This is a genomic window from Streptococcus sp. 11273D007BT, from assembly GCF_053547195.1.
Window position 1 is genome coordinate 1,384,116 of the sequence record NZ_JBPWPE010000001.1, and the last position, 57,671, is coordinate 1,441,786.

The window sequence follows — 57,671 nt, forward strand, 5'->3', positions numbered from 1 at the left end:
TTTACCTGACGGCAGGGTTTCAGCGATCAACTGGTACCTTTGACGAGAGGGCTGATGAGCTAAGTCCACTAAACCATATGCCCTTGTACCATCTTTTCGAGTATTTTCAAAAGCTTTGCGATCTTGTGAGATTGGCTGTTGTACTGTAATATTTTTATACACTTTTTGAAGGGTAGTTTTATTGGTGATCACAGTCTGTGTTAGGGTAAGATCAGGATTTAATGTTAGCTGTCTTGCTAAACTATAAGTACCCAAATGGTCAATATAATCGCTCTTAGCTTCTTGATCGCTGTGAATCCCTTTGGCAGAGTAATTCCAGTTGCCTATCCATCCCATTGTAACCAGCTCGTCACTGACTTCATCTAACGTTTCACTACCAGAAAAATTAGCCCCATAATAATCTGAGCCTAAGTCTAAGCGTTTAGTATTGGTTTCTGCCACAAAAAGTCCATTCTCATCAAGACGCCCTACCGTATAGTAGGTCCCTGTAGTTTCACCTTTTGAGGCATCTTTGGCACCAAAAAAGAGGATCTGCTTTTCTTTTCCATCAGAGGTTTGCATGGTTTTGATAACTGGACACTCAACAGGTGCATTTCCATCCCATGTTCTTCCTTTAAAAAAAGTAGAAGCTAAAATCTTGCTTTGACCTTTTTGATCAGCCTTTGACCAGTTAAGCCCGTCTTTTGAGCGATAGACTCCTATAACATCACCTTCTGCCACATACATCAATAACTCATCTTTATAATAGGTGACATAGGGGTCTCGAAAATCTGATTGATTAGCTGACAGGGAGATGGTTAAAATAGGCTTACCACCATTTAAGACATGCGAGTAGCGTTTGCCGTCTTCCGACCAAAGTACCCATATATTCTGACTACCATCGTCTTTTTTCAAGCCTGAGATATAAGCTATTTTCCCGCTAGGTGCAATATCTTTAAATAGACCTCTACTGTTAGTGATGACAGAGCCTGTCCAAGCCGATCGAAATCCCTGAGTCTTGTGACCGCCTTGTGCTGAAATCGCACTTGTTTGAGGGGAATAGGTGATAAAGTCACTTGTTGTTGTATGATACCAGTCCTGCCCATTTTCACCAAAAGGGTTTGAGGCACCATCTTTTGAATGTAGGAAATAAATATCATAATATTTTTTCTCGTCATTCCAAGAAATTGTCTGCAAATCGTTTGACCAGTTATCTTTTACAGTCAAATGATAGGGTTGTTTTGATTCTGATAATTGTTTTTGACAAGCCGATAAAATTGCTAGCATAAAAAACAATAACACTGAGATAAGAAATTCTTTTTTCATAGGCAACATTATATCTTGTATAAATATGATTTGCAACTTGCCCACCTTTAAAATTGTTACTCTTATGACACAATATTGACATAAATCCATGCTATAATAATCTAGTATTGAACGAAAAGGAGTTATCATGAAAAAAATTTATAGTCTATTAGCATTAGGTTTATTAGCCACTTCCCCTGCATTGGAAGCTATTTTATTGCCACAAGCAGACGTGGTCTATGCTGACGATGCGAAAACTGTTGAAGAAAACAATAAAAGTACCAAAGCAGAAACTAAGTGGCGTGCACTATTTGATAAAATCACTGTTGGCGATATGATGGCAGAAAACCCTGAGGGCAGCTCTCTTGACGATGTTAAAAAATTACTTGGAGAGCCAAAAGAGTCTGAAAAAGATGATTCTTATGGTATCGAAACTGAAATTATGACATGGGAAAAGAAATCCACTACGATTACCCTTACTTTTTCTAAAAACAAAGTCGTTCACAAAGAAATTCAAGGCTATCTTTACAATCGTACCTCAAAAATCGGTTTAAAAGAATTTAATGCTTTAGCTGATAATCTGTCTTATGCAGATGCTGTTAAAACTCTTGGCAATCCAGATGGCTATAGCGAAATGATTATAGATGGTGAAAACACCAAGACAGCTTACTGGCAAACTGGTATTAAGCGTAAAAATGGCGATGCCACAATCGTCCTTACTTTTGATAAAGATGTCCTAACAAGCAAAACACAACAAGAACTGAAAGATTAAGATAAATAAAGAGGTTGGACTCAAAGTCCAACCTCTTTATTTAGAGTTCGTGTCAACATCTCAGCCTAGTGGTTGATGGGGGTAACCATCCAGTGGGTTGTTAAAACTCGGAGATAGAATTTTTCAAAGCAACTCTCTTCGGGTCGTGTTCTACAGTCCAACCCTCAAAGGTTGCCTGAACCTATAGATTTGGAAGTAAGAGGAACTCATTTTCAATTTGTCACGTTCTTTTCCACTTCCTTTTTGACTATTTTTGCTCTTCATCCATTGAAAGAACAGATAAGAAGGCTTCTTGTGGCACCTCAACGGAACCAATCGCTTTCATGCGTTTTTTACCGGCTTTTTGTTTTTCAAGGAGTTTACGTTTACGTGAAACGTCACCCCCATAACATTTGGCAAGGACATTTTTACGAAGCGCTTTGATATCTGTACGCGCCACAATTTTTTGACCAATTGCAGCTTGAATTGGCACTTCAAACTGCTGACGTGGAATGATTTTTTTGAGCTTATCAACGATGAGTTTTCCACGTTCGTAAGCAAACTCTTTGTGGACGATAAAGCTAAGAGCATCGACCTTGTCTCCATTAAGAAGGATATCCATTTTAACTAATTGTGAGCGACGATACTCTGAAATTTCATAGTCAAAGCTAGCGTAACCACGTGTTGATGATTTCAATTTGTCAAAGAAATCAAAGACAATCTCAGCCAGTGGGATTTGATAAATGACATTAACACGGTTATCATCGATATATTCCATGGTTTCAAAATCACCACGTTTGCGTTGAGCAAGCTCCATCACCGCACCAACATATTCTTGCGGTACCATGATTTGTGCTTTAACATAGGGCTCTTCAATGAAATTGATACGTGTTGGGTCAGGAAACTCAGATGGGTTTGAAACTTCTAGCATCTCACCATCAGTAGTATTAACATGGTAAACTACAGATGGAGCGGTCATGATCAAATCAATATTAAACTCACGTTCCAAGCGCTCTTGAATAACATCCATGTGCAATAATCCCAAGAAACCACACCTAAAACCAAATCCTAAAGCTTGAGAAGTTTCTGGCTCAAACTGCAGACTGGCATCGTTAAGTTGGAGTTTTTCTAAAGCCTCCCTTAGATCATTATACTTGTTAGACTCAATCGGATAAAGCCCTGCAAAAACCATAGGGTTCATTTGCTTATAACCTGATAGAGCCTCTGTCGCAGGGTTATCTGCTAAAGTGACGGTATCTCCGACACGGGTATCTGCAACTGTCTTGATAGAAGCTGCGATGTAGCCAACATCCCCCGTTGCCAAATACTCACGCCCCACTGCTTTAGGGGTAAAAATACCAACTTCTGTTACATCAAATGTTTTGCCATTTGACATCATCTGAATCTTGTCTCCTGGCTTAACCATACCATTGACGACACGTACTTGTAAAATAACGCCACGATAAGCATCATAAACCGAGTCAAAGATAAGCGCTTGAAGAGGTGCTTCGACATCTCCTTGAGGAGCTGGTACCTTCTCCACAATCTGCTCAAGAATCTCCTCAATCCCAATGCCTGCTTTGGCTGATGCAAGAACAGCTTCAGAGGCATCGAGTCCGATGACATCTTCCACCTCTGTACGCACGCGCTCAGGATCTGCGGCTGGAAGGTCAATTTTATTAATAACAGGTAGAATTTCTAAATCATTATCAAGTGCTAAATAAACATTAGCAAGAGTCTGTGCTTCAATTCCTTGAGCAGCATCGACCACTAAAATCGCTCCCTCACAAGCCGCTAGAGAACGAGAGACTTCATAGGTAAAATCCACGTGACCAGGGGTGTCAATCAAGTGAAAAATATAGGTTTCTCCATCTTTAGCAGTGTAATTTAACTCAATAGCATTTAGTTTGATCGTGATGCCACGCTCACGCTCCAAATCCATACTATCCAATAGTTGAGCTTGCATTTCACGACTTGAAACAGTCTCTGTCTTCTCAAGAATACGGTCTGCTAAGGTTGATTTTCCGTGGTCAATATGGGCAATAATAGAGAAGTTACGAATCTTCTCTTGACGTTGTTTAAGTTCTTTGATGTCCATTTTTCTTCCTTGTCACATTTTTATCAATAGTATTATTATAACATAAAAAGGGCAGGAAAAAAGCTCCCCCCTCATCATGCTACTTTATTTTCCAAACCAAATCGCAATTTCACGCTCTGCAGATGCTAAAGAATCTGATCCATGTGCGATATTTTGAATAGAACCTCCATTTGGTGCAGTCGCAAAATCACCACGAATAGTTCCAGGGTGTGCCTCTAGAGGGTTGGTTGCCCCTAGCATCTCACGCCAAGACTTCACAACTTCTGGCCCTGAGATAATTCCCGCAACCACTGGACCACTCATCATAAACTCGGCAATACTAGGGAAAAAAGGCTTGTCCACCAATTCTGAATAGTGTTCTTCCAACAAGTCTTGTGTGATCATCCGCATATCTAATTCTTCAATGACAAATCCTCTACGTTCAATACGATGCAATACCTCACCGATCAAGCCACGTTTGACACCATCTGGTTTGATCATAAAAAATGTTTTTTCCATCTTGTCACCTCTTTGTTTCTTTTTTCTATTTTATCATAATTTTCTAAAAGAAACATCTATTTTCTGAAAACAAAGGGAGTGAAAAAAACTTGACTAGTCAAAAAGAGTTCCCCCTCACTTCCAAACCTTCAGCTTAAACTATCCAGAAGACAGCTTAAGGGGGAAATGAAGAAAACTCTATTCGCATCAGTCGTTAATAATCAGATTTTGGGTGTAAAAATACGAACCCTAAAAAGCGAGGCTGGACTTAATCTCCAGCCTCTTCTTAATGAAGATGACCAAATCCCAGCCAATCCACTAGCTGATGAGAAATAGGTTCACCTGTCACATCTTTGAAGCGCTTCATAGTGTCGAAAACTCCCCTAAAATAAGTCAACCCAAGCCCTTCAAGAATTAGTAAAATAGCAACGGCTATCATAATTTTTAGCATGGTAGGCCTCCTTTCTGGTTAAGAAGCATCCCTACTTTTATCTACCATTATTATAGCACTTTTCACCTTTCTTTAGCAAGCGTTTTCAATTCTTTGTTCTTTTTTCAAAAGATTTAGATTTTAGATAAAGTATGAGAAAAACCCCTTCGTAAATGCAGAAAAAAAGAAGAAAAGCATGTAAAAAAAGGGCTTGTGGTAAAATCCAAATCACAGGATCTTGGCTAGGTTGAAATAACCAAGTATCGTCATTAGGAAATAAGAGCAAGTGAAAGAGAGTAAAAAATTGATCAAAGCCAACAACAACTCCCAATAAGGCAAAGACAAGAGGCAGACATAGCATAATGAAAAAGATTTTCTGATATTGCCATAAATCTTGTTCGTTTCGACGATGTTTGAAAAAAAGCAAAGCTGGGAGCACTAAAAGAAGCACTAAAGCTTGTACTAGATGAAATAAACTCTTCACATCTGAAAAATGGCTTAAACCAGCTGATGAACTTCTAAAATCAGGCATGGAAAGTGTTTGATGAAAGGGATTTGTCAGATAAGTCATCAGATGATTAAAATTATACAAAATTGTTTTCTTGCTTAAGTACACCACGTCAACTAACTGAAGCCAATCTACCTCTAGAGGATAGATAAGCCAAATACCATATATGGTTAAAAGAATCGAGCAAGCTAAGAGCCAAAGCAAGCTGGAAATAAGCTGCAGTTTAGTCTTCATCAAACTGCCACTCCGCTAAACTTGATAACACATGATTCGGTTGAATCGGTAAGTCTGCCACTTCCTCTGCCTTAGTAAATCCAGTTGTTACCAAAAGTGTTGCAATGTCATTTTTAATCCCTGCAGTAATATCTGTCAAATAGTTATCGCCAACTACAATAGCCTCTTCTCGTTTCACACCTAAACGGTCTAAAGATTTATTCATGATAATGGCTTCAGGCTTTCCAATGATAACAGGAGTTACTCTGGTAGCTTTTTCAATTAAATGAATAATAGTTCCTGCACCCGGTAATAACCCACGCTCGGTTGGGATATTCAGATCAGGATTTGTTCCAATAAAAACCGCTCCTTTTTGAATAGCTAAAGTTGCGGTTACCAACTTCTCATAGGTCAAATCAGTATCTAGCCCAACCACCACATAAGCAGGATTCTCGGTATCGTCTTGGTATCCTGCCTCCTGTACTGCTGTCTTAAGTCCAGTCTCCCCAATAACATAGGCCGTTTTTCCACGATTCATATCGTTCATATAATCAATGGTCGCGAGTGTTGCGGTGTAGATGGTTTCAATTGGGGTATCAATATTAAATTGCTCAGATAAGAGCCTTTGTACCATCTGAGGTGTTCTTGTGGTGTTATTAGTCACAAAAACATAAGGAATCTGACGCTTTTGCAATTCATGAACAAAAGCCTCGCCCTCTGGAATTCTATCTTTTCCCTTATAGATTGTTCCATCTAGATCAATTAAATACCCTTTATATGTCATTATTTCTCCTTCATCAAATTGCTGTTTTCAAATGTTCAAATCAAAAAACTTCTAGAGTGTTCTGATGTGTGCTTTCAATCAGTTGTAACAGCAAGTTTTCTCCAGTCTCTGTTTAAACTCTTCGCTTAATAGCCCAGTCTAACTTCTTAGTCAGGTTCTTTCTTTCCATTCAATATGTGCTTGTGCATGAACTTGTCCATCAACTCTAATCTCATGTTGACTCAAGTTATTGTCCAAAACTAAGCAACTTTCAACAGTCTGACCATAATAGACTTCCTTATTGAAATGTAAATGGAGCTTTTTAGGATAGTGCTGTCTCAAAAAGTCTAAATCAAAGTTAGCATATAGCCACTCAAGATACCTACTATTATTCACATGTCCATTCAAATCCAAGTCAAAATAAGATACCTGATAAGATTGACACATAGGTGTTTCTATAGAGTGATACTTAGGTCCTCGTAATAATTTTTTACTTTTTGTCGCCTCATAAACCTTAATCAAATCTTCTGGTACTGTTTGTAACTTGCGCTCATCAAAATCAATCAAGGCAAAAGTTGCTATCAATTGAACAATTTCTTGATGATCCTCATCAAAAATACTGAAACGACGGTAACAAAACAGCCTATTATAGGATAAAGCTTCTGTTTCCAGTCGAAGATGCTCTGATAGGGCTGGCAAACGTGTTATGGTCATGTCATAATCGGTCACAATCCAAATCAAATTATACCGTTTAAAAAGCTCCTCATCACCTAGACCTAGATTTTTAGACTGCTGAGCTGAGACTTCCAACAAAAGCGAAACTAACTGTGGCAACTTAAACTGCCCTGTCACATCACAATCATTAAAGGTCACTTGATAATCTTGACAAAATCGTTTTCCCATCTCACTACTCCACTATAAATTTTTCTGCTACAGTATCCCCTAGAAAAAGCCCTTTTTTCGTCATGCGTACCCTGTCTCCTTCAATTTGCAAGAGACCATTTTGACAAAGTTCCTCTACAACAACACCGTAACGCTGACTAAAATTGTGTCCAAATTTTTCTTCAAAACTTTGAATAGAGAACCCTGACTTTTTACGCAAACCAAGAAAAATTTCTTCTTCCATCTGCTCTACTTGGCTCAGATGTTCTTCTGTCACACGCGCATCACCCGCCTCAACCGCATTTAGATAATGGCGAATAGGACCATGATTTTTATAACGAACACCTTCAAGATAACCAGAAGCGCCTGCCCCACAACCAAAATATTCTGCATTGTTCCAATACATTAAGTTGTGACGACTCTCAAATCCTGGCTTTGTAAAATTAGAAATTTCATAATGTTCAAAACCATTTTTTTCTAGTTCGGATATGATGTATTCAAACATCTCCGCCTCACTGTCTTCACTTGGTAAATTTAGCTTGCCACGTCGCATTTTATTCATAAAAATGGTATGTTTTTCTAAAATCAAGCTATACAAGCTTAAATGTGGAATATCAAGAGCTAAAGCTTTTTGAACATTTTCTTTGACATCATCCATTGTTTGTCCTGGGAGAGCATAGATGAGATCAATTGAAATATTATGAAAGCCTGCTTCTTTCAAACTTGAAATGGTGGTGTAGATCTGTTCTTCATTATGACTGCGTCCGATACGCTTGAGGTGCTTATTATTAAACGTCTGAACCCCGAGTGAAATCCGATTGACAGCTGATTTTTTTAAAACAGCAATTTTATCGTCTGTCAAATCTCCTGGATTTGCCTCAATCGTAAACTCTTCCAAATAAGACAAATCCAAATGCTTTGTTAAGCCCTTCAAAAGATAGTCTAATTGCTGAGCAGATATGGCTGTTGGTGTTCCTCCACCTATATAGAGAGTTTTTAAATGCTTAATATCGTAAGAAGCAAACTCCTTTAACAAGGCATCCAAATAGGCATCAACAGGTTGATTTTTGATAAACACCTTTGAAAAATCGCAATAGTAACAAATTTGCGTACAAAAAGGAATATGTACATAAGCAGATGTTGGTTTTTTAAACATGTGTCTATTATATCACTTTTCAAAACTCTTGCATAAGATCGTATGACATCAAAATAAATAAAAACTGTTGAACATCGTCCAACTGTTTCATCTCACCGTACCCCTGTCCATTAGCAAAAAGAAAGACCAATATAAAAACAGTTTCAGAACTCGTTATTAAAGGACTTATGATTTCACTAATCTTGGTTAATACAGTAAAGGTATGGCAAAAAAATCACCTCAGAAGAATACACACTTCCAAGGTGACTGTTAATGACTATCACTACCTGACTACTCAGCTTCAGTTAGCTTAGCAGCTTCTTCAATATAAGTTTTATACTTGTCTTCTGATTTGACCTTTTCAATAACCTTATTGATGGTCTTTTTCAACTCATCGCTACCTTTTGGCATAGCAATAGCTTTAGCATCTCCATCTTCAACTTTAAGGGCTACTTTTGCAAGAGCAATATCATCATTTTTAGCAATGTAACCTGCAGCAACTGGCGCTTCAAGGGTAACAGCATCAACGTGACCTGATTTCAACTCATTGATAGCTTCTCCCATCGCTGTCAAACCAACAATATTAGAGTCTGTCAATTGCTCTTTCGCTAAAGTTTCTTCGATCGCTCCCTTAAGGGCAGCAACTTTTTTGCCAGCCAAATCATCTAAAGACGTATACTTATCCAGTTCTGATTTTCTAACCAAAATGGCATTTTCTGTTTCATAATACACATCAGAAAAATCATAGACTTTTGCACGCTCTTTGGTATAAGAAAGCCCTGAAATGGCAATATCAGCCTTACCTGAAGTCAAACTTGTCAAGACGTTATTAAAACTCATTGATGACAACTCTAGTTCAACACCAAGTTCATCCGCGATATCTTGTGCCAATTCAACGTCGGCACCAACAATTTTGTTTTTTCCATTAACTAAAGACTGAAACTCAAAGGGGGCATAGTCTGGGCTAATAGCCACAACGAGCTTTCCTTTTTCTTTAATAGCAGCTTGACTATCCTTAGATGAAGAGCCACAAGCTGCTAGAGTAAGCGTTGTAAGGGCAGCTAGACCTAATAAAGCAATTTTTTTCAATTTCATAGTTATCTCTTTTCTTTTTTATTAATCTTTATTCATTTTACTTATATTTATTCAAAAAGTCAAGTACATTGCCATCTTTTTGACTATTTTTTTAAAAATACGAAACCCCTGTATTTTGAGAATTTAAAAGGCTTGGAGAGTGAGGACTCCAAACCCTTTCATCTTATTTTGTTGATAAGTCATAGGCTTCTTGGACAAGTTGATCCATTTTCCCAGAATCTACAAGCTCTGTTATGACCTCATCAATCTTAGCTTTTAGGGCTGTACTTCCTTTTGGCATAGCTACGGCATAAGCATCTGACTTCTCTGATGTTAAATCAATATCAGCAATAACTAAATCATCATTCTTAGCAACATAAGCTTTGGCAATCGGTTCTTCAAAAACAACAGCTTCAACCTGGCCAGATTTCAATTCATTGATCATTTCGCCATTTTGAACCAGAGAAACTACCTTAGCACCCTTTAGTTGCTCTTTAGCTATCGTCTCTTGAATAGTTCCTTTCTGAGTCGCTACAGACTGATCTTTCAAAGAGCTTGCATCTGTATATTTTTCCAAATCAGATTTTTTTATGATTACTTTGTTAACGGAGTCATAGTAAGTTTTTGAAAAGTCATAAACTTTAGCACGTTCCGGTGTTGCCGAAATCCCTGAAATGGCAATATCTGCTTTTCCAGACTGAAGGCTAGCCAAAACATTATTAAAACTCATTGATGAAAACTTGACTTTAACACCTAATTTCTCTCCAATAGCATTAGCTAACTCTACATCTGCTCCCACAATAGTATCTTTTCCATTGACCAATGTCTTAAACTCAAAGGGAGCAAACTCTGGGTTCATAGCAACTGTAATCGTTCCTTTTTCCTCGATGTTTTTTAATGAAAGATCTTCCGTTGAACTTTTACTACAAGCTGTCAAACTCGTCACCGCTAAAATTCCCAATCCTACTAAAAATGTCTTTATTTTCCACTTCATTTTGTTATCTCCTTTTTTAATATATATTCATTATATTTTATATTTATTCATAAGTCAAGTATTTTTTGAATAAATATAAATAAAAAACTTTTATATTCAACAAAATAGAGATAGGAAATGTAAAAACTCATCACGCCTCCTACTTTTTAATCCCTTAGTTCTTCCTTTATGATATAATATTTCCATACAAATGAGAACATAAGGGAGAAGTTATGGGAAAGAAGTATAAAAACTATAAGAAAAGTCATCTCGATGGTTGGGGATGCTTATTGCTCTTTTTTGCGATTGGCATCTTGGTCACTTATTGGTACATCGTTATTCCTGTCGGATTTGCCATTGCCTACTTCTTTTATCGTGACAAGATTCATGCTTTCTTATTACGGGATGAAATCAAACGCCTGCGTGAACTCATTTATACGATTCATTCAGGATATGAAAAACGTCAACACCTCTTAGAAGAAAAAGGGGATTCAAAGGCTAGCCGTAACCTTACCGCTAAACTGATCAATAATCTTCGTGAGTTAGAAGGATTAACAAATAAAACGAAGAAATACCTTGACGATTATACCTATCAAGAAGCAGTAGATACCCTACACTTGAAATACCAACTCCAAGATCAAGCTCCTAGCTTTGAGCAAAATAGCGACTCCTCCCCCAACAATCCCGTGACAGATCCATACGAGAGTCAAATTTTTTCTCTAGCTCCTGAAATTTTTGCGACCTATCAAAATGTTCAAAGTGATCATGTAGCAATCCAAAATAAAATTTCCAAAATGGATCTTCACAATCAAGAAGAATTAACAGCCATTCACGAAGCCAATATGAATCGTTTTAATGATATTTTGGAAGGTTATTTAAAAATTAAGCAATCTCCAAAAGACTATTTTAATGCAGAAGAGCGTTTGAACTTAGCCAAGCAAGCTTTAGAAAACTTTGATCAAGAGCTTGACGACACACTCAAACAATTTAATGAAGCTGATATGCAAGATTTTGAAGTGAGTCTTCGTATGATGATGAAAAAACAAGAGAAAGGATATGATGCCTAATGACTGATTTTAACTTTGACATTGACCAAATTGCCAACAATAGCCTTAATACAAGTGATAAGACAACTGAAATTATTCAACATACCTCTGCAACAGAAAGTGACAAGGTTTCATTTTTAGCCCAACTCTCCAACGAGCAACAAACAGCTATCCAGTCTAAGACCCCTCAACTCGTTGATCATTTTGTAACTAATCAAAATGCACTGCTGGACTTCGGTAAGGAAGCTGTTGAGGAAGTCAATGCGACAGTCAACCACATCTTATCAGAACAAAAAAAGATCCAAATCCCTCAAGTCGATGAGCTCTTGGCAAATACTAACCGAGAATTAAATGGATTCGTTGCAAAATATAAAGATATTTCCACAACAGCTGAATTAGAGAAAAAACCAAATTTCTTCCAAAAACTCTTTAAACAAAGTAAAAACAGTCTGCAAGAATTTTATTTTGATTCACAAAATATTGAACAAAAAATGGACTCTATGGCAGCAAGCGTCGTCAAACAAGAGGAAACTCTGTCTCGTAACATCGTCTCAGCTGAACTCTTAATCGAAAACAATACTAAGTCTATCGAAAACTTAGTTGGTGTTATTGCTTTTATCGAATCTTCCAGTCAAGAAACAGCAAAACGTGCCAAAGACTTACAAAGCCACCTTCAAACTCTACCAACCACTTCTGTTGACTACCAAGTCCAAACAGAAAAGCTAGCACGTCTCACCGAAGTGGCCAATACACTTGAACAACAGCATACTGAGTATATGAGCCGTCTTTATGTCGCATGGACCACCACCCCGCAGATGCGTAATCTCGTCAAAGTATCCTCTGACATGAAACAACGCCTCGGGATGTTACGTCGCAACACGATTCCAACTATGAAACTCTCCATCGCACAATTAGGCATCATGCAACAAAGTCTAAAATCTAGTATCACAGCAGATGCTATTGTTAATGCCAATAACGCAGCACTTCAAATGCTAGCAGATACATCTAAAGAAGCTATTCCAATGATGGAGCGTTCTGCTCAAAATCCAACTGTTTCAATTCAGTCAGTGACCAAGTTAGCTGAAAGTCTAGTAGAGCAAAACAATGGCATCATCGCAGCAATTGAACAAGGTCGTCAAAAACGTCATGAATTAGAAACTGCTATTGTTCAATCAGCTGAAACCATCAATGATTCTGTCAAACTGAGAGACAAAAAAATCATCAATGCCCTGCTTGATCAAGGCAAAGAAGCTCAAGCACAAGTTGAAACTAAAGAAACCGTCTAGAACAAAAGTTCTAAACGGTTTTTCTATTATTAGTATTTTTGAAAACTTGTCATCCCATCCCTTTTAATTCTAGCATCATGTCACGAATCTGTGCTGCCAACTCAAAATCAAGAAGTTCGGCTGCTTCTTGCATCTGACCTTCTAATTTCTTAATCATAGCTTTACGCTCTTCTTTGTTAAGAGCATCAAAGTCCACAGTTTCCTCATGGTCAGGAGTTACTGCTTTCGTCACGCTGATGAGGTCACGAATTTCTTTTTTAATGGTCTGTGGTACAATACCATGTTTTTCATTGTAAGCCATCTGAAGTTCTCGACGACGAGCTGTTTCATCCATAGCTTTTTGCATAGAGTCCGTTACCTTATCTGCATACATAATCACATGACCTTGAGCGTTACGTGCCGCACGACCAATCGTCTGAATAAGACCACGTTCATTGCGCAAAAAGCCTTCCTTGTCAGCATCTAAGATGGCAACCAAGCTAACCTCTGGCACATCAATTCCTTCACGTAAAAGGTTAATCCCGATAAGAACATCAAATATCCCAAGGCGTAAATCACGGATAATCTCTGTTCGCTCCAAGGTTTTGATGTCCGAATGCATATATTTAACCTTGACTCCCATCTCTTTGAGATAATCTGTCAGGTCTTCCGCCATCTTTTTAGTCAGGGTGGTGATAAATGTGCGCTCTCCTTTTGCGACACGCTCATTAATTTCACCTAACAAGTCATCCATTTGTCCCATAGTAGGACGAACCTCAACCTCTGGGTCCAACAAACCTGTTGGGCGAATAATCTGCTCAATAATAGTATCGGTTTGTTCCATCTCATAGTCACCAGGGGTTGCAGATACATAGACAATCTGATGAACATGACTTTCAAACTCTTCTCGACGTAGCGGTCTATTATCTAGCGCTGATGGCAAACGAAAACCATAGTTAACCAACATTTCCTTACGAGAGCGGTCACCATTATACATTCCTTTAATTTGCCCCATAGTCATATGACTCTCGTCAATCATAATAAGAAAATCTTCTGGGAAAAAATCAAGTAAAGTATAGGGAGGCTCCCCCTCACTTCGCCCATCCATATGACGAGAATAATTTTCAACCCCATTGGTATAGCCCATCTCACGTAACATCTCGATGTCATAATCTGTTCGTTGTTTAAGGCGTTGAGCTTCCAGAAGCTTTCCTTCTTTTTCAAATAACTTCAACTGCTCCTCAAGTTCAGTTTGAATTTTAGCAATTGCAGTTTCCATATGCTCGTCATTGGTCACAAAGTGGGTCGCAGGGAAAATCGCAAGATGATCCACCTCTCCCAAAACTTGTCCTGTCAGTGATTCAATCTCACAAATACGATCAATTTCATCGCCAAAAAATTCAACGCGGAAAGCATGCTCATCTCGAGAAGCTGGAAAAATTTCAACCACATCTCCGCGCACACGAAAACGCCCACGCTGAAAGTCAATATCATTCCGCTCAAATTGAATATCAACCAAGTCATTTAATAACTGATCTCTAGAAATATCAAGTCCAGGACGGAGACTAACCACACTATCTGAATATTCCTTAGGTGACCCTAAACCATAAATACAAGAAACGGATGCCACAACAATAACATCATTGCGCTCTAAAAGAGCTGATGTGGCTGAGTGGCGCAATTTATCAATCTCATCATTCACAGAGCTATCCTTTTCAATATAGGTATCACTTGATGGTACATAGGCTTCTGGCTGATAATAGTCATAATAAGACACAAAATACTCTACAGCATTTTCTGGAAAAAACTCTTTAAATTCACTATAGAGCTGACCAGCAAGCGTTTTATTGTGAGCGATAACAAGCGTCGGTTTATTTACCTGTGCAATCACTTGACTCATGGTGTAGGTTTTACCTGTACCAGTTGCACCTAGTAAGATTTGAGCCTTTTCCCCCCCCTCAATATTTTCCACCAAGGTTTTTATCGCCTGAGGCTGATCACCTGATGGGGCATATTTTGATACTAATTTAAAAGTATTGTCATCTCTTCTATCTATCATTTTCTCTATCCTTCATACTTACTTTCTTCTATTTTACCACATCAGTAAAAAAAGGTTGAGCTCTGTCGCTCAACCTTTGCTGTTTTCAAGTTATGACTTTCCTTGAATACCTTCTAAGTACCTCGCAAAGATATCATGAACTATTTTTGCTTATTTCTTATTAGATTTCACAATACAAATAAAAATTGTTAACAGTGATAAAATTAATGCAAGACTCATATAAAACTCCTTATCATATCCTATTTTTTTTGAAATATTTTTCTCTATCAAGCCCATAGAAATTTACTTCTGTTGTAAAAATTGAATTTGTATAAGAATAAATATTTTCTCAAAATACTTTTAGGTGTCCACCTAAGCGTTTTATCTACCAGCAATCCTAATAATATCCATGATTATTATTAGGATTGGTATAAATTTTGATATCTTTTCATATTATTACTCACTTTCATTTTTATTTATTGTATAATAAATAAAAAATATTAAAATTTTTGTTGTGAAAGTGGGAATTATGAAATCTGAACTTGGTCAAACACTTAGAAAAGTACGTAAAAGTAAACAAATAAGCTTATGTTCCATTGCAGATGAACATCTCTCTAAATCGCAAATTTCCAGATTCGAACGAGGAGAATCTGAAATATCTTGTATTAGACTCATCAATATATTAGATAAATTACACGTCTCTTTGGAGGAGTTTCTTATTCTTCACGATACCGAATACGCTCAAACAATATCTTTTGGTAATCTAGTACAGTATATCCGGAAAGAATACTTACTGCAAAATGTTAATAACCTAAAAGATTTACTCTCTGATTCAACATTTTATCATCTCAATGCATTAGAACAAACCATGGTAAAATCAATAATCTATACATTAGATAATAATATTTCACCATCTGAGGCAGACTTAGAAGAATTGACTGACTATCTATTCAAAGTTGAAGATTGGGGGTATTATGAGATTATATTACTAGCTAATTGTATACGAACCATTCAATATAACTCTGCATTTTTATTAACAAAAGAAATGTTAAAACATTATATCTACTCAACATTAAACAAGACAAATAAACGACTTGTTACACAATTAGCAATTAATTGCCTTGTTGTTAGTATTGATAAAGGAGAATTTCAAAATTGTACTTTTCTAATCAAAAAGATTGAAAAGTTATTAAACAATGAATTGAACTATTATGAACAGACCGTCTTCTTATATACATGTGGATATTTTGAATTTAAAAAGAAGGATCAGAATGGCATAAAGAAGATGAAACAAGCATTGCAAGTATTTGAAGTTCTAGGAGAATATAATATGAAATCACAGTATCAAGAACACTACAATAAACAAATAAATCAATAACACAAAGATAATGAAATAGTTCTGCATACCTATCCTCGCCTAGGATTACATAGTAAATATTTCCAAAAAACTACTGAACTTAATTAAGCTTAATATTCTTTTGAGTTGTCACATGTCTTCTGTTGCTCACAAAAACAAGTCGAAATATTATGAAGTATCTATTTTAGGCTTGTTAAAATATGAAATAGGACAAATCTATTTGAAAGATTTTACCTACCACCGCCTCTTTCACGATACACTTCTTAGGTTGATTCACCACTTCCTTGATCAACGTGATTTTTTCCACTTAGAATACTTTATCTCAACCCTTCGACCACTCTTATCTTCAGATACCATGCATGAGAAAATTTGGATTGATTTCTTCAACCTTGAAAGCCTCTACCTTAGAGAAAAAATCAATATCAAAGAGATAGATTGCTACCTAAATCGGCTAAAAGAATTTGCCACATCTGATCTTATCTTTGATTTAGACCAACATTTTCGAGCTATCTCCTCCTCTTTTACTGCCGATAAAAATAAGTGAATAATACCTAAAACCTAACAAATCCATGTCAGGTTTTGTTACATGATAGAGTGTGAGATTTGAATTCCATACCTTTTTTTGATATAATGAAGAGTATTTTTTATATAGAAGGAGAATAACATGAAGAAAAAGCTTACAGCTTTTATGCTAACGATGTTATCAGTATTCTTTATGTTTGGCGGAAAAGCTAGCGCTGAAACCATTAAAATCGTTTCAGATACTGCTTATGCCCCATTCGAATTTAAAGATTCTGACCAAGTTTACAAAGGAATTGATGTAGACATTATCAAAAAAGTTGCCGAACTGCAAGGTTGGGACTACGATATGACTTTCCCAGGCTTTGATGCAGCCGTTAACGCTGTTCAATCAGGGCAAGCTGATGCACTTATGGCTGGTACGACTGTCACAGAGGCGCGTAAGAAAGTATTTACTTTCTCAGACACTTATTACGATACAGCTGTTGTCATCTACACCCGTAGTGATAATAAAATCTCAAGTTATGAAGAGTTAAAAGGAAAAGTTGTCGGCGTGAAAAACGGAACAGCTGCGCAATCTTTCCTTGAGGAAAACAAAGATAAATACGGCTATACGCTCAAAACATTTGACACAAGTGATTTGATGAACAATAGCCTTGACTCTGGTTCGATTGATGCCGCTATGGATGATGAACCAGTGGTACAGTACGCTATTAAGCAAGGAAAAGCCTACGCTATTAATATGGATGGTGAAAAAGTAGGTAGCTTTGCCTTTGCCGTAAAAAAAGGAAGTAAATACGAGTACTTAGTTGATGAGTTCAACGAAGCCCTCTCTCAAATGAAGGAAGATGGCACATTAGAAGAGATCATTAGCCAATGGACAGGAGAAACAACTACTTCTGCTGTTCCTGAAACGAGTACTGCCAGCGGACAAAAAGCTACACCAGTTAAAGACGTTTATAAAATCGCCAGTGATTCTTCATTTGCACCATTTGTGTTCCAAGATGATAGTAATAAATACACTGGTATTGATATGAGCCTGATCAATGCTATTGCTAAAGATCAAGGATTTACTCTAGATATTAGTAATCCAGGCTTTGATGCTGCGGTCAACGCAGTGCAATCTGGTCAAGCTGATGGTATGATCGCTGGTATGTCCATCACAGACGAACGTAAAGAGACATTTGATTTCTCAGATCCTTACTATACTGCCAATGCGATTATTGGGGTTAAGAAAAATAGTTCCATCAAATCTTATGAAGATTTAAACGGAAAAACCGTTGGTGTAAAAAACGGAACAGCCTCTCAAACTTTCCTTGAGGAAAACAAGGACAAGTATGGTTATAAAATCAAGACTTTTGCAGATGCATCACCAATGTATGATAGCCTGAAGGCTGGTTCTGTTGATGCTGTCATGGATGACGAACCAATTATCAAATACGCTATCAAACAAGGACAAGACCTTGCAACACCTATTGAGGGAACTCCTGTAGGCGAATATGGTTTTGCCGTGAAAAAAGGATCAAATCCTGAATTGATTGAAATGTTCAATAATGGTCTTGCAAATCTTAAAGCTAGTGGCCAGTACGAAGAGATTCTCAACCAATATCTCGCAGATAGCTCAAGTTCAACAAGTACTAAAACTGCTGATGAAACAACAATTTGGGGACTCCTCTCAAATAACTATAAACAATTGCTTTCAGGTCTCGGGACTACAGTAGCCCTTGCGCTTGTATCATTTGCCCTTGCACTTATTGTCGGAATCATCTTTGGTATGATGAGTGTTAGCCCTGTTAAAGCACTCCGTATTATTTCAGCAATTTTTGTCGATGTGGTTCGTGGTATCCCACTCATGATTGTAGCAGCTTTCATCTTCTGGGGAATTCCAAACTTACTTGAATCGATTACTGGACAACAAAGCCCAATTAATGACTTTGTTGCAGGGACAATCGCCCTCACTCTAAATGGTGGTGCCTATATTGCAGAGATTGTCCGCGGAGGAATTGAGGCTGTCCCATCTGGACAAATGGAAGCTAGCCGAAGCTTAGGTATTCCTTACAATACAACAATGCGTAAGGTCATCCTTCCTCAAGCCTTTAAATTAATGCTTCCAAACTTTATCAACCAGTTTGTAATCTCACTAAAAGATACGACTATTATCTCAGCGATTGGTCTTGTAGAGTTATTCCAGACAGGTAAGATTATCATTGCACGTAACTACCAATCATTCCGTATGTATGCGATCTTGGCAGTTCTCTACCTTGTAATCATTACCCTTCTCACACGACTAGCAAAACGCTTAGAAAAGAGAGTGAAATAATGGCAGAATTGAAAATTGATGTACAAGATTTACATAAATCCTATGGAGAAAATGAAGTCTTAAAGGGTATCGATGCTAAATTTTACGAAGGAGATGTGGTTTGTATTATTGGACCTTCAGGTTCTGGTAAATCTACCTTCCTTCGTACCCTTAACCTTCTTGAAACCATTACCAGTGGTAAAGTTGTTGTTGATGGCTATGAGTTATCTGATCCTTCAACCAATGTCGATAAAGCGCGTGAAAACATCGGGATGGTGTTCCAACACTTTAATCTTTTCCCACATATGACGGTACTAGATAATATTACATTTGCTCCTATCGAACTTGGTAAACAATCTAAAGCTGAGGCTGAAAAACTCGGGATGGAATTACTTGAAAAAGTAGGCCTTGCTGATAAAGCAGAAGCTTATCCAGATAGCTTATCTGGTGGTCAAAAACAACGTGTAGCGATTGCGCGAAGTTTAGCTATGAACCCAGATATCATGCTATTTGACGAACCTACTTCAGCACTAGACCCTGAGATGGTTGGAGATGTTCTTAATGTTATGAAAGATCTTGCTGAACAAGGCATGACCATGTTGATTGTAACTCACGAAATGGGCTTTGCCCGTCGTGTAGCCAATCGCGTTATCTTTACAGATGGTGGTCAATTTATTGAAGATGGCACACCTGAACAAATCTTTGACAACCCACAACATCCACGTTTACAAGATTTCTTAAATAAAGTTTTAAATGCATAATTAAAATAGAGTGGTTAGACCACTCTATTTTTTTATATAAAAATACTGGGATGCCTAGATAGGTATCCCAGTAACTTAATCACCTGTTTCTTTTTGCTTATCTCTTTCTAAACGCAAACGTCGGTTAGGATTAAGGGTATTAAAGAGTTCCTCTAGTTTTTCAGCATTCCAAACATCTGCTGCTGAAACAAAATTGCCATCTTTATCTTTAAACGATATCGGCTTATCTCCCATAAAAAACTCCTTTTATGATTTTAATCTACAAATTCAAACTCAAAGTTACCAATACGGACAATGTCACCGTCTTTAGCACCACGCTCACGAAGAGCTTCATCAACTCCCATACCACGCAGTTGGCGGGCGAATTTCATAATAGACTCATCACGTTCCATGTTGGTCATGATAAAGAGTTTCTCAAGTTTTTCACCTGATAACACCCATGAAGCATCATCATCACGCGAAATTTCAAACGGTTTCGTTTCTTCATTAAAGCCATAATAAACTTCTTCTTCCATGTCTGTTTCATCATACAGAAGAAATTCGTCTGTTTGATCCAACAATTCTGCTGTGGCATCTAAAAGATTATCTAAACCACGTTTAGAGATACCTGAAATAGGGAAAATTAGTGGTAATTCTTCGAACTCGTCATAATTGGCTGCAAGTTTTTCTTTAAACTTCACTAAATTTTCTTCTGCCTCTGGCATATCCATCTTATTGGCAACAATAATTTGAGGACGCTCCATCAAGCGTAAATTATAGGTTTCAAGCTCATTATTGATGGCCAGATAATCCTCATAAGGATCTCGCCCTTCACTTGCAGACATGTCAATAACATGTAAAATTACTCTTGTTCGCTCAATATGACGAAGAAATTGTGTCCCTAAACCGACTCCTTGACTGGCCCCTTCAATCAAACCTGGTAGGTCAGCCATAGCAAAACTCTCACCTGATTTGGTACGAACCATCCCTAAATTAGGCACAATGGTTGTGAAGTGATAGGCTCCGATCTTTGGTTTAGCAGCTGAAACAACACTAAGGAGGGTTGATTTTCCAACAGAAGGAAAGCCAACGAGCCCCACATCCGCTAAAATTTTCAACTCCAATTGTAATTCACGCTCCTCACCTGGTTCACCATTTTCAGCAATTTCAGGTGCTGGATTTTTAGGAGTTGCAAAACGGATATTACCACGACCTCCACGGCCTCCATGGGCAATCACAAACTCTTGTCCATGTTCAACAAGGTCTGTAATCACTTTTCCTGTCACATGATCACGAATAGTTGTTCCTTGTGGCACGCGTACAATCAGATTTTCAGCTCCTTTACCATGCATGCCTTTGGTCATCCCCTTTTCACCAGACTGGGCTTTAAAGTGGCGATTATAACGGAAATCCATAAGAGTGCGTAATCCTTCATCTACTACAAAAATCACATCACCTCCGCGACCTCCATCACCTCCCCATGGGCCTCCATTGGGAACATACTTTTCACGGCGAAAAGCCACCATGCCATCGCCACCACGACCAGCCTTAACTGAAATTTTGGCTGTATCTAAAAACATACTCATTATTTTACCTTTTCTTTCTTACAGATAAAAAACGCTCGTAAGCGTTTTTTCATTGTTAAAATGCACTAAGCGCCCCAAGGACAAGTCCACCAACGGTAATGATTACCATCAAAACAACAACCACTAGGGTTAGTTTTTCAAATGCTGTTTTTTTGCGTGGACCATTGTCACCAAATGCCATAGTTATACCTCTTCTATATAATGAACTTCTTCCTACTATATTATCATGATTTCTGATGCTTTTCAAACCAAAAGGCACAAAAAAACTTGAGAAATTCTCAAGTCTTCAATGTTAAATGCCGATTTCGTTTCGCACAACATCAGCGATAGTATCAACATAATAGTTAACAGCTTCATCAGTTGGAGCTTCTGCCATCACACGTAAAAGAGGTTCTGTACCACTTGGTCTCACCAAGATACGACCGTTTCCTGCCATCTCCTCTTCCATTTTAGCAATAATTTCAGCAATCGCAGGGACAGCCATAGCTTTGTCTTTCATACTATTTTCAACACGGATATTAACTAATTTTTGAGGATAAATAGTAACTTCTGATGCTAATTGAGAAAGTGATTTTCCTGTCTCTTTCATCACCTTAGTTAATTGAATAGCAGTTAATTGACCATCACCAGTTGTGTTGTAATCCATAATAATAACGTGTCCAGATTGCTCGCCACCAAGATTGTAGCCTTTTTGACGCATTTCTTCGACAACGTAGCGATCACCAACAGCTGTTACAGCTTTATCAATTCCTTCACGATCCAAAGCTTTGTGGAAGCCAAGATTTGACATAACTGTTGTCACAATTGTATTTTTGGCCAAAACACCTTGTTTTGCCATATATTTCCCAATAATGAACATGATACGATCGCCATCTACAATTTGGCCGTTTTCATCAACAGCAATGAGACGATCGCTATCACCATCAAAAGCTAATCCGATGGAAGCTCCTGATTCTAAGACTTTTTCCTGTAATTTTTCGGGATGTGTTGATCCTATACCATCATTGATATTCAAACCATTTGGTTTCTCTCCAATAACTGAAATATCAGCATTTAAATCCAAAAAAATATCACGAGCAGTTGTACTTGCAGCACCATTGGCGGTATCAAGCGCTACTTTCATACCATCTAAATCAACTCCTGTAGAAGCTAAAAAAGCGGTATATTTGCGAAGCCCTTCTGGGTATTCAACGACTGTTCCTAAACCTTCTGCACTCGGACGAGGAAGAGAATCGTTTTCTGCATCCAATAACTCTTCAATCTCTGCTTCCAAGGCATCATCTAATTTAAAGCCGTCTCCTGCAAAAAATTTAATGCCATTATCTAAGGCAGGGTTATGACTGGCTGAAATCATCACACCAGCACTAGCCCCTTCCGTGCGTACAAGATACGAAACTCCAGGAGTTGCTAAAACACCAAGCTTATACACCTCAATACCAACTGAAAGCAAACCTGCAATCAAGGCAGATTCTAACATTTCACCAGAGATGCGAGTATCTCTAGCCACAAAAACACGTGGACGCTCTGTTTCATGGTGGCTTAAAACATAGCCTCCAAAACGACCTAATTTAAATGCTAATTCTGGTGTCAGCTCAACATTTGCCTCACCACGTACACCATCTGTTCCAAAATATTTTCCCATAATTGATAGCGCTAAATGCGCCTCCTTCCGTAAATTCTTATTAAGACTATTTCTTCTTAGTGATTAACTTAACATCAATTTCACTAGGTGAAATGGTAACATTTTCCATTTCTAGCTTTACTTTTTTCACAGTATCCTTCGTGACATCTGAAATATCTAAAGTGGCTGGAATACTTGTAATCTGGTCAAGAATATCTTGATTTGCTGAAATCGTCACCGTTGGAGTTGATAATTCATAATAAATATCCGACAAACTATTGTCCATTTGCCCCGTTAAATCTAAGCTGACAGGAACTTCTTTTGTCAATTTTTCCACAACAACACTTAACTTAGCTTTAGCAGGATCAATAATCGACGGTAGAATCGTTCCATTAGCTGCAACTGCTTGAAGTGTCACTTTTTTTGAATAATTCTCACTTAAAGGTGATTGGTTATCGATACGAGCAACCACATGATCAATTTGATCAATCGTTGCTTCATCACTGGTAACCGTCACTTCTTTAATATCAGTTGATATTGACTTTAAAGCGTATCCTTCCGCTATCTGATCATCTGAAACTTCTCCAACAACAGAAAATGTTTTAGATTTCTTTTTACCAACTGTTACTGTTATTTTAGAAGGTGTTGCTGTAGCAGTCATTTCATCAGGCAAATCCTTAATCTGCAGTGGTACCTTAACAGTACCTGTTTCAATATCTTTTAAATCAGCGACGACTTTAAACTTTCTCGTATCACTATTAATCTCTGAATCCAACTTTACACGATTAGTCGATGTTAAATAAACCTTGGTTTCATAGGAATACCCACTAATAAAATAGCGGTCACTGTCATACTTAATGTCAATTGGGACCTCTGTCAAAGTATGCGTGTAAGTTTCTGTTACCCGACTAATCTGGGTACCTGCTTGATTATACTGATTATAAGAAGTTGTAAAAAATAAGATCAAGGAAAAAAAGATCGAAACAATCGCATAAAGTAGTCTTGGGCTTCTTAGTTTATTTAACACGTCTTGATCCTCCCAAAACTCTAGATAGTAAAGATGGTCTTTTTCTATCTTTTATAAGGATTTCACTCAAAGCTTCTTGAAATTCCTCTTTAGACAAGTCATGTCTAAAATAGCCTTTATAGGTCAAGGAAATGGCCCCTGTCTCCTCTGACACAATGAAGGTTAAAGCATCAGAGTTCTCAGACAAGCCGATAGCTGCTCGGTGACGTGTACCAAACTCCTTAGAAATCGTTGAAGACTCCGACAAGGGCAAATAAGAGCAAGCCGAAGCAATTTTATTTCCCTTAATAATCACTGCACCGTCATGCAAAGGTGTGTTAGGAATAAAAATGTTGATTAATAGTTCACTGCTAACATTTGCATCTAGTTTAATACCTGTTGAGATATACTCTTGTAGGGTTTGAGTGCGTTCGATAGAAACTAAAGCACCTATTTTTCTTGGACTCATGTAACTAACAGCTTTCATAAAGTGTTCAATTAAACGCTCTTCATCTGATAAATTATTTCTAGGGTTAAAGATATGAGTCGTACGACCAAATTTTTCAAGTAAGGTACGAATCTCAGGAGCAAAAATCACAACTCCTGCAATGACACCGTAGGTGATAACCTGATTCATTAACCATGAAATCGTTACAAAACCTACAAAATCTGCTACAAACTTTAAAAGAACAAACAAAACAACTCCTTGAACCAGAGCCATAATTTTAGTTCCAATCAAAGCTTTTATAAAACGATATAAGAGCCAAGCTACTAATAAGATATCAATAACATTGATCACAATACCCATAGGGGTATCAAACAGGGATTGCCAAAATCTTGCATCAATTTGAAATAATGGCACAACTCGCTCCTTTCTACATAAGATCATGATTTAAAAATCTACACGTCTCATTATAACATACTAAAAGGAATTTTTCCTTTTAATATCCTGAAACTTTATGATAAAATGGTGCTATGACAATAAAAACATTTTTAGGAATAGCAGCTGGAAAATCAGCACATTTTATTTTAAATAAACTTGGAAGAGGATCAACTTTACCTGGTAAAATTGCTCTTCAGTTTGACAATCATATTTTAAATCATATTGCCAAGGACTATGAGATCGTGGTGGTAACAGGAACAAATGGTAAAACCTTAACAACCGCTCTTACAGTTGGAATTCTAAAAGAGGCATTTGGTGAGGTAGTGACAAATCCTAGTGGAGCTAATATGATCACAGGAATCACGTCAACCTTTTTGACAGCAAAAAAAGCTAAGTCTGGTAAAAAAATCGCTGTCCTTGAAATTGACGAGGCAAGTCTCCCAAAAATCACACAATACATCACGCCAAGTCTTTTCGTCTTTACCAACATTTTCCGTGATCAGATGGATCGTTATGGAGAAATCTATACCACATACGATATGATTTTAAAAGGTGCTCAAAATGCCCCTGAAGCTACGATTTTAGCTAATGGAGATAGCCCACTTTTTAACTCCAAAGAAGTCATTAATCCAGTCCAGTACTATGGTTTTGATACCGAAAAAGGGCAACCTCAACTTGCTCACTATAACACAGAAGGAATCCTATGTCCACGCTGCCAACATATCCTCACCTATCGTCTTAATACCTATGCCAATCTAGGTGATTATATTTGTGAGCATTGTGGTTTTGAGCGTCCTCAACTGGACTACGCTTTAACACGTTTAACCAAGATTACCAATACCAGTTCTGAGTTTGTGATTGATGGACAAGACTATAAAATCAATGTTGGTGGACTTTACAACATCTATAATGCTCTTGCAGCTGTTTCCGTCGCAGAATTCTTCGGTGTCTCACCTGATCAAATTAAAGCTGGATTTGACAAGAGTCGTGCTGTCTTTGGTCGCCAAGAAACCTTTAAAATTGGGGATAAAGATTGTACCTTGGTGTTGATTAAAAATCCAGTTGGAGCTAGTCAAGCCCTAGATATGATTAAATTAGCACCTCATCCATTTAGTTTGTCGGTCTTGCTGAATGCCAACTATGCTGATGGTATTGATACGAGCTGGATTTGGGATGCTAACTTTGAAGCGATTTTAGATATGGATATTCCTCATATTTTTGCTGGTGGGGTACGCCATTCAGAAATTGCACGTCGCTTACGAGTAACAGGCTATCCAGAACAGGCCATCACTCAAGCAGAAAAGCTAGAAGATATTATGAATTTTATTGAGCAACAAGATACTCAACATGCTTATATCCTAGCAACCTACACAGCCATGCTTGAATTTAGAGAGTTATTAGCTAACAAGCATGCTGTTGGAAAGGAGATGAACTAATGGTTTATACTTCTCTACAATCCCCTCACTCAAAAGACTATCAATTTGACCTCTCAATTGCTCACCTTTATGGAAACTTAATGAACACTTATGGAGATAATGGTAACATCCTCATGCTCAAATATGTTGCAGAAAAACTAGGAGCACGAGTTACGGTAGATATTGTCTCTCTTGAGGATCCCTTCAAGGCTGATGACTATGATCTTGTCTTTTTTGGTGGTGGACAAGATTATGAACAAGCCATCGTTGCTAAAGATTTACCCTCTAAAAAAGAAGCCATTGCAGAATTCATTGATAAAGACAAAGTTATTCTTGCTATTTGTGGTGGTTTTCAATTATTGGGGCAATATTACATTCAGGCTAATGGTGAAAAAATTGATGGTATCGGTGTCATGGGACACTATACACTTAATCAAAACAACAATCGCTACATTGGGGATATCAAAATCTATAATGAAGAATTTGATGAAACCTACTACGGCTTTGAAAACCATCAAGGACGCACCTTCTTATCTGATGATGAGAAACCACTTGGAAAAGTTGTTTATGGCAACGGTAATAATAAAGAAGATGGTTCTGAAGGTGTTCACTATAAAAATGTCTTTGGAAGCTATTTCCACGGTCCTATCCTATCTCGCAATGCTAACCTTGCTTATCGCTTAGTGACAACTGCCCTAAAAAATAAATATGGTCATGATTTGACTCTACCAACTTATCAGGATATTCTCAGTTTAGAAGTTGCTGAAGAGTACCTTGATGTTAAAAGCAAGGCTGAATTTGAAAAATAAAAGATAAAAAATACCATTTGGATATCACGCCAGATGGTATTTTTAAGGCTCTAGAAAGGGTAACCTTTCTCAGTAGTCTCATAAATCAGCTTTACTTTTATTAAACAAATTATTTCTGTGATAAGCATTTCATTATCCAAACCAGATTTACCGTGACCTTACCAAACAATACTAAAAGATCATCATCATACCAAGAACAAGCGTGATGCTTAATATAACAAAAAATTCTGGAATCAATGATTCCAGAATTTTTTTTGGAGATTATAATTCAACTTTGGCAACAACTGTCTTAGCTGTTTGTTTTCCTAAGTTTTGAAGAGTAACTGATTTAATTTCAGCTGTATTGGTGAAGGCAACAACTGTTGTTGTTTCACGCTCTGCTGATTTAATAGCTTCTAAATCAGCAACTAGAAGAAGATCTCCAGCCTGAACACGTTGTCCATCTGTCACCTTAGCTGAGAACGGAGCTCCATTTAGCGCTACCGTATCAAGTCCAACGTGTACCAAAACTTCCAAGCCTTCATCAGTTAAAAGACCGACAGCATGTTTTGTTGGAAAGACACTCGTAATAAGACCTGAAACTGGAGCATAGATATTTCCATTTTCTGGTTCAACTGCGTAGCCATCTCCCATCATTTTTTGTGAGAAAACAGGATCTTTAACGTCTGTAATAGCAATCACATCGCCATCAGCAACCGACGCCACATCTACTGTAATTCCTTTGAAATGTGTATCTACCGCTTCTTCTTTAACGGCTTTCACTTCTGTCTTAGGAATCACTGCACCTGAATCCAGTAAATCCTGAATATCTGATTTCAAGATATCTGCTTTTGGTCCGTAAACAGCTTGAACACCATTATCCTTGATGATTAAGCCCATTGCACCAGCCTGTTTCCAAGCAGCCTCATCACCTACTTCTGCCACATTATTAACAGAAACACGGAGACGAGTCATGCAGGCATCAACGTCAGAAATATTTTCACGTCCACCAAGAAGGTTAATAATTTGAACAACCTGTGAATTAGCATCTGCTGTTCCTGCTTCACCTTCTGACTTATCATCAGCCATATCAGCATCATAGTTACCATTACGACCTGCAGTTGCAAGATTGAATTTCTTAATCATGAAGTCTGCAATAAAGTACATGATAACCGCAAATAGTGCTGTTACCCAGATAAAGTTGATCACATCCATACCAATACCAGCTTTAAGTGCCATTGGTGTACGTGTCAAGAACTCGATGTTACCAAATGAGTGTACACGAAGGTCCACAACATCAGCCATAGCAAAGGCTGCACCTTGTACAAGAGCATAAACAACATAAAGTGGAACAGCCGCAAACATGAACATAAACTCGATTGGCTCAGTAACACCTGTCAAGAATACTGCAAGTGCTGTTGAGATAAACATCCCTTTGTATTTATGCTTTTTATCTTCATCAACATTACGATACATAGCGTAAGTCAGTCCCATAAGGATACCACTTGACCCAATCATTTGACCAACTTTAAAGCGTGCTGGGGTAACAGTAGCAAGAAGCTCTTTATATTGGCTCATATCTCCAGCGTCTTTAAGGTTAATAAGGTCTGTAATCCATGCCAACCAAAGTGGATCTTGTCCAAATACTTCTGTTCCTTTTTGAGCTCCTGTAAGGATTTCATACGTACCACCTAGTGACGTATAGTTCATTGGGATGGTAAGCATATGGTGGAGACCAAATGGAAGAAGGAGACGCTCTAATGTACCATAGACAAATGGCGCCAAAATTGGTGCTGTATCTTGTGAGTTAGCAATCCATTTACCAAAACTGTTGATACCTGTTTGAACAACTGGCCAAAAGACAGCCAAGATAAGTGCTACAATAACTGAGCGATAGATGACAACAAATGGTACAAAACGTTTTCCGTTAAAGAATGATAAGACATCTGGTAATTTACGGAAATTGTAGTATTTATTATAAGTAGTCGCCCCAAGGAATCCAGAAATGATACCTACAAATACTCCCATGTTAAGAGCTGGTTGACCAAGAATATTAACAAAGTAACCTGACACAGGGATAGAAGTCCCAAAAATAGTTTTGACATGGGCATCTGCATCAGCTAACATATCTACTGTAACACCAAAGAAATTCCCTGTGATAAGGTTAATTAAGATAAAGGCTAAACCTGCTGCAAAAGCACCACCTGCACGCTCTTTTGCCCAACTACCACCAATAGCTAGCGCAAATAGCAAATGCAAGTTACCAATAATTCCCCAACCGATTTGAGCAATAATATTCCCCACACGAGCAAGCAGTTCTGAATCTGCATTGATAAGAGGAAGCGAGTTCCCGATACTAACCATCAAACCTGCTGCAGGCATAACTGCGATAACAACCATTAAGGCTTTACCGAATTTTTGCCAAAATTCAAAGCTTAATAACTTTTTCATTCATCTTCTCCTTTTAAGGATTTATTTTATTATATTATTATATCATTAGAATAAACAATATTAAAATTCTAATTGAATCTCCACTCCAAAATGGTCTGAAATAATGGCTTTATTCTTTCCATTAAAGATAACACGACTTGATAAAACAGTTTTATTCTGATTCAAAAAGATATAATCTAGGCGTTTTTCTTCTGCATGATCACTCCAGCCGTCAATCGCTTTTTCAACTGTAATACCCGAATCTTTTTCTTCTGCCAAATCATAGGTATCAATCAATCCTAGATTGGTGATAGCTTCATAAGCAGAATGATTAGATATACTGTCTGTATTGAAATCTCCCATAAAGACTTTTAAATTGTCTGTTTGAGTGCGATTGATGATGGTTTGAATATTTTCCAACTGATCTTCACCTTCTCCATCGGGAAGATTAATGTGACAAGAATAACATTCTATAAGTTGTCCCTTATAAACAACTGTTAGGCCTAATATCTTTCTTGAAAGAATAGAATCTAAACTCTGATGCTGACTGCAATAAAAAGGATCAACCTCATAAACTGGCAACTTCGTTAAAAATGCAATCCCTTCATCATATTTATCATAGCCGATATGAGAATTACTCCAATAATAAGAGTACTTCTCACCGACTAAATGACGTAATTTTTCTAATAAGATGAGACCATAATTATCGTCTCTCAACTCATGAGTCACTAGTTTCGCACTCATGAGTTGATTGACTTCTTGGAGGGCAATGACGTCATAATCATTTTCAGCAATTGCCTGTGCCAGTGTATTTAATTTTTCTTCTTGATTATCCTCTAGCCAAGCATGAACATTGACTGTTAATAATTTCATGACGACCCCTTTCTGTTCAATTGAAATTATTTACTGTGCCAGATATCTTCGTTATACTGCTCGATTGTACGGTCAGATGAGAAGAATCCTGCTTTAGCAATATTGTGAACAACTTTCTTGTTCCATGAATCTTGATCTTCGTAGTCTGCAAAGACTTGCTCTTTAACTTCGATGTACTCTGCCAAGTCAATCAAGGTCATGAACCAGTCTTTAGAAATCAATTCATGGTGCAAGCGACCAAGACGTTCTTCGTTACCAAGTGCTTTCACTTCGTCGCTGACGATAAAGTCAACCGCACGTTTGATGTTGGCATCACCATTGTAGTAGTCTGCAGAAACATAGCCAGCCTTGTCGTACAAGTCGATAATAGTATCTGAATCCTTACCAAATGTGTAGATATTATCCATACCTGCTAATTCTGCAATCTCAACGTTAGCACCGTCCATAGTACCAAGTGTCAAAGCACCGTTCAACATAAATTTCATGTTACCAGTACCTGATGCTTCTTTAGAAGCTAGTGAGATTTGCTCAGAGATATCTGTCGCAGGGATAAGTTTTTCTGCAACCGTTACGTTGTAGTTTTCTACCAAATGAACGTTGAGATACTTGCTCACTTCTGGATCGTTATTGATCAATTCAGACAAGCAGAGAATCAAGTGAATGATGTCTTGGGCAATCACATAAGCTGGAGCCGCCTTACCACCGAAGATAACAGTGATTTTACGTTTTGGAAGGTTGCCGTTTTTGATTTCAAGATACTTGTGAATCACATACAAGGCATTCATTTGTTGGCGTTTGTACTCGTGGAAACGTTTGATTTGTGTATCAATGATAGAGTTTTCGTCCAACTCAATTCCCTTGTTGTCTTTGAGGTAACGTTTAAGAGCCAATTTGTTGTTGTGTTTGATTTCAGCCAATTTAGCATGAACTTCCTTGTCATCTGCAAAAGCAAGTAATTTCTCAAGTTTAGTTGCATCTGTCAAGTACTCATCGCCAATCAATTCCTTGATATAGTCTGCAAGGTCTTGGTTAGCAAATTCCAACCAACGACGGAAGGTGATACCATTTGTTTTGTTGTTGAATTTTTCTGGGTAAAGTTCGTAGAACCCTTTCAACTCAGAGTTTTTCAAGATTTCTGTGTGGAGAGCTGCTACCCCGTTAACTGAGTTAGAATAGTGGATATCCATGTGAGCCATATGAACACGACCAGACTCATCGATAATATGAAGGGCAACATCTGGAACTTCTTGTGCGACAAGGGCATCCAACTCTTTAATAATACCAACTAGGTGTGGGACTACTTCTTCCAAGAATTCAAGTGGCCATTTCTCAAGTGCTTCTGCCAAGATGGTGTGGTTAGTGTAGCCTGTCATGTTTTTAACAATCGCTACTGCTTCTGCAAAATCAATACCATGTTTTTCAGTCAAGAGACGGATCAACTCAGGAATAACCATTGATGGGTGCGTATCGTTGATTTGAACATAAGCATAGTCTGCCAAGTCATGTAAGTTTGACCCACGTTCGATCGCTTCATCAATCAAGAGTTGTGCTGCGTTTGATACCATGAAATACTGTTGGTAGATACGAAGCAATTCACCATTTTTATCTGAATCATCTGGGTACAAGAAGAGAGTCAAGTTTTCTTTGATGTCTGTCTTGTCAAATGAGATGCCATCTGTAATTAAGTCATAGTTGACAGACTCGATGTCAAACAAGTTAAGGTAGTTCTTAGTTTCTTTTTTATAGCCAAGAATATCAAGTCGATCTAACTTAGATTTCAACGTGAAGTTTTTAAATGGTACGTCATAGCTGATATCTGTAGGAATCAACCAAGAATCATTTTCAATCCAGAAGTTTGGTTCTGCATCTTGTTGGTTGTCTTTAAAGACTTGACGGAAAAGACCACAGTGGTAGTTAAGACCAACACCTTCACCGTTAATACCAAGTGTTGACATAGAGTCCACAAAACATGATGCCAAACGTCCAAGACCACCATTACCAAGAGATGGTTCTGGTTCAACATCTTCAACTTGTGCTAAAGATTTTCCAGCAGCTGCTAATTCCGCTTGAATATCTTTGTAAACACCCAAGTTAATCAAGTTGTTTGACAAGAGTTTACCAATAAGAAACTCAGCTGAGATATAGTAAACTTTACGTTTCCCAGTGTTTTTTGGTTTTGTCGCTGCTTCAGCTTTGACATAGTTCAATAATTGAAGATAGATTTCTTCATTTGTGAGTTCTGCAAGTTTTTTGTTCGTGTTTGTTTCTGCAAAAGTTGTAAAATTAGCCATGTTAATTATTCCCTCGTTGATATAGTTCTGTAATTGTTTTTAAGTAAGCTTTTTTCTCTGCGGTTAAATCTTCTTTTTTCATGCGCCACTTCCAGTTTTGTCCAACTGTATTTGGCACATTCATACGACTTTCGGCAGGAAGGTCTAAAATATCTTGCATGCAAGCAATCGCGGTATCTGCCACTGAAGCATAAAGTGTACGAAGCATTGCCTGTGTGATAGGTTCATCACCATCACGATGCATGTAAGCATCAGCGTAAGTTTGCTGCTCTGGTGTTAAATTATCATACCAACCATTAACTACCTCATTGTCATGCGTTCCTGTGTAAGCAACAGCATCTGATGTATAGTTGTGTGGAAGGTCTAGACTTTCACCAGTGACATCAAAGAAACCAAATTCTAAGATTTTCATACCTGGAAAGGCTGTGTCTTCAAGAAGTTTTTCTGCTTTCTCATCAATATAACCTAGGTTTTCTGCAATAATTGGAAGTTCACCAAGTTCTTTTTTAATAGCTTCAAAAAGATCATAACCTGGACCTGGTTGCCAACTACCATTTTTAGCAGTATCTTCTTTGGCATCTACTTGCCAAAAATCAGAAAATCCTTTGAAGTGGTCAATACGCAAAACATCATAAATCTTAAAGCTCTCTGTAATACGGTAAATCCACCAAGCATATCCTGTTTCTTTATGTTTTTTCCAGTCATAGATTGGGTTTCCCCAGTATTGCCCGACATCAGAAAATTCATCTGCTGGAACACCTGCAACATATTTAGGATGACCTTTTTCATCAACCTTAAATAATTCAGGTTTGGTCCACATCTCAACACTATCTGCTGAAACATAAATTGGCATATCTCCAATAATTTGGATAGCATTTTTATTAGCATAGTCTTTTAACTCTGCCCATTGCTTAAAGAAGAAATATTGTGTGACTTTATGATAATCAATTACTTCAGCTAATTTCTCACGGTAATCGGCTAAAGCTTTTTCCTCACGTCTTGCAATAGCTTTTTCTGGCCACTCTTGAAGCGACTGATTGTTGAAAGACTCTTTAATCGCCATAAACTCAGCATAATCTCCCAACCATGAAGCATTTTCTTTTTCAAATGTTGTCAGAATAGCTTTTTGATCAGCATCTGCTAGAAAAGCTTTAACAGCTTTTTCCAAGATAGGACGGCGGGTCTCAAACAATAAAGCATAATCAATACTTTCTTCATCATCTGTAAACTTAATCGTTTCATAATCTGCTTTGGTTAGGAACCCTTCTTTTTCAAGAAGATCAAAATCAATCAGATTTGTATTTCCAGCAACAGCTGAGAATGACTGATAAGGTGAGTCACCGTAGCTTGTTGTGGTTAGGGGCAATAACTGCCAATAAGTTTGATTTGTTTCTTTAAGGAAATCTACAAATTCGTAAGCTTCTTTACCAAAAGTCCCTATTCCAAAGTGACCAGGTAATGAAGTAATGTGCATCAAGACACCACTTGAACGCTTTGCCATATGATTCCTTCCTTTCATCTCATTTACAAGTATTATTTTAACGCAAGCGATTGCATTTGTCAAGGACTTTTACGTAAAACTTTTTATTTTTACGGTTTTCTTTTATTTTTTAGAAAAGTTAGATGATTTTTTTGTTTCATTTCTCAAAAATATGGTAAACTAATAAGGAAACTTTAGAGAAAGCACCTATATTATGAGTAAATACAAAGAAGTCTATCAAAATATCAAAAATAAAATTGATTCAGGCGAGTTAAAAGCTAATCAAGAATTACCGAGTGAAAATGAGTTGATGACACAGTATGGCTTTTCAAAAGATACCATACGAAAAGCTCTCTCTCTTTTAGAACTCGATGGCTATATCCAAAAAATGAGAGGGCGTAACTCCATTGTCCTCGAGCATGGTCGAACTAAAAATAATTATCTAGCTGAGATCAAAACATCAGGTGAACTCAACCGTGATGCCAATCACACAATTGAGACACAACTTACTAGCCTTTATATTGTACAAGGTGAGCAAGTATTGATGGATACCTTTAAAGTAGATGACAGCGTTGACTTTTATCGTGTTTCCAGAAGTCGAAAAATTGACGGGGAGCGCCTAGAATATGAACTCTCCTACTTCGACCGTCGTGTTGTCCCTTATCTTAATAAAGAGATTGCAGAGACTTCCATCTACCAATATTTAGAAGAAGAATTACATCTTAAAATCACCCATTCAAGACGTGAAATCTCATTTCGATATGCAACAAATGAAGAAAAAGAACATATGGATTTGGGAGATTATGATATGGTGGCTGTGGTCACTAGTCTAACCTATCTTTCAAATGGTCAAATTTTCCAATATGGAACCATCACTTACCGACCAGACAAGTTTACTTTTGTCACTATGGCTAAACGTTAAAAAATCGCTAGGAATCCTAGCGATTTTCTTTATAACCGATGAGTAAAACAGCTTCAACTGTCACTTCAGTAATGCTATCTAGATTTAAAAGGTTGGAATCAACATGGAAGAAAAGCGGCGTCATCTCCACAAAAGCCCTAAGATCTTCGGGGCTGATAGGATAGGTTTGTGATACCAACTGTTCTTGGAATCTTGGATAAAACTTAGCAAAATGATTAACCACGCGATGCTGGTCATAATCTGCTTTCTGAAGTTGATTTTGAGCCAAACGTCGAAGCTCTTTTAGATGATTGGGACCTGGAACGAGTTTGATGACAACACCATCATCTTTCAAGACACGATTAAATTCTTTGTAGTGGGCGGGCGAAAAAATATCTAAGATCCCATCCATTACCTTATCTTGAATAGGGAGCTGTGTCAAATCCCCTACAAACCACTTAACTGCATAGGTTTTATCTGCCTTACTAGCCAAAAGAATCGACTCTTTTGAAAGATCAAAAGCAAAAAGATTCAACTCCAAATCAGCCGATAAGCATCTAGAATAATAACCTTCTCCACAAGCTACGTCTAAAAGCTGAGTAAGGCTTTCTCTATGAATCACTTCCTTAATGGCTTCATAGATATGACGATAATAGCCATTCTCTAAAATCTTCTGACGATTTTTAAAACTAGCCTTATCATAATTATCAGAAGATTTCGCTTGAGGAGCTAGGTTAACATAGCCAAACTTGGCTAAATCAAACACATGACCCTCTTCACACTTTAAGAAGGTCTCACCATAACTCAAGGCCTCATGACAAATAGGACAGGCAAAAACATGCTGACTATCTGAAAAGCGGCTACGCTTATTGATTACCATTTTAACCTTCTATCCTTTCTGCAAGCTCTTCCCACTCTGATAGGAGATTTTCTTGCTCTTCTATAAATTGATCTAGTTGTGCTTGCATGGACATTAACTCATCTGCTTGATTGGTTAATGCCATTTCTTGCTCAAGTTTTGTCATCTCAACTTCAATCACTTCAATGCGTGCTTCAATTTCTGATAAACGTCGCTGTAATTTTCTGTATTCTTTTTGATTAGCCTTTTGTACTTGATAATCATTAGAAGCATCGGGAGCTGCTGCCAAACTGACTTGATTTGTTTCTGCAGCATCTAATTCTCTCAATGCTTCTAGCTCCGCTTTTTTCTCAATATAATAATCATAATCGCCTAGATAAAGCGTACTTCCTGTCTCAGATAACTCTAAAACTTTTGTTGCCACTCGGTTAATGAAGTAACGATCGTGACTAACAAATAACAAGGTCCCATCAAAATTAATCAAGGCATCCTCAAGTACCTCTTTACTATCAATATCCAAATGGTTTGTCGGCTCATCCAATACAAGAAAATTGTTATTTTCCATAGAGAGTTTAGCCAAAAGTAAACGAGCTCGTTCACCACCTGAGAGCATAGAAACTGATTTTTTGACGTCATCTCCTGAGAATAAAAAGGCACCCAATAGACGACGTATCTCTACCTCAGGAACGGTCGAGAAACTATTCCAAAGTTCATCTAAGACAGTGTTTGAGGGAGTTAGATTGGCTTGTGTTTGATCATAATACCCCATCTCGACATTAGCACCATAGCGAAGCTCTCCTGAAATAAGAGGGAGTTGTTTAACAATAGATTTGATAAAAGTTGATTTTCCAATTCCATTTGGCCCCACAATAGCTACTGCTTCATGCTTGTTCAACTCAAGCTCAATAGGAGAAGACAAAATCTTTCCATCATAGCCTATGGAAACGTCACGTGCCGTTAAAACAACGTTACCTGAGGACTTTTCAGCAAAAAAGGTCATATGAGCAGACTTTTGTGATTGTCCTGGTTTATCTAAACGTTCTATTTTTTCCAACTGCTTACGTCGTGCTTGAGCACGCTTTGTGGTTGAGGCACGCGCAATATTTCGACGAACAAAATCTTCTAATTGAGCAATTTCCTTAGCCTGCTTTTCAAATAATTTTTCCTGCGTTGCTAATTTTTGAGCTTTTTGTTCCATGAAACTAGAGTAATTGCCAACATAGCGATCAAGTGAGTTAGGGTTTAAATCTAGAGTCACTGTTGCCACTTTATCTAAAAAGTATCGATCGTGACTCACAATAATCAAAGCTCCCTGATAGTTGGCTAAATAATTTTCTAGCCAAGCAATCGTTTTGATATCTAAATGGTTTGTCGGCTCATCAAGTACTAGCAATTCAGGTTTTTCTAAAAGCATCCGTGCCAAAGCCAAACGGGTATTTTGTCCGCCTGATAACTCTGCAATTGGAGTTTGCCACATGCTTTCTGGAAACTGAAAGCCATTTAAAATCGCCTTAATATCTGCCTCATAAGTAAAGCCGCCTAACAGACGAAACTCTTCCGAGAGTCTATCATAATCTGCCATCAGCTTATCTAATGTAGCCCCTGATGAGCTCCCCATATCCAACTCCATGGCACGCAACTTTTTCTCCATCGCCCGCAAATCCGAAAAGACTAGGAGCATCTCATCAAAAATAGTATTGTTTGATTCAAAGCGACTATCTTGTGCCAAATAAGACAAGGATAAATCACGCTTCAAAGTCACGTCACCTGAGGTAGGAGACTCTTCACCAACAAGTATTTTAAGAAGAGTTGATTTTCCCGCACCATTTCGCCCAACCAATGCAATGCGATCTCGTTCATCTACTTGAATGTTAATATTATCGAAAAGAACGTCACCTGAAAAGGAGCGTTCTAACTTATTTCCATTTAAAATAATCATGATTCTATTATAACAAAAAAAATCAGCCCTACTCAATCTTTTAGGTAAGGGACTGACTTTTTTCTACATAAATTTTAAGTGTTCTAAAATAGCTTGATTTTTCATCATTAAATAGATGCCTACAACAATGACAAGCGTAAAAATCAATAATTTCACTAGACCTTCAACAAAGCGTAAAATAGACATCATTATCATGGATAGGACCAACCAAATAAAAGGTGAGTTGCCAATCAGTTTTTGTAAAGATTGCATATTGTCCCCAATCAAGACACGGATAAATGTGGGAATATAGTCTCCGACACTTAGATTGAGATGAGATAGGATACTCATACTAGTTGCCTTTAACCAAGCAAAAACTCCTGTGTTAAAAAATAATAAAATGACTTGCTCTGGGTAACGTCTCGCATAACGCTTAAATTTACGGTACATAAAACTCCTATTGATACAATTCTTGGACAGCTAATAGATCTGTTTCTTGGATACCATAGGTGGATCCTGCAGACTGCATGACTGAAACTTCTGCATCATCGTGGTCAAGTCCGATAGCATGTCCCAACTCATGCTCTGCTGTGTGAACAATACGGTCAAAATCATAACCATATTCCTCATTTAGTAAATAATATGTATTTAATTTCACATCAACATGTTTTAAACGGTTAGTCAGCATATTTGTCTCGCTTTCAGCTAAACCTGCTGCTTGCGTTTGAGCATCAGAATAGTCTGTTGCAATAATATCAGCTTGATCTTTATCTGTTGTCATGGTAAAAGTAAAGACACCCGTAGCATTCCAGTTAGCAATAGCTGTTTCATAAGCTGATACTAGGGTAGGATCTGTTGACTCCAAATAGACGGTTGCCGCATTTGTCTCCCAACGGCTCCCTTCGGTATGAGAATAATTATCCACAGATAGATTAGAAAGGTTATTGGCAACATTATTAGCTAATTGGTTACCGTTTCCCTGAAGGACTTGACGAAGCGTCTCAATACCTGTAGAAAAAACATCTGAAACCGATGATGTTTGCTGATTAGTAAAATAAGTAATGCCCCAAAATAAAAGAGCAACAATCACCACTGCTTTCACTAAACTCCAAATTAAAGATAAGATTAAGCGTGGAATAAAAAACAACACTTTTACAATAAATCCAATGAGATTTTTCATGTTCTACCTCTTTCGTATGTCATAAAAAATCCTAAAACTTGAGATATTAGTATAACAGGAGCTAACTAAAAAAGCAAGGAGAAACCTTGCTTAGGGATGACTAGATGGAAAAACAACTCTAAAACTAATATGATTATTTTTATAAGTCACTCCAATACGTCCTTTAAATAACTTGACCAGACTTTCTGCCATAGAAAGACCGATACCATAGCCAGATACCTGCTGATTATGAGACTCATCTTGACGATAAAAACGCTCAAAAAATTTACTATAATCAACAGCTTTTCCATCTGAAAAAGTATTTGAAACCTCTAGCTTAATTTTTCTTCTACCTAGCCTAGATAGACTGACTATTACTTGACCAGTTGGATCACAATATTTATTGGCATTATCAACAAGAATGGTAACCAACTCAAATAGTGATTTCTCCTCAGCTTCAACAAACAGTCCTGGTGTAATACTTAAGGTAAATTGCTTGCCATCTTTAATCACTGGTCCTTTAAAATCCTCTGCGGCATCCTGTGTAATAGCAGAAAAATCACACTTGCTTAAAACAAGATCGGCTTGCTCTTCCAATTTGGCAAGTGTCACCATGCGATTAATCAAGTCGGTCATACGTTGTACTTGATCTTTGGTAGATTTACTCCATTCACTCTCTCCATCTAACATTTCTTGTAGTTCCGTATTGGCAGAAATGATAGCTAGAGGTGTTTTTAATTCGTGTCCTGCATTTGTAATAAAGCGTTTTTGTCGCTCTGCATTTTCAATATAGGGACGGATAGCTTGACCAGAAAAAATAGAAATCACAACAATGAAAAATAGCATACTAAAGATAAACATATAGATCGAAAGAATTAATAACTCGGGTCTTTCTTCTATATAATCTGTAATATCTAAATAAATGATTCTTGTTTTTTGATTGGACAAAGGTTCAGCTAGATAGGCGTAATAGTGTTGTTGGTATTTAAAGTAAGTCACCTTATTTTTAACATCAGCCTTATCAATCAAATCATCTAAATCATCTGTTGCAACATCACTGGCTTGCTGCATATTAGATTCTATTAAAGTTCCCTTTGAGTCTATTAGGAGTGTAAAATAGTGCATTTGGGATAGACGTGTGCTAGATAAAGAGCTGTTACTTAATGAAAAATCTAATTTATTTTTACTTGGCAAGGTACCAGCATTATCAGATAAAATTTGCATAATGGTATTAACTTCATTGTTACTTTGGATATAACGGGCTGAATTAAAGACTACCATAAAACCTGTCAAAACAAGAAAAACAGCTATAGAAGCGATCGTGATAAATTGTATTCTTAACTTTCTAATCATTCGACCTCCTCTCTAATTCTCAAATGATAAGATTGATTTTCGTCACCAATAATTTCAAGGTTGGCCCCAATCGCTTTTAATTTCTGACGAAGATAGCTCACATAGATATAAACATAGCCTTCATCTATTTCAGGATCCTTATCTTTTGCCCATAAATGCTGAAAGATATCTTTAGTCCTTAATTCCTTACCATGATTTAACATAAAGAATGCCATCAATTGACTTTCCTTATTAGATAATCTAATGGTGTTAGAAGTCGCTAACTCCTGCTGGGAAGTATTTAAAATAATATTACCAAGATTTAACACTTTATCTGTAAAACTATCCAAACGACGTTCTAAGGACGCCATCCGTGCAAGGAGCTCTTTTAAGGAAATAGGCTTTGTGAGATAATCATCAGCACCCGTTTCAAGCCCTGTTACTTTATCATCGAGTCCTGACATAGCTGTCAACATCACAACATGGGTCTTATCTCCACTTGATCGAATCTCTGCTAAAGCTTCTAAGCCAGTTTTAACAGGCATCATAATATCTAATATCATGACATCAAAAACCTGTTCCTTCGATTGATCAATCGCTTCTTGCCCATTTGATACCCTAACAACCTGATAACCTTTATGCTCCAAAGCAGCTGTATAAACACGGGCTAATTGATCTTCATCTTCTGCTAATAAAATAGATAACGTCATTTAATCACCACCTTCTTGGATGAGTTGTCGAATAGTTTGCATACTAAGATCACACGATGCCAGCTCATCTGCGCACCGTTTCAATTCTTTTACCAAGCGTTCTGGATTTTTGATGTCATGCTTATATTTCATCTGATGCTCCAAACTCGCCCACGAATCCATAGCAATAGTACGTAATTGAACCTCAATAAAGTAGTTCCCCTGTTGATGACCAAGACAGTCTGGAAAAGGAGTCTCTACTTCTAAAATCAAATGATAAGAACGATAGCCATTTGGTTTTGGTTTACTGACGAAGTCCTTTTCGTTATAAACTGAAACACCTTCTATTTTCTTGATAAAATCAACTAAGAAAAAAATATCCTCAACAAAGCCACAGATAATGCGAATCCCAATACTATCTTTGATTTCTCTAAGAGCCGAGTGAGGATGAAGCGGTAAGGATTTTCTTTGACATTTATCCATCATACTTTCTTGGCTTTTAACACGGGCTAAAAAATGTTCATATAGTTTGAAGCCTGTTTGTAACTTCTGTTGCTGATTTTTTTCTTCAATTTTTTCTTGAAAAGACTTTAAAATTAAAGGCAGATAAGCCGAATATTCTCCGTAGATCTGATAACTCACTTTATCCCCCTAACTTAAACGCTCTTCTTCAACATAATCAATGGGTAGCCAGCGTAAAAATTCTTCTAATTGCTTTTCCCAATAATAAAATTCATGTTTACCTGGCCCAGTATGGTACTCAATATCTAACCCCAATTGTTTAAAGTTTTTGATTGCCTCATTATTGGCTTCAAATAAAAAGTCCTCTACACCACACCAAGCATAAAATTTTGTTTTCTGATCTGTTTTTTCTGCTAAATTTTGGAGGTTGTTCTCTCCTTTTTCAAATGCTTCAGCATCCCCAAAAATCCCTGACCAATAAGGTGAGTTTAAATTTCTATCAGCCAGTCCTTTAAAACTAAGGGCTCCAGAAAATGATCCCGCATAAGAAAACTGCTCTGTTGCCATAGCGAGTTTAAAAGCGCCATAGCCTCCCATTGAGAGACCGGCAATAAAAGTCTTCTCTCGTTTCTTAGTCATATTAGGAAAGAAACGTTGCATCACTTGTGGCAATTCCATTGCAAGAGCATCAAAATACTTCATTCCATAGCGGGTATTAGTGTACCAGGCAAGATCCGTTGAAGGCATGACAACAATCAAGTTGGTCTTTTTGAGTAAGCGCTCAATAGCTGTCCGCTTTTGCCAAGAGTTATGATTCCCGCTCATTCCATGTAAGAGGTAAAGAACTGGAATATCCTGACAGTCAGGATCCGCTACACTAAAACCATCTGGATAGATAACATTAACTTCACGCTCCATCTCTAAACAATCTGAACGATATTCAATTTGAAAAAATGCCATATTTTCTCCCTTTCAACTTATGATTAAAACAAAAAAATCTAAAACTTTACAAAACTGGTAGAAAAAAAGGAACACCTGAATATAAACTCCAGCTCTTCCTTTCTCCTTATTTTCCATCAACTGACCTTACAGCTAATTTCAGCTCATCGCACTTCCATTACTACTGGAAGAATGGCTGGACGTCGTTTGGTTTGATCAAAAAGGTACTTGCTAACTTCATCACGAACAGCTGACTTTAAATCAGACCAATCAAAACTATCTTGCGCTAAATATTCTTCTACGGTGTTATTAACAATATCTGCACTCTCACGTAAAATGTCGCGACTCTTCTTCACATAAACAAAGCCACGGGTATTGATTTTAGCTTTTGAGATAATTTTTTTCTCTTTTTTATTGACCGTAATAGCCACGATAAAGATACCATCCTCAGATAATACTTTGCGGTCACGAAGAACGATATTGCCCACATCACCAATAGCATTACCATCAATCATGACATCACCAGCAGGAACGCCTCCTTGATGGAAAAAACCATCCTTTTCAAGTACCATGATATCCCCGCGTTTCATGATATAAATGTTCTCTGGTAAGATACCAATTTCTTGAGCTAAATCTGCATGAGCTTGTAATTCACGGTATTCACCTTGGATAGGGAAAAGATATTTAGGTTGTAAAAGATTCATCATCAATTGTAAATCACGTCCATTAGCATGACCTGATACACGCAGATTTTGTGTAATAAGTTTAACACGTCCACCTGCCTTATAAATCATATTCTCTACCCGAGCTACTACTGCTTCTTTAGCGATAGATGGTGTTGTGACAATATACACCAAGTCCCCATCTTTAATCTGTACATAACGATGACGTCCAATGGACATCTTACTCAAACCATTGATTGGCTCTCCCATCCGACCTGTTTCTAAAATAATCAACTCGTGGTCCTCAAAACGAGACATATCTTTTGGTTTGACCATTAATTTTTCATCTGATACACGAAGTTTTTTCAAACGTATAGCTGTACGCACAATATTTTCTGCATCAAACCCTGTTAGGACAACACGACGCCCATTTTCTGCCGCTGCATCAAAAACTTGTTGAATACGAGCAAGGTTACTAGCAACAGCTGCCACAATGATACGACCTTCCCAATTTGAAATCACATGATCAATCTCTAGACCAACCTCTGCTTCACTAGCAATTTGAACATTGCTATCAGCGTTAGCAGAATCAGATAAAAGAGCTAAGACCCCTTCGCGACCAATTTCAGATAATCGTCTAAAATCCGTTTGATAAAGACTTGATGCCGCTTGATCAAACTTAAAATCACCTGTATAGACGATATTCCCTTGATCTGTTCCCACAACAACACCTAAACTTTCTGGGATAGAATGGGTAGTTTTAAAGAAGGAAATGACAGCATCACCAAATTCAATCTCCGTATCGCTATCAACAATATGAAAATCCTTAAATTTCTTAGTCGCATCATTATTTTTAACCACTAAACGTGCTAACTCAATGGTCAACTCAGAACCAAAGACAGGAACACGAACATGTTGTAAGATAAAAGGCAGTGCCCCAATAGCATCAGCGTGGCCATGCGTCAAGAAAATCCCTTGAATCCGATTTTTATTTTCAATCAGATAATCCAGATTAGGAATCACCATATCCACTCCAAGTTGATCGTTTTCAGGATATTTTAAGCCCGCATCCAAGACAAAAATGGAATCATTTACTTCTGCAATATACAGGTTTTTCCCGTTTTCACGAACACCACCCAAGGCAATAATTTTAATATCGCTCATTTTTTCTCCTTAAAATTTATTTTAATATACTAACGGTCCTTGCTTTAAGCAAGTCGAATTACAGTTGGTAACAAAAGTTACAGTCTCTTACATTATAGCATAAAACAAAGGCAATTCGTACCATAAAACAACCTCTTCGGCTGAAAAGGTTGTTTTTACACTTATTGATTAGCGATATTGGCAAAGCCTGCGCTTAATTCTTGGTTTTGTGTTTGTTTCACATACAAACGGTTATGAGGCATCCCCCCTTGATTTTGGGCGCTATACAAAACAACTGGTTGACCTGAGCGATTAAAGGTAAAGAAATAGCGATGGATACTATTAGCCCCATAAACATAACTATATACGGCAACAATATTATAGTCTGAGTTTCCTGTTCCATCAAGAGATTTCTCAACTGAAATATCATAACTATCATTCATAAAGAAATTAAAGCTTAACCATTCATCAATGCCTTCACTTTTATACCCAGGCTGGTTCATCTCATTACCCCAAGAAACCATAAAACTGGCAAGTTGTTGTGCTTTATCCGCATTCCATAGGGCTGTTGCTGTCGCAACTTCTTGAGTATAAGCTTCTTTGACACTACTTGATGAAGATGATGAAGATGTAGAACTTTCTGATACAGCGGTCTCACTCTTTTGACTTGATTGACTAGTTGATTGACTTGATTGGCTTTCTTCTTTGACAACTGTTACAACCTCTGACCGATTCTGACAAGCTGTTAAAAGTAATAAAACAAGCAATAGACCTAAACTTTTTTTCATACCTTATCTCCTTTTTATCATTTTAGCATACTTTAGCTAATAGTCAAAGAGTGACGTAAAAGGGATTTGACAACATAAAAAGGGAGTGGGAAAGAACTCGATCAAAAAAAAGAGTTCGTCAATGAAAAGAACCGCTTATAATGGACAGTATAAAAAAGTTATATACTGTTCTTATAAGGAGGTTCTTTTCTCATGGCTAAAAAAGGAAGTAAGTTCACCAAATATCCACCCGAGTTCAAACTACAGGTAGTTGAAGACTACCTCAGCGGAAAGAGCGGAGGGATGCCTTCTATTGTCAAAAAATATGGGTTAAAATCAGACAACCAAGTTTTGAATTGGACAAGAAAATACCGAGAAGACCCTACTTTACTCTCCCAAGATTTACGAGGTAGAAAGTCCACTGGTCGTCCCAAAACAAGGAATCTAGAGAAGATGACCCTAGAGGAACAGAATACTTATCTACGAATGGAGAATGCAATTTTAAAGACCTTAAGGACTCTCCTCAATCCGTGAGAAGAGTCCACCTCTATCAAGTCGTGGAGCAGTTGAAAGATCGTTACTCAGTCTCCTCTTTATGTTCCTATTTTGGCTTCCCCAGGTCTTCTTACTACCTTTGGTTGAGCAAGGGGAGACCAGTCTATAAACAGTTTGATGCGAACTTAGCTCAAAAGATTACAGCTATCTTCCATGACACTCAAAAAGGCTATCGCTTCATCTCTTATCAACTGAGAAGGCACTATCAACTTTCCCCTAACCCTAAAACTGTCTTGCGCTATATGCGTATTCTTGGTCATCGGTCTCCGATTCGGAAGAAGCGGTATCAATCCTGTACGCAACGAGAGATAAATGAAAAGGCAAGACACGTCCACTACAACGTGCTTGCCCGAAACTTTAAAGCAGAACGTCCTCTCCAAAAACTGACGACAGATGTCAGCTACGTTTACCACAAACAAGGGAGGATGTTCTTAAGTGTCATAAAAGATTGTTATGACAATTCCATTTTAGCCTATACGCTATCAGATTTCAATGATAACAAGTTAGTTTTTGACAATATAGATCAGGTCTTTCACGATTCTTGGGATTCAACCAAAGTCTGTATCCTTCATTCTGACCAAGGTTTTCAATATACCAATCAACAGTATCTCCGAAAATTAGATCAATACGGTGTGACCATTTCTCATTCTAGCAAGGGAAATTGTTATGATAATGCGGCATGTGAGAATTTCTTTTCCCACTTGAAGAGTGAATCCTTGAGACTATTTCCGCCTGAGGATAGGGAAGCCCTCATCCAACAAATCAGGGAATACATCGACTGGTATAATTGCCACAGACCACAAGAAAAATTAAAAGGTATGACTCCCTTAGAATTTAGGGAAGCATACCTTCTAAAGACCTAACTTTTTTAACTGTCCATTTTATCTGGGGCTTGACACAACCAAGTCTTTATTTCCAGTTGTTGAGCTGAAACAGTCTATCCCCAGACTGCTGCACTCCCACCCCCGCACAGCTCAAACTGTCTGGGAGACAGTTTGAGCTTGGAGATGAAGCGAACTTTGTTCGCAACAGTCGTAATGGTCAGATTTGGAGTGTAAAACGCGAATTGCTGAGATTTGCTTTGCAAATCTTATCTCCAACCTTTAACAGTCCACTGGACTGCTAAAGCCAATCAACCACTGCGCTGAGATGTTGACACGAACTCTGAGAAGTGGCGCTGGGCTTTTTGCCCAGCCTCGTGGTTTCTTATTCAAATAAACTATAGTAATCTGAAATGGAAAGTTTTTCTTTTTCTTCCTTGCTTAAGTCCTGAATGATTTTTCCATCTTTCAGGACGATCAAGCGATTGCCATATTTCAGAGCATCTTCCATATGATGTGTAATCATTAGAGCGGTTAATTGATCTTCTTTAATAAAATGATCTGTCAAAGTCATCAAAGCAACACTTGTTTTGGGATCTAAAGCTGCGGTATGCTCATCCAAAAGTAATAAATCAGGGCGCTTCAAGGTTGCCATCAATAAACTAAGCGCTTGACGTTGTCCTCCAGACAAAAGTCCTGTTGGGGTGTCTAGATGCTTTTCAATACCATTTCCAATCTGACTAGCTAAATTTTCAAATTCAGCTTTGTGCGACTGCAATTGACGGTTCATCAAGCCTCTTTTTTCACCACGATATTTGGCAATCAACATATTTTCTGCAACTGTCATTCTAGGAGCAGTTCCCATCTTAGGATCCTGAAAAACACGCGATAAGTACTTGGCACGTTTTTCAGCTGGCAAATCGGTCACATCTTCTCCAAGAATATGAATGCTACCACTGGTTAAAGGCAAAGTGCCAGCAATCACATTAAATAAAGTGGATTTCCCTGCACCATTTCCCCCTAATATCGTCAAAAAATCATGTTCATAAATGGTGAGAGAAACTTGATCTAAAATTGTTTTTAACTCATCAAAACCATTGTTAACCTGTACCGTTGCATTTTTTAATTCAACTATTTTTTTCATCGTGATAGGTTAACTCCTTTAAACAATTTATTTTTGACCTCTGGAATAATCAGACAAGTAGCCAATACTAAAGCACTAAATAACTTCAAATAATTCGTATTAAAGCCAATCGCTATCACTGCTAAAATTAAAAATTGGTACAAAATAGACCCCACTGCAATAGCAATCAGACGCTCAAGTAAGGTTAAATTGGTTGAAAATAGAACCTCACCGATAATGATACTTGCAAGACCAATAACAATGACACCAATTCCCTTTGAAACATCTGCATAACCATCTTGTTGACTAATAAGAGCACCAGAGAGGGCAACAATACCATTTGATAAAACCAAGCCCATCAATTCCATCTTATCAGTATCAATTCCAAAACTCTTTGCCATATCTTTATTATCACCTGTTGCAATATAGGCTTGACCTAAGCGAGTATTTAAAAAATAAATCATTAGACCAATCACTAAAATGACAAAAAGTAGCCCAATCACCAAAAGATTAAGCGACTCAGAAAAAGGAAGAAGACTTTGTAGCTTCACCGCATCCAATAGCCCTAAATTAGCCCGTCCCATAATCATTAACATAATAGAGTGGCAAGAAGTCATCACCAAGATACCTGATAATAAAGTTGGAATCTTGCCTTTCGTATAAAGAAGTCCTGTCACCAGACCTGCAAGACAGCCTGCTAACAATGCTGCTAATGTAGCTAGTAAAGGATGGACTCCTGCGGTCATCAGCGTGACAGCAACTGCACCTCCTAGAGGAAAAGAACCTTCTGTGGTCATATCTGGGAAGTTTAGGATACGAAATGTCATAAAAATCCCTAAACCAAGGACTGCCCAAAGTAAGCCCTGTGAAATTGTTGATATAATCATCATATTTCCAATCTAATCAAAAAATACTAGTTCCATTTTAACATAAAACAAAAAATAGGAGAAGTCTTCTCCTATTTAAAACTTTTAATAGTAGGAAATCCCATTAATCATCTTTTCAAAGTAGGATTCCAAGTCTGTCTCTTGATCAATTAAGATACGATTTTGCATCTTACCATCTGCAAAATAGCCGATAGTCATCAGATTATCTTGTAAACCTAGCTCCTTATCCAAAGCTTGATTTTTTTTAGTCATCACATTGATATAGATGGTACACTTAACTTTTAAGTTCGGATGATGCTCTAAAAAATGCGTGAGATGGTGAGCAACTTGAACATCACTAGGCCTATAAAAAATAATCACAAAATCTCTAGGATCACGATTGATGGTCGTCATATCCATATTTTCTTTGTAAATAACATTTTTTGCTTTTGGAAGAGCTAACATTTGAAACTCCTCTTCCCGAACACGTCTAGCTAAAACAGGAGCATAAATGAGAGTCAACAATAAAACAACTAGGCTTATTCTCCCTAAACGTTTTCTTTTCATTCATTTCCCCCTTGAATCGTATTTTACAAGAAAGTGATTGATTTTTCAAGTCATCTTGATTGCATCAATACGTTAATCTCAGAAATATGATATAATGAAAAGACTAATTTTTGAGAGGAGTTCTTTATGTCTTTTGACGGCTTTTTCTTACATCACATGACCAAAGAATTACAGGATCAACTCTTATTTGGTCGCATTCAAAAGGTGAATCAACCTTTTGAACGTGAGCTCGTTCTAGGAATCCGTAGTAATCGTAAAAATTATAAACTGCTCTTGTCTGCCCATCCTGTTTTTGGGCGTCTTCAACTAACTGAGAGCGACTTTGAAAATCCAAAATTTCCAAATACTTACACCATGTTGATGCGTAAATACCTTCAAGGTGCAACGATTGAAAGTATCGAACAAGTGGAAAATGATCGGGTCTTAGAGATGACTGTTTCCAATAAAAATGAAATTGGCGATCATATTAAGGTCACCCTAGTCATTGAAATCATGGGCAAACACTCTAATATTATTTTGATTGATAAAAACGAATCAAAGATTATTGAGTCTATCAAACACGTCGGTTTTTCTCAAAATACTTATCGTACGATTCTACCAGGAAGTACTTACATCGCCCCTCCAAAATCAACTGCCTTTAATCCCTTCACTATTGCTGATGACAAATTATTTGAAGTGCTACAAACTAATGAATTGACCCCTAAAAATCTCCAAACACTCTTTCAAGGTTTAGGACGTGATACCGCTACAGCTTTAAGCCGACAATTGACCAGTAATAGACTAAAACAGTTCCGCTCTTTCTTCTCCTCTCCCCTTAAGCCTAGTCTCACCCCAAACTCTTTTTCTGCCATTGATTTTGGAGATAGTATCCAAGCTTTTTCTGATCTCTCTACTCTTTTAGATTATTTTTATCAAGAAAAAGCTGAACGTGATCGTGTTTTACAACAGGCTTCTGACTTAATTCATCGCGTAACAAGTGAGTTGGATAAAAATAAGAAAAAACTTCATAAACAAGAGCAAGAGCTAAATGACACGGAAACAGCTGAACTCTTTCGACAAAAAGGTGAATTATTAACCACCTATCTCAGTCTTGTTCCAAACAATAAAGATAGTGTTGAATTGGACAATTATTACACGGGCGAAAAATTAATGATTACATTAGATAAAGCATTAACACCCAATCAAAATGCTCAGCGTTATTTTAAAAAATACCAAAAATTAAAAGAGGCTGTTAAGCATCTGACCTACTTGATCGATGACACCAAACAGACGATTACTTATCTTGAAAGTGTGGAGACTGCACTAAATCAAGCTAACTTATCTGAGATTGATGACATCCGACAAGAACTGATTGAAACTGGCTTTATTCGAAGACGTGCTCATGATAAGCGTCAAAAACGTCAGAAACCTGAACAGTATTTAGCTTCTGACGGAAAAACACTCATCTTAGTTGGAAAAAATAATCTTCAAAACGAGGAAATCAGCTTTAAATTAGCAAAAAAAGGAGAGCTATGGTTCCATGCTAAAGATCTTCCAGGAAGTCATGTTTTAATTAAAGATAACCTCAACCCTAGTGATGAGGTCAAAACTGATGCAGCTGAATTAGCAGCTTACTACTCTAAAGCGAGATTATCTAATCTTGTACAAGTAGATATGATTGAGGCAAAAAAACTCAATAAACCAAGTGGAGCAAAACCAGGTTTTGTAACTTATACAGGACAAAAGACTCTCCGTGTGACACCTACTGAGGATAAAATTAAATCGATGAAGTTTTAAACTTCATCGATTTTTTTACTCTGATTTACTAATATCCTCTTTTAACTCATCCATATTGAATTTTGCAAAAAGGTATTTTCGATCTTGTACGGGAAATCGTTGATCCAGTTGATCAACAGGACCAACTTCCACAATTCCCTCTTCAATAATAAAATCCATCACATGCCCACCAAAAGCGTGATCATCAGATAAAAAGTGAAGGTGGTAACCCGCTACGCTCACTCCATGGAACATCTCTGGTGTCCAAAATCCAACAATAGTTCCAGTGACCTCCTCAGCATGATGTTCGGGTTGTCCAACTGCAACTTCTGCAAACTTACGATCAGGAGCAGACTTTGGAATCATACGGACATGCATGTGTTTAAACTTACCATGAATCTTAATGGAACGAAAAAGATTATGACCATCATAGTAGGACTCAATGCGCTCTTCTAATTCATGGTGAGTCATTTCAAAGCGTTGGCGAAAAATCACTTCTGCTTGATGAGGAACCACAGCAGCATAAGGGACCTTTTCATCAGCTGAAACCTCTACAACCTCTAATTTGCCATCTGTACTTTTAGCTTGATAAGCCTTTCCGTCCAGGACAATTAATTCTCCATCAATTGAATCAAGCGTTCCAATCCCTAAATCACCATGCTCAAGCAACTCTCCAATGGTCAAAGAACCACCATATAGTCCTGCCATCAAAGCACCCAATGTATTATATTGAAATAACTTAATTGCCTCTGCCATACCCTAACCTTTCTTATATTTCAAAATAAGCTGCAACCTCACTATCATCTGGGACCAACTGTAAATAACGTTTAGCCATCTCTTTAGCTTTAGCACGATAAGCAAATTCATACAATAAATAAGCATAATCTTTTAAAAACTCAGGATTAGTTCCAAGATCATCCTCTAATGCCTGATAGAGCTCAAAAGCTTCCTCTTCATTTTCCAAAGCTTGATGGGCTTTAGCGATATTCCAACGTGTCAAGACTTGATCTATCCCTTCTCGTTCTAGGGCAATCACATCTTCATAAGCTTCCCTTTCAAGATAAAGTGTCGATAGTCGTAAATCGATCTCTTCTTGGTCTTCTGCAATCTCTTTAGCTTGGAGAAGGTAGTACTCTGCTGCTTTAGCATCATGGTTTTCATAAGATAATTGGGAAGCAAAAAGAAGAAGTTGATGATCAAAGCTATTTTTAGCTAAACCTTGTTGAAGTACTCGTAAAGCATCTTGAAGCTTGTGTTCGGCATGAAGTGCTTTAGCATAAGCCAACTCATAACCTTCAAAATCAGGATTTATAGTATCCAACTGCTTAAAGTAAATTTCTGATTTTTGACTCTCACCTTGATCTAATAAAATCAAAGCGAGTTCATAAACTGTCTGGTCATCGTATTCAATCTCGACAGCTTTTTCTAAAAACTCAATTGCTGCCTCAAATTTTCCTAGACTCGCATAAGCTAAACCAATACGTTGATAGGTTGAAATACCTGTTTCTTCTAAGATAGAGCGATTGTCTAAACTAGCATAAAGCTGAATAGCAGTTTGATAGTTCCCTAATTCCAACTCCATTTCAGCCAAACCTAAATAGATAAGCGGCTCCTGACTAAATTCACTGGCTAAGAGTAACTTGTCACGCGCCACATCTGTTAACCCTTCCATCTGATACAGATCAGCCATCACTAAGAGGGATTCTAAGTAAGCCTCATCACCTTCTTTTATGGTATCTAGATAAAGAAAGGCTTCTTCAATCTGTCCATCTTCTGCTGCAATTTGAGCTAAACTGAGGGCAAGCTCTGGATAGTCTCCGATTAATTGCTCATAGATTAGCTTGGCTTGTGGATAAAAACCAATTGATTCTAGGTATTCTCCTAATGATAAAAGTGTTTCTTGATCATCTTCTTTTAAGGCACGGTTGAAATACTTTTCAGCATGCTCTAAATCTTGAGCCTGAATAGAGGCTACCATTTTTTCACTATTTGTCATTTCCTTCTCCTACTTCCTCAATATCTTCAACATATAATCCTGAGACAGCTTTATACCAAGTAAAAATTTCACTTAAAATCACTTTTACAGAAGCATAGATAGGAATAGCTAAAAACACTCCCCAGACACCAAACATAGAGCCTGCTGTTAGTAAAACAAATAATATCGTAATGGGATGAATATTTAACTTGCTACCAATAACAAGAGGGGTGACAAAACGCCCTTCAATTGTCTGTTCAATCATAAACACAACCGCAACCTTAACCACCATAATAGGACCAGCCACCATAGCCAAAATAAAAGCTGGAATCATCGCCAAAAAACTTCCTAAATAAGGTACCATGTTTAAAATACCTGCAATGATAGCCAGTGTTGTGGCATAGCGAAGTTGAATAACTGAAAACATGATAGAAAACAAAATAGCTACTACAATAGCAACTGTCACCTGCCCTTGAACATAACTTGATAATTGGGCATTCATGTTTGATAAAACACGCAGACTAGGTTGACGTATCTTTGTTGGTAGGTATTCAATAAATCGTTCTTTAAACTTACCACTATCTCTCAATAAATAAAAGAGAATAAAAGGTGAAATCATAATAGCCACTGCTACTCGTGTCACCACGGAGGCAACATTACCAACCCAGTTAACTGCAGACTTTGAAAAAGTCTCTGCATAGTCTGCTGCCTTACTACTAAAGTTATTTACCATATTTTCAAGCTGAGGGCGAATAGCATTAAACTGATTATTTTTTAAGAGCAGGTTGACCTGTTTTTCTCCCTCCTTCAAGTAAGATGGAAGATTATCAGCAAAAGTTAAAATCTGATCAACCAAGCTGGGAACTGCTACAGCAACTCCCCATATCAATAGCCCTGATAAAACAATAAAAACGAGTGTAATAGCCACTATCCGACTAGCGCCAGCTTTTTCCAACAAATCAACAATGGGTTTTAATAGATAGTAAAGTAGAGCTGAAATCACAACAGGAAGCATAATCACAGCTAAAAATGATAAGACAGGAGTAAATAAAAAACTGATTTTCGTTAAAACAAAAATATTCAAAAACACAAGTAAGGATACCATCAACACTGTTACAGCTTGATTATTTAAAAACCACTTGAAAAACCAGCTAAGGGTAAATTTTTTATCCTCTTGAGAAAACATATCTTACGCCTCATTACCTTTCATAAAATTGAACCTGGCGGTCAACTAATTTTTGATGAGCATCATAAACAAACTTGGCAGAAAAGAAGGGAGCATCTTCTAAAATCCATTTAAAAATCTCATAATCCCCTTCCCAAGTAGGCTTACTTAAAACCTGATCATACGGTACCCACTCTAATGTTCCTTCAACACAATCAATGAGTTGCCCTTCAAATTCAGTTATCTTAAAAACATAAGTGTACCAATCCTCATTTGGAGTGAAATCAGGGAAAGTGATCATCCCTTTAAAGTCCATTTTTTTGGCAACCAGTCCTGTCTCTTCCAAAATTTCTCTTCTGGCACACTCATCAGGAGTCTCTCCTACTTCCAGTTTACCACCTACACTAATCCACTTTCCTTCATGAACATCGTTTGGCTTTTTATTACGGTACATGAGTAATAGCTCACGCCCATTATCAATATAACAAATCGTTGCTTGCTTAGTCATCTTTCTCCTCATTTCTATGCTACTAATTATATCAAATTTAGGACTATTCTTGGGCATAAAGTGATTATTTTAAAGCCACTTACATTCTAACAAAAATATGATATAATTTTACAAAAAGAAAGGAAAAAGATTTTGAGAAACCTTACCTATCTCACACAAACACCTGATCATTTCTCGCTTTATATGAATCATACAGATGGCAAACTTGAGACACGACAAAAAGAGCAACTCGTGAATTCTCTCTCATTTTATAAGCCTGATGCAAACTTGCTCATAGCTTTTCACCCTAGTCAAAAAATTGCCTATAGCTATAATCATTCTGATGGGACACTAGACCTTTTTTATTATGACGGCGAAGGATCATTTGAGCATTGGTATCAAGAAAAAATCCCAAAACTGATGAATCCCAAACTCGAACTCCTCAACAATGGAAAAATCTTAAAACTTAGTGAAGATTGTAGCCTAAATCTTTTATCTGATGGATCCATCAAATAATTTTTAGTCTAATTAATTGAATAATTAAATATAATATGGTTTAATAGTGTTGAGCTAAATGCTTAATTTTTTTAGAGGTGATATAAATGAACCCAATGGACTTATTTAATGAAGTTAAAGACATGATTGCAAACAAAGACTTCTCAGCTGCACAAGATTTTATCAATGAAAACAAGGATCAGCTTGGTGAATATTTTGAACAAGCAAAAGGTCTTCTTGATGGTGCGCAAGGTGCTGATGGTATCCTTGACAAAGTTAAAGGACTTTTCGGCAAATAAAAAGCTGGTCTAACGACCAGTTTTTTATTTTATAGAGGAGCCATCATGCAAACTATTATTCAATATCGAAGTTTATTTTTTCTTGCTCTTATCCTTGCCATCTTTATTGTTCACAGCTACTGGGCTAGAAAGCACTCAAAAGTAAACTCCCCCAAAAACACTATGACTTGTCCTAAGTGTCACTCTAAAAATCTGACCATCGAAAATCCTAAGCGAAAACAGTTTTCCGCTCAAGCTGCCTTGATTGGTAATGCTATTAACGGACGTGAGGGAGCCATGTATGCTATGTTATATGAAGCAGACAAAATCTATTATCGATGCCGTTTTTGCGGTCACCACTTCACCTATAAAAAACGCTACATCGGTGAAAGTAAAGAAAAACTCTAAACTCCTTATTACTGAATGAATAATGATAAAGAAGTCACCTTTTATGACTCCTAACAAAATAAGACTCTATAGTTTCTGTAGTGGGTAAACCCACCATAGAGATTATGGAGTCTTTTTGAGTTTAAAAAAGCCCCGTATGACCTATTTTTTAAAATAGATTAGAAAACAGTGTCAAAGGTAACGAGGTGGGATAAGTGTGCTTTCAGGAAAGGCAAAACGAACTTTATCGCTCAAGATTTCAACTCCCTGAATAGCATTGAAAACAGGCGACTATCCAAAATCAATTTCTATTTCATCCTGAAAGTAGGTCAAAGTTAGTAAGAGAAATGCCTCTGGTTTTAGGAACTTTTAAAACTTTAAAAAGCAGTTATTAAATACCCTAAACATAAAAAAGAGAGAACGAATTTCGTTCTCTCTAGGGGGTGGAATTTCATCTACCATCTACAAGTAACAAAGAGCAACAAACATCAATCGAGGTGTTTCTCTTCAATCTGAGGAGCTAATCTAAGATAAGTTCCTTCCTATTTTGAGGGTAAATCAGATGTAATAGCTCCAGCTATTATCATTAAGTATACCGATATTTTACTTTTCGTCACGTTTACGACGTTTAGCAAGCAAGCCTGCACTAAAGAGTAAACCTAACCCTGATAGAAGAGCAGTGTTATTTTCTTCTGTACCAGTATTTGGAAGACGACGTTTAGCTTTTTCTGACATAGACTCAGATACTGACTCTGATACAGATTCTGAAACGGACTCAGATACGGATTCAGACACTGACTCGGAAATTGATTCTGATACAGATTCTGAGATTGACTCTGAAACGGACTCAGATACAGATTCTGAAACGGATTCTGATACTGACTCGGATACAGATTCTGAGATTGACTCTGAGACTGACTCAGATACAGATTCGGAAACCGACTCGGATACTGACTCAGACACAGATTCTGAGATTGATTCTGAAACGGATTCAGACACTGACTCTGAGATTGACTCGGATACAGATTCTGAGATTGACTCTGAAACGGACTCGGATACTGATTCTGAAATTGATTCTGAGACGGACTCGCTTACTGATTCAGAGACTGACTCAGATACAGATTCTGAAATTGATTCTGAAACTGACTCTGAGACTGTTTCTGAGACTGACTCACTTACTGACTCAGACACAGATTCTGAGATTGATTCTGAAACGGATTCAGACACTGACTCGCTTACTGATTCAGAGACTGACTCAGATACAGATTCTGAAATTGATTCTGAAACGGACTCTGATACTGATTCTGAGATTGACTCTGAGACTGATTCTGAAACGGACTCGGATACAGATTCTGAAATTGATTCTGAGACTGACTCACTTACTGACTCAGACACAGATTCTGAGATTGATTCTGAAACGGATTCAGATACTGACTCAGATACTGATTCTGAAATTGATTCTGAAACGGACTCGGATACAGATTCTGAAATTGATTCTGAGACTGACTCACTTACTGACTCAGACACAGATTCTGAGATTGACTCTGATACGGATTCAGACACTGACTCGCTTACTGATTCTGAGACTGACTCAGACACAGATTCTGAGATTGACTCGGATACTGACTCAGATACAGATTCTGAAATTGATTCTGATACGGACTCGGATACAGATTCGGAAACTGACTCAGATACCGACTCAGACACGGATTCTGAGATAGATTCTGAGACTGACTCAGATACAGATTCTGAGATTGATTCTGATACGGACTCGGATACAGATTCGGAAACTGACTCAGATACTGACTCAGACACGGATTCTGAGATAGATTCTGATACTGACTCAGATACAGATTCTGAGATTGATTCTGATACGGATTCAGACACTGACTCAGAGATTGACTCGGATACTGATTCTGAGACTGACTCAGATACAGATTTTGATACTGACTCAGACACAGATTCTGAAATTGATTCTGATACGGATTCAGACACTGACTCAGAGATTGATTCTGAGACTGACTCAGAGATTGACTCAGATACGGATTCGGAAATTGATTCTGATACGGATTCAGATACGGATTCAGACACTGACTCAGAGATTGACTCGGATACTGATTCTGAAATTGATTCTGAGACTG

At 37.5% G+C, this 57,671-nt stretch carries 56 protein-coding genes (2 of these 56 cut by a window edge); 17 read left to right on the top strand and 39 right to left on the bottom strand.

Annotated elements, in window-relative coordinates; genetic code table 11:
* On the bottom strand, positions 1 to 1,305 hold the 5' portion of the coding sequence (locus tag ACEE75_RS07110) for a glycoside hydrolase family 32 protein (protein ID WP_447574143.1). It extends 360 nt beyond the left edge of the window; 1,305 of the gene's 1,665 nt are visible here — the first part of the coding sequence; its start codon is at positions 1,303 to 1,305; its stop codon lies off the left edge, out of view.
* Between the two features lie 127 nt (positions 1,306 to 1,432).
* Between ACEE75_RS07110 and ACEE75_RS07115 the strand changes: the two genes are divergently transcribed.
* The gene (locus tag ACEE75_RS07115) at positions 1,433 to 2,056 is read left to right on the top strand and encodes a DUF3862 domain-containing protein (RefSeq protein WP_447574142.1); all 624 of its coding nucleotides are present in this window, start codon (positions 1,433 to 1,435) and stop codon (positions 2,054 to 2,056) included.
* Between the two features lie 247 nt (positions 2,057 to 2,303).
* On the opposite strand, the gene lepA is transcribed toward ACEE75_RS07115, so the two are convergent.
* From lepA to ACEE75_RS07160, 9 genes are all read right to left on the bottom strand, one after another.
* Positions 2,304 to 4,133, bottom strand: a complete 1,830-nt coding sequence (gene lepA / locus ACEE75_RS07120; protein WP_354368807.1) for a translation elongation factor 4 — start codon at positions 4,131 to 4,133, stop codon at positions 2,304 to 2,306.
* Between the two features lie 84 nt (positions 4,134 to 4,217).
* Positions 4,218 to 4,631 (bottom strand): nucleoside-diphosphate kinase, encoded by a 414-nt coding sequence (ndk, locus tag ACEE75_RS07125; RefSeq protein ID WP_427895689.1) that lies wholly within the window; start codon positions 4,629 to 4,631, stop codon positions 4,218 to 4,220.
* A 265-nt stretch (positions 4,632 to 4,896) separates the two neighbouring features.
* Positions 4,897 to 5,061, bottom strand: coding sequence for a hypothetical protein (locus tag ACEE75_RS07130; protein ID WP_354368803.1), 165 nt, complete (start codon positions 5,059 to 5,061; stop codon positions 4,897 to 4,899).
* Between the two features lie 85 nt (positions 5,062 to 5,146).
* Positions 5,147 to 5,782 (bottom strand): TIGR01906 family membrane protein, encoded by a 636-nt coding sequence (locus ACEE75_RS07135; RefSeq protein ID WP_447574141.1) that lies wholly within the window; start codon positions 5,780 to 5,782, stop codon positions 5,147 to 5,149.
* Positions 5,772 to 6,545 carry a TIGR01457 family HAD-type hydrolase gene (locus tag ACEE75_RS07140; protein ID WP_447574140.1) on the bottom strand — a complete coding sequence of 258 codons (774 nt, stop codon included), beginning with the start codon at positions 6,543 to 6,545 and terminating at the stop codon, positions 5,772 to 5,774. Before ACEE75_RS07140 ends, ACEE75_RS07135 begins: the two co-directional genes overlap by 11 nt.
* A 150-nt stretch (positions 6,546 to 6,695) precedes the next feature.
* Positions 6,696 to 7,427 carry an acyl-ACP thioesterase domain-containing protein gene (locus ACEE75_RS07145; protein ID WP_447574139.1) on the bottom strand — a complete coding sequence of 244 codons (732 nt, stop codon included), beginning with the start codon at positions 7,425 to 7,427 and terminating at the stop codon, positions 6,696 to 6,698.
* 4 nt (positions 7,428 to 7,431) lie between these two features.
* Entirely contained in the window at positions 7,432 to 8,562 is a 1,131-nt protein-coding gene (gene hemW, locus ACEE75_RS07150) for a radical SAM family heme chaperone HemW (protein ID WP_447574138.1), read from the bottom strand.
* Positions 8,563 to 8,832: 270 nt separating this feature from the next.
* Positions 8,833 to 9,636 carry a transporter substrate-binding domain-containing protein gene (locus ACEE75_RS07155; protein ID WP_447574137.1) on the bottom strand — a complete coding sequence of 268 codons (804 nt, stop codon included), beginning with the start codon at positions 9,634 to 9,636 and terminating at the stop codon, positions 8,833 to 8,835.
* Positions 9,637 to 9,799: 163 nt separating this feature from the next.
* Positions 9,800 to 10,609 carry a transporter substrate-binding domain-containing protein gene (locus ACEE75_RS07160; RefSeq protein ID WP_447574136.1) on the bottom strand — a complete coding sequence of 270 codons (810 nt, stop codon included), beginning with the start codon at positions 10,607 to 10,609 and terminating at the stop codon, positions 9,800 to 9,802.
* Positions 10,610 to 10,821: 212 nt separating this feature from the next.
* Here ACEE75_RS07160 and ACEE75_RS07165 point away from each other — a divergent pair, with 212 nt between their 5' ends.
* Entirely contained in the window at positions 10,822 to 11,655 is an 834-nt protein-coding gene (locus ACEE75_RS07165; protein WP_447574135.1) for a hypothetical protein, read from the top strand.
* On the top strand, positions 11,655 to 12,920 hold the full coding sequence (locus ACEE75_RS07170; protein WP_354368787.1) for a toxic anion resistance protein: 1,266 nt from the start codon (positions 11,655 to 11,657) through the stop codon (positions 12,918 to 12,920). Before ACEE75_RS07165 ends, ACEE75_RS07170 begins: the two co-directional genes overlap by 1 nt.
* 49 nt (positions 12,921 to 12,969) lie before the next feature.
* Here the strand turns inward: ACEE75_RS07170 and uvrB are convergent, their stop codons facing one another.
* On the bottom strand, positions 12,970 to 14,958 hold the full coding sequence (uvrB, locus tag ACEE75_RS07175) for an excinuclease ABC subunit UvrB (RefSeq protein ID WP_354368785.1): 1,989 nt from the start codon (positions 14,956 to 14,958) through the stop codon (positions 12,970 to 12,972).
* Between the two features lie 508 nt (positions 14,959 to 15,466).
* Between uvrB and ACEE75_RS07180 the strand changes: the two genes are divergently transcribed.
* From ACEE75_RS07180 to ACEE75_RS07195, 4 genes are all read left to right on the top strand, one after another.
* The gene (locus ACEE75_RS07180; protein WP_354368783.1) at positions 15,467 to 16,315 is read left to right on the top strand and encodes a helix-turn-helix domain-containing protein; all 849 of its coding nucleotides are present in this window, start codon (positions 15,467 to 15,469) and stop codon (positions 16,313 to 16,315) included.
* Between the two features lie 112 nt (positions 16,316 to 16,427).
* Positions 16,428 to 16,838 (top strand): hypothetical protein, encoded by a 411-nt coding sequence (locus ACEE75_RS07185; protein ID WP_354368781.1) that lies wholly within the window; start codon positions 16,428 to 16,430, stop codon positions 16,836 to 16,838.
* Between the two features lie 120 nt (positions 16,839 to 16,958).
* Positions 16,959 to 19,133 carry an ABC transporter substrate-binding protein/permease gene (locus tag ACEE75_RS07190; protein WP_354368779.1) on the top strand — a complete coding sequence of 725 codons (2,175 nt, stop codon included), beginning with the start codon at positions 16,959 to 16,961 and terminating at the stop codon, positions 19,131 to 19,133.
* Entirely contained in the window at positions 19,133 to 19,873 is a 741-nt protein-coding gene (locus ACEE75_RS07195; protein ID WP_354368777.1) for an amino acid ABC transporter ATP-binding protein, read from the top strand. The genes ACEE75_RS07190 and ACEE75_RS07195 overlap by 1 nt, the downstream gene beginning before the upstream one ends.
* A gap of 75 nt (positions 19,874 to 19,948) precedes the next feature.
* Here the strand turns inward: ACEE75_RS07195 and ACEE75_RS07200 are convergent, their stop codons facing one another.
* From ACEE75_RS07200 to cdaA, 6 genes are all read right to left on the bottom strand, one after another.
* Positions 19,949 to 20,107 (bottom strand): hypothetical protein, encoded by a 159-nt coding sequence (locus tag ACEE75_RS07200; RefSeq protein WP_354368775.1) that lies wholly within the window; start codon positions 20,105 to 20,107, stop codon positions 19,949 to 19,951.
* 20 nt (positions 20,108 to 20,127) lie between these two features.
* On the bottom strand, positions 20,128 to 21,438 hold the full coding sequence (gene obgE, locus ACEE75_RS07205) for a GTPase ObgE (protein ID WP_447574134.1): 1,311 nt from the start codon (positions 21,436 to 21,438) through the stop codon (positions 20,128 to 20,130).
* Between the two features lie 55 nt (positions 21,439 to 21,493).
* Positions 21,494 to 21,619 (bottom strand): DUF4044 domain-containing protein, encoded by a 126-nt coding sequence (locus ACEE75_RS07210; protein ID WP_427895822.1) that lies wholly within the window; start codon positions 21,617 to 21,619, stop codon positions 21,494 to 21,496.
* Between the two features lie 111 nt (positions 21,620 to 21,730).
* A complete protein-coding gene (glmM, locus tag ACEE75_RS07215; RefSeq protein WP_447574133.1) occupies positions 21,731 to 23,080 on the bottom strand; it encodes a phosphoglucosamine mutase in 1,350 nt (449 codons plus the stop codon).
* Positions 23,081 to 23,126: 46 nt separating this feature from the next.
* Positions 23,127 to 24,086, bottom strand: coding sequence for a CdaR family protein (locus ACEE75_RS07220; RefSeq protein ID WP_447574132.1), 960 nt, complete (start codon positions 24,084 to 24,086; stop codon positions 23,127 to 23,129).
* Positions 24,076 to 24,873, bottom strand: a complete 798-nt coding sequence (gene cdaA, locus ACEE75_RS07225; protein WP_447574182.1) for a diadenylate cyclase CdaA — start codon at positions 24,871 to 24,873, stop codon at positions 24,076 to 24,078. Before cdaA ends, ACEE75_RS07220 begins: the two co-directional genes overlap by 11 nt.
* Positions 24,874 to 25,040: 167 nt before the next feature.
* Between cdaA and murT the strand changes: the two genes are divergently transcribed.
* Together murT and gatD are read left to right on the top strand one after the other, a co-directional pair.
* Positions 25,041 to 26,384: a lipid II isoglutaminyl synthase subunit MurT gene (murT, locus tag ACEE75_RS07230; protein WP_447574131.1), complete on the top strand. Its 1,344-nt coding sequence runs from the start codon at positions 25,041 to 25,043 to the stop codon at positions 26,382 to 26,384.
* Entirely contained in the window at positions 26,384 to 27,172 is a 789-nt protein-coding gene (gene gatD, locus ACEE75_RS07235; protein WP_427895830.1) for a lipid II isoglutaminyl synthase subunit GatD, read from the top strand. Before murT ends, gatD begins: the two co-directional genes overlap by 1 nt.
* A 261-nt stretch (positions 27,173 to 27,433) precedes the next feature.
* Here gatD and ACEE75_RS07240 read toward each other — a convergent pair whose 3' ends face one another.
* Genes ACEE75_RS07240 through malQ form a run of 4 tightly spaced genes read right to left on the bottom strand, consistent with a single transcriptional unit; the run spans position 27,434 to position 34,246 of the window.
* Complete coding sequence (locus ACEE75_RS07240) at positions 27,434 to 29,602, bottom strand: PTS transporter subunit IIBC (protein WP_447574130.1); 2,169 nt, start codon at positions 29,600 to 29,602, stop codon at positions 27,434 to 27,436.
* 60 nt (positions 29,603 to 29,662) lie between these two features.
* Complete coding sequence (locus ACEE75_RS07245) at positions 29,663 to 30,454, bottom strand: endonuclease/exonuclease/phosphatase family protein (protein WP_447574129.1); 792 nt, start codon at positions 30,452 to 30,454, stop codon at positions 29,663 to 29,665.
* Positions 30,455 to 30,480: 26 nt separating this feature from the next.
* Complete coding sequence (gene glgP, locus ACEE75_RS07250) at positions 30,481 to 32,745, bottom strand: glycogen/starch/alpha-glucan family phosphorylase (protein WP_447574128.1); 2,265 nt, start codon at positions 32,743 to 32,745, stop codon at positions 30,481 to 30,483.
* Between the two features lies 1 nt (position 32,746).
* Positions 32,747 to 34,246: a 4-alpha-glucanotransferase gene (gene malQ, locus ACEE75_RS07255; RefSeq protein ID WP_427895838.1), complete on the bottom strand. Its 1,500-nt coding sequence runs from the start codon at positions 34,244 to 34,246 to the stop codon at positions 32,747 to 32,749.
* Positions 34,247 to 34,436: 190 nt separating this feature from the next.
* Here malQ and ACEE75_RS07260 point away from each other — a divergent pair, with 190 nt between their 5' ends.
* The gene (locus ACEE75_RS07260; protein ID WP_447574181.1) at positions 34,437 to 35,147 is read left to right on the top strand and encodes a UTRA domain-containing protein; all 711 of its coding nucleotides are present in this window, start codon (positions 34,437 to 34,439) and stop codon (positions 35,145 to 35,147) included.
* 16 nt (positions 35,148 to 35,163) lie between these two features.
* Here the strand turns inward: ACEE75_RS07260 and ACEE75_RS07265 are convergent, their stop codons facing one another.
* From ACEE75_RS07265 to ACEE75_RS07310, 10 genes are all read right to left on the bottom strand, one after another.
* Positions 35,164 to 36,000 (bottom strand): putative RNA methyltransferase, encoded by an 837-nt coding sequence (locus ACEE75_RS07265; protein WP_447574180.1) that lies wholly within the window; start codon positions 35,998 to 36,000, stop codon positions 35,164 to 35,166.
* Between the two features lie 7 nt (positions 36,001 to 36,007).
* The gene (locus ACEE75_RS07270) at positions 36,008 to 37,924 is read right to left on the bottom strand and encodes an ABC-F family ATP-binding cassette domain-containing protein (RefSeq protein ID WP_447574127.1); all 1,917 of its coding nucleotides are present in this window, start codon (positions 37,922 to 37,924) and stop codon (positions 36,008 to 36,010) included.
* Between the two features lie 63 nt (positions 37,925 to 37,987).
* The gene (locus tag ACEE75_RS07275; RefSeq protein WP_447574126.1) at positions 37,988 to 38,353 is read right to left on the bottom strand and encodes a hypothetical protein; all 366 of its coding nucleotides are present in this window, start codon (positions 38,351 to 38,353) and stop codon (positions 37,988 to 37,990) included.
* Between the two features lie 7 nt (positions 38,354 to 38,360).
* Positions 38,361 to 39,071, bottom strand: a complete 711-nt coding sequence (locus tag ACEE75_RS07280; protein WP_354369315.1) for a M57 family metalloprotease — start codon at positions 39,069 to 39,071, stop codon at positions 38,361 to 38,363.
* Positions 39,072 to 39,173: 102 nt separating this feature from the next.
* Positions 39,174 to 40,415 (bottom strand): sensor histidine kinase, encoded by a 1,242-nt coding sequence (locus ACEE75_RS07285; RefSeq protein ID WP_447574125.1) that lies wholly within the window; start codon positions 40,413 to 40,415, stop codon positions 39,174 to 39,176.
* Entirely contained in the window at positions 40,412 to 41,104 is a 693-nt protein-coding gene (locus ACEE75_RS07290) for a response regulator transcription factor (RefSeq protein WP_447574124.1), read from the bottom strand. Before ACEE75_RS07290 ends, ACEE75_RS07285 begins: the two co-directional genes overlap by 4 nt.
* Positions 41,105 to 41,725 (bottom strand): GTP pyrophosphokinase, encoded by a 621-nt coding sequence (locus tag ACEE75_RS07295; RefSeq protein ID WP_447574123.1) that lies wholly within the window; start codon positions 41,723 to 41,725, stop codon positions 41,105 to 41,107.
* Positions 41,726 to 41,734: 9 nt separating this feature from the next.
* On the bottom strand, positions 41,735 to 42,505 hold the full coding sequence (locus ACEE75_RS07300; protein ID WP_427895772.1) for an alpha/beta hydrolase: 771 nt from the start codon (positions 42,503 to 42,505) through the stop codon (positions 41,735 to 41,737).
* A gap of 143 nt (positions 42,506 to 42,648) precedes the next feature.
* On the bottom strand, positions 42,649 to 44,310 hold the full coding sequence (locus tag ACEE75_RS07305; RefSeq protein WP_447574122.1) for a ribonuclease J: 1,662 nt from the start codon (positions 44,308 to 44,310) through the stop codon (positions 42,649 to 42,651).
* A gap of 161 nt (positions 44,311 to 44,471) precedes the next feature.
* The gene (locus ACEE75_RS07310; RefSeq protein WP_354369277.1) at positions 44,472 to 45,077 is read right to left on the bottom strand and encodes a DUF4767 domain-containing protein; all 606 of its coding nucleotides are present in this window, start codon (positions 45,075 to 45,077) and stop codon (positions 44,472 to 44,474) included.
* A gap of 192 nt (positions 45,078 to 45,269) precedes the next feature.
* Here ACEE75_RS07310 and ACEE75_RS07315 point away from each other — a divergent pair, with 192 nt between their 5' ends.
* Both ACEE75_RS07315 and ACEE75_RS07320 read left to right on the top strand, forming a co-directional pair.
* A complete protein-coding gene (locus tag ACEE75_RS07315) occupies positions 45,270 to 45,590 on the top strand; it encodes a transposase (protein ID WP_447574121.1) in 321 nt (106 codons plus the stop codon).
* Complete coding sequence (locus ACEE75_RS07320; RefSeq protein ID WP_449164762.1) at positions 45,587 to 46,474, top strand: IS3 family transposase; 888 nt, start codon at positions 45,587 to 45,589, stop codon at positions 46,472 to 46,474. Before ACEE75_RS07315 ends, ACEE75_RS07320 begins: the two co-directional genes overlap by 4 nt.
* 343 nt (positions 46,475 to 46,817) lie before the next feature.
* On the opposite strand, the gene ACEE75_RS07325 is transcribed toward ACEE75_RS07320, so the two are convergent.
* The 3 genes from ACEE75_RS07325 to ACEE75_RS07335 all read right to left on the bottom strand — a co-directional run bounded on the left by ACEE75_RS07325 (position 46,818) and on the right by ACEE75_RS07335 (position 48,988).
* Entirely contained in the window at positions 46,818 to 47,576 is a 759-nt protein-coding gene (locus tag ACEE75_RS07325) for an ABC transporter ATP-binding protein (RefSeq protein WP_427895763.1), read from the bottom strand.
* Entirely contained in the window at positions 47,573 to 48,442 is an 870-nt protein-coding gene (locus ACEE75_RS07330) for an ABC transporter permease (RefSeq protein WP_427895761.1), read from the bottom strand. The genes ACEE75_RS07325 and ACEE75_RS07330 overlap by 4 nt, the downstream gene beginning before the upstream one ends.
* Positions 48,443 to 48,526: 84 nt before the next feature.
* Entirely contained in the window at positions 48,527 to 48,988 is a 462-nt protein-coding gene (locus ACEE75_RS07335) for a hypothetical protein (RefSeq protein WP_427895759.1), read from the bottom strand.
* Between the two features lie 126 nt (positions 48,989 to 49,114).
* On the opposite strand from ACEE75_RS07335, the gene ACEE75_RS07340 reads away from it, so the two are divergent.
* Positions 49,115 to 50,764 (top strand): Rqc2 family fibronectin-binding protein, encoded by a 1,650-nt coding sequence (locus ACEE75_RS07340; RefSeq protein ID WP_447575096.1) that lies wholly within the window; start codon positions 49,115 to 49,117, stop codon positions 50,762 to 50,764.
* Between the two features lie 15 nt (positions 50,765 to 50,779).
* Here ACEE75_RS07340 and budA read toward each other — a convergent pair whose 3' ends face one another.
* Genes budA through ACEE75_RS07360 form a run of 4 tightly spaced genes read right to left on the bottom strand, consistent with a single transcriptional unit; the run spans position 50,780 to position 54,391 of the window.
* Positions 50,780 to 51,499, bottom strand: coding sequence for an acetolactate decarboxylase (gene budA, locus ACEE75_RS07345; protein WP_447575098.1), 720 nt, complete (start codon positions 51,497 to 51,499; stop codon positions 50,780 to 50,782).
* Between the two features lie 13 nt (positions 51,500 to 51,512).
* Complete coding sequence (locus ACEE75_RS07350) at positions 51,513 to 52,739, bottom strand: tetratricopeptide repeat protein (protein WP_427895753.1); 1,227 nt, start codon at positions 52,737 to 52,739, stop codon at positions 51,513 to 51,515.
* The gene (locus tag ACEE75_RS07355; protein ID WP_447575099.1) at positions 52,729 to 53,904 is read right to left on the bottom strand and encodes an AI-2E family transporter; all 1,176 of its coding nucleotides are present in this window, start codon (positions 53,902 to 53,904) and stop codon (positions 52,729 to 52,731) included. The genes ACEE75_RS07350 and ACEE75_RS07355 overlap by 11 nt, the downstream gene beginning before the upstream one ends.
* 13 nt (positions 53,905 to 53,917) lie before the next feature.
* A complete protein-coding gene (locus tag ACEE75_RS07360) occupies positions 53,918 to 54,391 on the bottom strand; it encodes an NUDIX hydrolase (protein WP_354369293.1) in 474 nt (157 codons plus the stop codon).
* Positions 54,392 to 54,523: 132 nt separating this feature from the next.
* Here ACEE75_RS07360 and ACEE75_RS07365 point away from each other — a divergent pair, with 132 nt between their 5' ends.
* From ACEE75_RS07365 to ACEE75_RS07375, 3 genes are all read left to right on the top strand, one after another.
* Positions 54,524 to 54,886: a hypothetical protein gene (locus ACEE75_RS07365; protein ID WP_447575101.1), complete on the top strand. Its 363-nt coding sequence runs from the start codon at positions 54,524 to 54,526 to the stop codon at positions 54,884 to 54,886.
* Positions 54,887 to 54,972: 86 nt separating this feature from the next.
* On the top strand, positions 54,973 to 55,164 hold the full coding sequence (locus tag ACEE75_RS07370; RefSeq protein ID WP_354369296.1) for a hypothetical protein: 192 nt from the start codon (positions 54,973 to 54,975) through the stop codon (positions 55,162 to 55,164).
* Between the two features lie 45 nt (positions 55,165 to 55,209).
* The gene (locus ACEE75_RS07375; protein WP_447575103.1) at positions 55,210 to 55,551 is read left to right on the top strand and encodes a hypothetical protein; all 342 of its coding nucleotides are present in this window, start codon (positions 55,210 to 55,212) and stop codon (positions 55,549 to 55,551) included.
* A 582-nt stretch (positions 55,552 to 56,133) separates the two neighbouring features.
* Here the strand turns inward: ACEE75_RS07375 and ACEE75_RS07380 are convergent.
* Complete coding sequence (locus ACEE75_RS07380) at positions 56,134 to 56,265, bottom strand: LPXTG cell wall anchor domain-containing protein (protein ID WP_447575105.1); 132 nt, start codon at positions 56,263 to 56,265, stop codon at positions 56,134 to 56,136.
* Between ACEE75_RS07380 and ACEE75_RS07385 the strand changes: the two genes are divergently transcribed.
* On the top strand, positions 56,210 to 57,671 hold the 5' portion of the coding sequence (locus ACEE75_RS07385) for a MucBP domain-containing protein (protein WP_449173612.1). Its footprint extends 4,805 nt past the window's final position; only the first 1,462 of its 6,267 coding nucleotides appear in the window; it begins with the start codon at positions 56,210 to 56,212; its stop codon lies beyond the right edge, outside the window. The genes ACEE75_RS07380 and ACEE75_RS07385 overlap by 56 nt on opposite strands.

Bases quoted from the DNA above. Each gene is read 5' to 3' on its own strand.
- budA (WP_447575098.1), bottom strand. From the start codon at position 51,499: ATGGCAGAGGCAATTAAGTTATTTCAATATAATACATTGGGTGCTTTG.
- hemW (WP_447574138.1), bottom strand. From the start codon at position 8,562: ATGTTTAAAAAACCAACATCTGCTTATGTACATATTCCTTTTTGTACG.
- lepA (WP_354368807.1), bottom strand. From the start codon at position 4,133: ATGGACATCAAAGAACTTAAACAACGTCAAGAGAAGATTCGTAACTTC.
- ACEE75_RS07195 (WP_354368777.1), top strand. From the start codon at position 19,133: ATGGCAGAATTGAAAATTGATGTACAAGATTTACATAAATCCTATGGA.
- ACEE75_RS07145 (WP_447574139.1), bottom strand. From the start codon at position 7,427: ATGGGAAAACGATTTTGTCAAGATTATCAAGTGACCTTTAATGATTGT.
- ACEE75_RS07170 (WP_354368787.1), top strand. From the start codon at position 11,655: ATGACTGATTTTAACTTTGACATTGACCAAATTGCCAACAATAGCCTT.
- ACEE75_RS07300 (WP_427895772.1), bottom strand. From the start codon at position 42,505: ATGGCATTTTTTCAAATTGAATATCGTTCAGATTGTTTAGAGATGGAG.
- ACEE75_RS07370 (WP_354369296.1), top strand. From the start codon at position 54,973: ATGAACCCAATGGACTTATTTAATGAAGTTAAAGACATGATTGCAAAC.
- ndk (WP_427895689.1), bottom strand. From the start codon at position 4,631: ATGGAAAAAACATTTTTTATGATCAAACCAGATGGTGTCAAACGTGGC.
- ACEE75_RS07325 (WP_427895763.1), bottom strand. From the start codon at position 47,576: ATGAAAAAAATAGTTGAATTAAAAAATGCAACGGTACAGGTTAACAAT.
- glgP (WP_447574128.1), bottom strand. From the start codon at position 32,745: ATGGCTAATTTTACAACTTTTGCAGAAACAAACACGAACAAAAAACTT.
- ACEE75_RS07115 (WP_447574142.1), top strand. From the start codon at position 1,433: ATGAAAAAAATTTATAGTCTATTAGCATTAGGTTTATTAGCCACTTCC.
- obgE (WP_447574134.1), bottom strand. From the start codon at position 21,438: ATGAGTATGTTTTTAGATACAGCCAAAATTTCAGTTAAGGCTGGTCGT.
- ACEE75_RS07350 (WP_427895753.1), bottom strand. From the start codon at position 52,739: ATGACAAATAGTGAAAAAATGGTAGCCTCTATTCAGGCTCAAGATTTA.
- ACEE75_RS07275 (WP_447574126.1), bottom strand. From the start codon at position 38,353: ATGTACCGTAAATTTAAGCGTTATGCGAGACGTTACCCAGAGCAAGTC.
- glmM (WP_447574133.1), bottom strand. From the start codon at position 23,080: ATGGGAAAATATTTTGGAACAGATGGTGTACGTGGTGAGGCAAATGTT.
- malQ (WP_427895838.1), bottom strand. From the start codon at position 34,246: ATGGCAAAGCGTTCAAGTGGTGTCTTGATGCACATTACTTCATTACCT.
- ACEE75_RS07335 (WP_427895759.1), bottom strand. From the start codon at position 48,988: ATGAAAAGAAAACGTTTAGGGAGAATAAGCCTAGTTGTTTTATTGTTG.
- ACEE75_RS07305 (WP_447574122.1), bottom strand. From the start codon at position 44,310: ATGAGCGATATTAAAATTATTGCCTTGGGTGGTGTTCGTGAAAACGGG.
- ACEE75_RS07135 (WP_447574141.1), bottom strand. From the start codon at position 5,782: ATGAAGACTAAACTGCAGCTTATTTCCAGCTTGCTTTGGCTCTTAGCT.
- uvrB (WP_354368785.1), bottom strand. From the start codon at position 14,958: ATGATAGATAGAAGAGATGACAATACTTTTAAATTAGTATCAAAATAT.
- ACEE75_RS07310 (WP_354369277.1), bottom strand. From the start codon at position 45,077: ATGAAAAAAAGTTTAGGTCTATTGCTTGTTTTATTACTTTTAACAGCT.
- ACEE75_RS07160 (WP_447574136.1), bottom strand. From the start codon at position 10,609: ATGAAGTGGAAAATAAAGACATTTTTAGTAGGATTGGGAATTTTAGCG.
- ACEE75_RS07330 (WP_427895761.1), bottom strand. From the start codon at position 48,442: ATGATTATATCAACAATTTCACAGGGCTTACTTTGGGCAGTCCTTGGT.
- gatD (WP_427895830.1), top strand. From the start codon at position 26,384: ATGGTTTATACTTCTCTACAATCCCCTCACTCAAAAGACTATCAATTT.
- ACEE75_RS07285 (WP_447574125.1), bottom strand. From the start codon at position 40,415: ATGATTAGAAAGTTAAGAATACAATTTATCACGATCGCTTCTATAGCT.
- ACEE75_RS07340 (WP_447575096.1), top strand. From the start codon at position 49,115: ATGTCTTTTGACGGCTTTTTCTTACATCACATGACCAAAGAATTACAG.
- ACEE75_RS07140 (WP_447574140.1), bottom strand. From the start codon at position 6,545: ATGACATATAAAGGGTATTTAATTGATCTAGATGGAACAATCTATAAG.
- ACEE75_RS07380 (WP_447575105.1), bottom strand. From the start codon at position 56,265: ATGTCAGAAAAAGCTAAACGTCGTCTTCCAAATACTGGTACAGAAGAA.
- ACEE75_RS07200 (WP_354368775.1), bottom strand. From the start codon at position 20,107: ATGGGAGATAAGCCGATATCGTTTAAAGATAAAGATGGCAATTTTGTT.
- ACEE75_RS07190 (WP_354368779.1), top strand. From the start codon at position 16,959: ATGAAGAAAAAGCTTACAGCTTTTATGCTAACGATGTTATCAGTATTC.
- ACEE75_RS07375 (WP_447575103.1), top strand. From the start codon at position 55,210: ATGCAAACTATTATTCAATATCGAAGTTTATTTTTTCTTGCTCTTATC.
- ACEE75_RS07355 (WP_447575099.1), bottom strand. From the start codon at position 53,904: ATGTTTTCTCAAGAGGATAAAAAATTTACCCTTAGCTGGTTTTTCAAG.
- ACEE75_RS07240 (WP_447574130.1), bottom strand. From the start codon at position 29,602: ATGAAAAAGTTATTAAGCTTTGAATTTTGGCAAAAATTCGGTAAAGCC.
- murT (WP_447574131.1), top strand. From the start codon at position 25,041: ATGACAATAAAAACATTTTTAGGAATAGCAGCTGGAAAATCAGCACAT.
- ACEE75_RS07165 (WP_447574135.1), top strand. From the start codon at position 10,822: ATGGGAAAGAAGTATAAAAACTATAAGAAAAGTCATCTCGATGGTTGG.
- ACEE75_RS07185 (WP_354368781.1), top strand. From the start codon at position 16,428: ATGTCTTCTGTTGCTCACAAAAACAAGTCGAAATATTATGAAGTATCT.
- ACEE75_RS07155 (WP_447574137.1), bottom strand. From the start codon at position 9,636: ATGAAATTGAAAAAAATTGCTTTATTAGGTCTAGCTGCCCTTACAACG.
- ACEE75_RS07315 (WP_447574121.1), top strand. From the start codon at position 45,270: ATGGCTAAAAAAGGAAGTAAGTTCACCAAATATCCACCCGAGTTCAAA.
- ACEE75_RS07360 (WP_354369293.1), bottom strand. From the start codon at position 54,391: ATGACTAAGCAAGCAACGATTTGTTATATTGATAATGGGCGTGAGCTA.
- ACEE75_RS07180 (WP_354368783.1), top strand. From the start codon at position 15,467: ATGAAATCTGAACTTGGTCAAACACTTAGAAAAGTACGTAAAAGTAAA.
- cdaA (WP_447574182.1), bottom strand. From the start codon at position 24,873: ATGGGTATTGTGATCAATGTTATTGATATCTTATTAGTAGCTTGGCTC.
- ACEE75_RS07245 (WP_447574129.1), bottom strand. From the start codon at position 30,454: ATGAAATTATTAACAGTCAATGTTCATGCTTGGCTAGAGGATAATCAA.
- ACEE75_RS07290 (WP_447574124.1), bottom strand. From the start codon at position 41,104: ATGACGTTATCTATTTTATTAGCAGAAGATGAAGATCAATTAGCCCGT.
- ACEE75_RS07270 (WP_447574127.1), bottom strand. From the start codon at position 37,924: ATGATTATTTTAAATGGAAATAAGTTAGAACGCTCCTTTTCAGGTGAC.
- ACEE75_RS07210 (WP_427895822.1), bottom strand. From the start codon at position 21,619: ATGGCATTTGGTGACAATGGTCCACGCAAAAAAACAGCATTTGAAAAA.
- ACEE75_RS07130 (WP_354368803.1), bottom strand. From the start codon at position 5,061: ATGCTAAAAATTATGATAGCCGTTGCTATTTTACTAATTCTTGAAGGG.